The organism is Cellulosimicrobium sp. NPDC055967, assembly GCF_042269845.1.
Taxonomy (GTDB): Bacteria; Actinomycetota; Actinomycetes; order Actinomycetales; family Cellulomonadaceae; genus Cellulosimicrobium.
This window is the reverse complement of record NZ_JBHJYJ010000007.1, coordinates 1-56958: the sequence shown is the minus strand read 5'-3', so window position 1 is coordinate 56958 and position 56958 is coordinate 1. Positions and strand designations below refer to the sequence as shown.

Below are 56958 nucleotides of genomic sequence, written 5' to 3'. Positions count from 1 at the left end.
GCTCGAGCGGCTGCCGCAGGGTCTGCAGCACGCGCGCCCCGAACTCGGGCGCCTCGTCGAGGAAGAGGACCCCGCGATGGGCGCGCGACGCGGCGCCGGGCCGGGGCAGGCCGCTGCCGCCCCCGACGATCGCCGCCGGGGTGGCCGTGTGGTGCGGGTCCTCGTACGGCGGGCGGCGGACGAGCCCGGACCCCGGGTCGAACACCCCGGCCACCGAGTGGACGGCCGTCACCTCGACGGCCTCGCCCTCGGTGAGGTCGGGCAGGATCCCGGGCAGCCGTGACGCGAGCATCGTCTTGCCCGCGCCCGGCGCGCCGACCAGCAGCAGGTGGTGCCCGCCCGCGGCGGCGACCTCGAGCGCGTGCCGCGCCTCGTGCTGCCCCACGACGTCCGCGAGGTCGCCCGGCTGCGGTCGCACGGCGGCCGGGCGGGGCACCACGACCGGGGACGCGGCACCGCCCGGGTCGTCGAGCGACGCCCCGTGGAGCCGGGCGACGTCGGCGAGGGTCGTCACCCCCACGACGCGCGCGCCGGGCACGAGCCGGGCCTCCTCGGCGTCGGCCGCCGGCACGACGACGTCGAGGAACCCGGCGGCGACGGCCGCGGCCACCGCGGGCAGGACGCCGCGCACGGGCTGGAGGCGGCCGTCGAGGCCGAGCTCCCCGAGGTGCACCACGTCCTCCACGGCGCGCGCCGGGACGACCTGCGCGCCGGCGAGCAGCGCTACCGCGATCGCGAGGTCGAAGCCCGTGCCGGACTTGGGCAGCGCCGCGGGCGAGAGGTTGATCGTGACCTTGCGCTGAGGCCACGGGATACCGGACGAGGTGACGGCAGCACGCACGCGGTCGCGCGACTCGCTGAGCGCCGCGTCCGGGAGCCCGACGAGCACGAAGCCGGGCACCGAGGCCGCGAGGTGCGCCTGCACCTCGACGACGTGGCCGGACAGCCCGACGAGCGCGACGGCGCGGGTCGTCCCGAGGCCCATCAGGCGCTCACCCCGACGAGGTGCTCCACCTGCGCGGCGCCCGCGCGCGCCACGAGCACGGCCACGACGTCGATCCGGACGGACCGTGCGCGCACGTCGTGGGTCGCGAGCCACTCCCCCGTGAGCCGGCGCAGGCGACCGAGCTTCGCGGGCGTCACGGCCTGGGCAGGGTGCCCGAACCCGGTGCCGCGACGCGTCTTCACCTCGACGGCGACCAGCACGTCCCCGTCCAGCGCGACGACGTCGAGCTCGCCGCGCGTCCCGCGCCAGTTGCGGTCGAGCAGGGTCCAGCCCGCCTCGACCAGGTGGGCCGCGGCCACCCTCTCCCCGTACCGCCCGACGGCGTCCTTCGCTCCCATGGGCTCACCTCCGCCGCCCACCGTGGGCGACGGGGAGGAGCGGCGCCAGCGACCCGCGACCGCCTGTGGACGGGACTACGAGGAAGCGGCCTTGTGGACGGCCAGGACCGCGGTCAGAGCTGTCAGAGCTGGAGCTCCGCCTTCGCGAGCTCCTCGACGTTGACGTCCTTGAAGGTCACCACGCGGACCGACTTCACGAACCGCGCCGACCGGTACACGTCCCACACCCACGCGTCGGCGAGCCGCAGCTCGAAGTACACCTCGCCCGCGGCGGACCGCACCTGGAGGTCCACCTGGTTCGCCAGGTAGAAGCGGCGTTCGGTCTCCACCACGTACGAGAACAGGCCCACCACGTCGCGGTACTCGCGGTACAGCGCGAGCTCCATCTCGGTCTCGTAGTTCTCGAGGTCTTCGGCGCTCACGCCTCCATCATGGACCATCGAGCGCTCCGCGCCCGCCTCAGCTCGTGGGCAGGCCGGCGTCGGGGTCGAGCTCGAGGACGTCCACGGGCTCGCCGTACGCGGGGGCGTCGAGGGCCTCGTCGCCCCGCTCCGGCAGCCGCCAGGACCGGCGGTGCTGCGGCGTCGGGCCGTGCTCGCGCAGGGCCTCGACGTGCGCCGCCGCGCCGTAGCCCTTGTTCTGGTCCCACCCGAAGGCGGGGTACTGCCGCGCGAGGCTGGTCATGAGGCCGTCGCGCTCGGTCTTCGCGAGCACGCTCGCCGCGGCGACCGACGCGCACTGGAGGTCGGCCTTGACCAGCGTGCGCACGCGCGGGTCGACGATCCGCTCGTCGTCGTGCGGGTCGAGGTCGAACGCCTCGAAGAGGTCGACCGCCGACGGGCGGCTGAGCCAGTCGTGCTTGCCGTCCAGGAGGACCGCGTCGACGTCGCCGACCGTGCGGCGCACCTGGGCGAGCGCGCGGCGGCCCGCGAGGCGCAGCGCGCCGACGATGCCGTGCGCGTCGATCTCGGCAGGGCCGGCGTGCCCCACGGCCCACGCGACCGACCACGAGCGCGCGAGCGGCACGAGGGCCTCGCGCGCGGCCGCGGTGAGGAGCTTGGAGTCGGTGAGGCCGGGCGGGCACGGCTTCGTGGCGAGGTCGACGACGACGACGCCCACCGAGACCGGGCCCGCGAGCGCGCCGCGGCCGACCTCGTCCATGCCGGCGACGAGCCGGGCGCCGTCGCGCAGCATCGCGCGCTCCTGACGCAGGTCCGGACGACGACGCGCGGGCGCGCGGCGCACGCGCGCCGGTGCCGCCGGCGCGACGGGCGCCTCGGCGGACGCGGGAACGGCGGGAGGCGCGACGGCGTCGAGCGTCACGGCTCCACCTCGGGCACGTCGGCGAACACGTCGCCGGGGTTGCGCAGCAGACCGAGGTGGGACAGCGGCCAGACCTTGACGAACGCCGTCCCGACGACGTTGCCCATCGGCACGAACCCGCCACCGGGCTTGCCCGTGTTGTAGCGCGAGTCCGCCGAGTTCTGCCGGTTGTCGCCCATGACGAACAGCATGTCCTCGGGCACGGTCCGGTCGAACGGGTCCTGGCTGGGGATCGAGCCGGGCTTGATGTAGGTCTCGTCGACCGACACGCCGTTGACGCTCACCCGCCCCTCTGCGTCGCAGCACACCACGTGGTCGCCCGGCGTGCCGATCACCCGCTTGATCAGGTGCTCGCCGGTGTCCTGCGGCAGCAGACCGATGAAGGTCAGCGCCGCGCGCACCGCCTCCGACACCGGGCTCTCGGCCTGCGGCACCGGCGGCGGCAGCCACCCGCCCGGGTCCTTGAACACCACGATGTCGCCCCGGTGCACGTCGAACGCGCCCGGCACGAGCCGGGACACCATCACCCGGTCGCCCTCGACCAGCGTGTCCTCCATGGACGCGCTCGGGATGAAGAACGCCTGCACCAGGAACGTCTTGATGAGCAGCGACAGCACCAGCGCGCTGACCACGATGATCGCCGTCTCGCGCAGCAGCGACGACTTCCGCGCCGGGCGCTCACCGGACCCCCGGCCCGACCGGTGCGCACCGGGCTCCGCGAGATGCTCCCCGTGCTGCGGGGTCTCCTCGTCGTCGCGAGGACCGAGCGCCGCGCGCTCGGTACCGGCGTCGGGCTGCGGGCCGCGGGGCGGGGCGCTGTCGGTCACGCGTTCACAATGCCACCTCCGGCCGACTTCCGAGAAACGGACCGGCTCCCGGACCCTGGGTCCGGGGACGACGACGGCGGCCGTCCCGAGGGGACGGCCGCCGTCGTACGAGCGGAGCGGCAGTGTCAGTCGACGGTCCGTCGACGGTCTGCCGACAGCCGATCAGCGAGCGGGCGCGGTGTCGCGCTTCTCCTTGATCTTCGCCTTCTTGCCGCGCAGCGCGCGCAGGTAGTACAGCTTGGCGCGGCGCACGTCGCCGCGCGTCACGACCTCGACCGAGTCGATGGACGGCGAGTGCACGGGGAACGTGCGCTCGACACCCACGCCGAAGCTGATCTTGCGGACCGTGAACGTCTCACGGATCCCGCTGCCCTGACGGGCGATGACGACGCCCTGGAACGCCTGGACGCGGGAGCGGGTGCCCTCGACGACCTTGACGTTGACCTTGAGCGTGTCACCGGGGCGGAACTCCGGGACGTCGCTGCGCAGCGATGCTGCGTCGACGCTGTCCAGCGTGTGCATGTGCTTCTCCTCGTCCGCCACAGGTCGGACGCGTGCTCGTGGCCCGGGCGCGCCGGGCCGTCGTCGTCTGTCGGTGGGGTGTGCCGTGCTGCGCGCGGACGGTCGACCACCTCGCGGTCGTCGACCCGTCGTGCCAGTCCGCCCGAGGATCCGGGCGCGGGCTCCCCTGTGGCAGAGGTTCCGGGGCGGCACACACCGATCGACCATTCTGCCACACCCGGAGGGTCTGCCGGCAGCCCGGCCGGTCCTGGACCCGCCGCCCGGCCGACCGGACGTCAGGGAGCGCCGTGCGCGGCGCGGTCGAGGCGACCGTCGACGACGGTCCACCCCGCCTCCGCGAGGACCTCCAGGTCGTGCCGGTCGAGCGCGTCGACGGCGAGCGCCCGCACCATGTCCGGCCGTCGCGCGGCGGTCCGGCGCAGGGCCTGGTCGCGGCGCCAGCGGTGGATCCGCGCGTGGTGGCCCGACAGCAGCACGTCGGGCACCTCGAGGTCGTCCCACGCCGGCGGCTTCGTGTACACGGGGTACTCGAGCAGGCCCGCGGCGCCGTGCGACTCCTCCACGAGCGACTCGGGGTTGCCCACGACGCCCGGCAGCAGCCTGCCGACCGCCTCGACCATCACGAGCGCGGCGACCTCTCCCCCGTTGAGGACGTAGTCGCCGATCGACAGCTCGCTGACCCGCATCCCAGCGGACCGGTAGTGCTCGGCGACGCGCGCGTCGATCCCCTCGTAGCGCCCGCAGGCGACGACGAGGTGCTCCTCGGTCGCGAGCGCCTCCGCCGTGCGCTGCGTGAAGGTCTCGCCCGACGGCGTCGGCACGACCAGGTGCACCGCGCCCGCGCCGCCGCCGTCGGCCGTCCCCGTCGTGAGGCCCGCCACGTCGTCGATCGCGCGGCCCCACACGTCGGGGCGCATGACCATGCCCGCCCCGCCGCCGAACGGCGTGTCGTCGACGGTGCGGTGCCGGTCGGTCGTCCAGTCCCGCAGGTCGTGGACGCGCAGGTCGAGGATCCCGGCGGCACGCGCCTTGCCGACGAGCGACAGGTCGAGCGCGGCGAGGTAGTCGGGGAAGATCGTGACGACGTCGATCCGCACGTCAGGCCTCGCCGTCGGCCGCGGCGTCCTGCGAACCCGTCGCGCCGTCGTCCGCAGGGTCGCCCGCGCCCGGCGCCGCGACCTCCAGGCGCTCGGCGTCCGACGCGAGGAGGCCACCCGGCGGGTCGAGCACGACCCGGCCGCCGGCCACGTCGACGAGCGGGACGATCTGCCGGACGAACGGGACGAGCGTGCGGGCCCCGCCCGTCTCGCGCAGCACGAGGACGTCGTGCGCGGGCAGGTGCTCGAGGCCGTCGATGCGACCGAGGGCCCGGCCGTCCGGGTCCTCCGCGCGGAGCCCGACCAGCTCGTGCGGGTACCACGCGTCCTCCTCGTCGGACGCCTCGACCTCGACCACGAGCTCGACGCCGCGCAGCGCCTCCGCGGCGGTGCGGTCACGGACGCCCTCGAAGCCGACGAGCCACCGCCCCTGGTGCACCCGCACGGTCCCGACGGTCAGCGGGCCCGCCGTCGCGGGACGCGTCTCCAGGCGCTCGCCCACCGCGAGGCGCTCCTCGGGCTCGTCGGTGCGCAGGTCGAGCGCGACCTCGCCACGCAGTCCGTGCGCCTTGCCGACGCGCGCGACGGTCAGCTCCATGGTCGTCACTCCTCCGGTGGTCCTGGTCGGGATGGTGCCGGGTCGGCACGGGGTCGGGCGGTGGATGCAGGAAGGCCCGGCCCGCCGGTCGGCGGGCCGGGCCTTGCCCGTGGCCCCTCGCGGGGCACGATGGTGCGGGCCTCAGCGGCGGTCGACGTCCACGACGTCGACGCGGACCGGCCCGTCGGTCGCGAGCGCGCCGATCACCGTGCGCAGGGCACGGGCGGTGCGCCCGCCGCGGCCGATCACGCGGCCGAGGTCGTCCGGGTGCACCCGGACCTCGAGCAGGTCACCGCGACGCAGCGTCTTCGCGTTCACCCGGACGTCGTCCGGGTTGTCCACGATGCCGCGCACGAGGTGCTCGAGCGCCTCGGCGATCATCAGGCCTGCTCGTCGGCAGCGGCCTCGTCGGCCGCGTCGGCGGGCTCCTCGGCCGGAGCCTCGGTCTTCTTCTCGGCAGCCTTGGCCTTGACCTTCTCCGCGTCCGCGGCGGCGGCCTCGATCGCGGCGGCCGGGTCGACCTTCTCGCCCTTGACCTTGAGCGTGCCCTCGGTGCCGGGCAGGCCCTTGAACTTCTGCCAGTCGCCCGTGATCTTGAGGAGCGCGAGCACCTGCTCGGTCGGCTGCGCGCCGACGCCGAGCCAGTACTGGGCGCGGTCCGAGGTGATCTCGATGAACGAGGGCTCCTCGGTCGGGTGGTACTTGCCGATCTCCTCGATCACGCGACCGTCACGCTTGGTGCGCGAGTCCGCGACGACGACACGGTAGTACGGCGCACGGATCTTGCCGAGACGCTTCAGACGAATCTTGACGGCCACAGTGGTGGTCTCTCCTGGTTCTGGTTCGGGCGAACCCGGACCCGTCCCGTGGGGACAGGACGAGGAAGGGGTTCAGGACACGGCACGCGCCGGAGAGAGGGGCCGGGGCACGCCGAGTACCGGGACATTGTGCCAGACCGGACCGGCCCGGACCAACCTGCGCGACGGCTCAGCCGGCGTGCGGGGCGACGATCTCCCCACGCAGCACGATCGCCGTCGGGGCGCGCAGGACGCCGACGTCCTCGCGCGGGTCCTGCGGGTACACGACGAAGTCCGCCGACGCGCCCTCGACGAGCGACGTGTAACCGAGGTACTCCCGGCCCTGCCAGCTCGCCGCCGCGACGACCGCCGCGTCGGGGATGCCGGCGGCCACGAGCTCGGCGCACTCGTCCGCGAGGCGGCCGTGCCCGATCGTCCCGCCCGCGTCGGTCCCGACGAGGATCTGGATGCCCGCCTCGTACAGCGCCCGGGCCTGCTCGTACCGGCGCTCGTGGAGCCGGCGCATGCGCGCCGCGAAGACCGGGTACTTCCCGTCGGCCTGCCGGGCGATCGCCTCGAACTGCCCGACCTGCAGCAGGGTCGGCGTGACCGCGATCCCGCGCTCGGAGATCTCGTACATGAGGTCCGGATCGATCCCCGTGCCGTGCTCGATCCCGTCGACGCCCGCGGCGAGCAGGGACGGGATCACCTCCTCGGAGAAGGCGTGCACGGTGACGCGCGCGGCCTCGGCGTGCGCGGCGGCGACGGCCTCGGCGAGGACGTCGTCGGGCCACAGGGGTCGCAGGTCACCGTCGGCCCCGAGGTCGCGGTCGATCCAGTCGCCCACGATCTTCACCCAGCCGTCGCCCTGGCGCGCCTCGCGGCGGACGGCGTCGGGGAGCTGCGCGACGTCGTCGAGCTCGAGCCCGTAGCTCCGCAGATAGCGCTTGGGGCGCGCGAGGTGGCGGCCGGCCCGCACGAGCCGCGGCAGGTCGCGCCGGCCGTGCACCCACCGCGTGTCGAGCGGCGAGCCGGCGTCGCGCACCAGGAGGACGCCGCTGTCGCGGTCCGTGAGGGCCTGGTCCTGGGCCGTCGCCGCGTCGACCGCGCCCTGCGCGCCCAGGCCGACGTGGCAGTGCACGTCGACGAGGCCGGGCAGGGCCCAGCCCTCGAGCTCCACCATGTTGGTGCCCTGGGCGGACGGTCGTGTGAGGCTGATCCGCCCGTCCTTGACCCACAGGTCGCCCACCTCGCGGTCGTCGCCGACGATGACGTGGCCGCGGACGTGCAGCGTGGGGCCTTCCAGCGCGGACATGCGGCTCCTGGGTGAGGACGGTCAGGACGGGCGGCCCGGTTCGCGGGCACGGGGCGGCACCGGAGGGTGCCACGGACATAACCTAGCGCCACCTGGCGACCGAGCGGCTGCGGGACGCACCCGGGACACGACCCGGCGCGCCCGGAGGGCGGCGGCCGGGTCAGCGGCCGAGCAGCTTCTCGAACCCCGGCGGGAGCTGGAGGTCGTCGGGCGTCGTGCGCGCCGGCTCGGCGGGGCTGCCGACGCCGAACGCCGACCCGGCGGGCGCGGACGGCCCGGTGGTCTCCCCCGCCGCGCGGGCGGCGGCCGCGCGCTCCTGCGCGGCGCGCTTCGCCGGGTTGCCCGACTTGCCCTTGACCTTGCGCTGCGGCGCCTGGCGCCCGCGAGCCTTCTTGCCGCCCATGCCCGGCAGGTTGCCCATGCCGGGCATGCCCGGCATGCCGCCGCCCCGGCTCATCTGCCGCATCATCTTCTGCGCCCCGGCGAACCGCTCGAGGAGCTGGTTGACGTCGCTCGTGGTCACGCCGGACCCGCGCGCGATGCGCGCGCGGCGCGAGCCGTTGATGATCTTCGGGTTGTCGCGCTCCGCGGGGGTCATCGAGCGGATGATCGCCTCGATGCGGTCGACCTCGCGCTCGTCGAAGTTCTCGAGCGCCTCGCGCATCTGGCCCATGCCCGGGAGCATCCCGAGCATCTTCTTCATCGAGCCCATGTTCTTCATCTGCTGCATCTGCACCAGGAAGTCCGCGAGCGTGAAGTCCTGCCCCGTGGCGACCTTCTCCGCCATCTTGGCGGCCTGCTCGGCGTCGAACGCCTTCTCGGCCTGCTCGATGAGCGTCAGGACGTCGCCCATGTCGAGGATGCGCGACGCCATGCGGTCCGGGTGGAACGCCTCGAAGTCGGTGAGCTTCTCACCGGTCGAGGCGAAGAGGATCGGGCGCCCGGTGACGCCGCGCACGGACAGCGCGGCACCGCCGCGCGCGTCGCCGTCGAGCTTGGTGAGCACGACGCCCGTGAAGTCGACGCCCTCCTCGAACGCCTTCGCGGTCGCGACGGCGTCCTGGCCGATCATCGCGTCGATGACGAACAGGACCTCGTCGGGCTGCACGGCGTCGCGGATGTCCGACGCCTGCTGCATGAGGACGGCGTCCAGGCCGAGGCGGCCCGCGGTGTCGACGATGACGACGTCGTGCTGGCGCTGGCGGGCGGTCTCGACGCCCTCGCGCGCGACGGCGACGGGGTCGCCGATGACGTCGTCGACCTCGACCCCGCTCTGGTTGCCCGGGTGCGGGGCGAACACCGGGACCCCGGCGCGCTCGGCGACGACGCTGAGCTGGGTGACGGCGTTCGGCCGCTGGAGGTCCGCGGCGACGAGGAGCGGCGTGTGCCCCTGCTCGCGCAGGTGCAGGGCCAGCTTTCCGGCCAGCGTCGTCTTGCCCGCGCCCTGGAGGCCCGCGAGCATGATGACCGTCGGCGGCGTCTTGGAGAACCGCAGCCCGCGGCTCTCGCCGCCGAGGATGCCGACGAGCTCCTCGTTGACGATCTTGACGACCTGCTGCGCCGGGTTGAGCGCGCCCGACACCTCGGACGAGAGCGCCCGCTCGCGCACGGTCGCGCTGAACTCGCGCACGACGGGCACCGCCACGTCGGCGTCGAGCAGCGCGCGCCGGATCTCCCGGATCGTCGCGTCGATGTCCGCCTCGGACAGCCGGCCCTTCGAACGCAGGTTCTTGAAGGTCGAAGTCAGTCGGTCCGACAGCGTGTTGAACACCGCGTCATCCTCACCAGTCGTCGGAAGTCTCGTCCGCGTCGGCGCTCCCGCCTGCCGTCGCCCGGGTCCGGGTCCTGGTCCGGTTCAGGGCTGGCAGAGGACGGGCCGTCCGCGAGGGACCAGCCTACCCGGCGGCGTCCGGTTCTCCCGGCACGTCCCTCGGCGCAGCCCCCAGCACCCGCAGCGTCTCCCCGACGAGGTCGTCGACGAGGCGTGCACGCCAGGCGGTCCACGCGCTCGGGCCGAGGGACGACGCGTCCGCCTCGGTGAGCGCGCGCAGCACCCGGAGGAGGTCGGGCCGGTGGTCGACGGCGTCCGCGAGCTCGGCGACCGTCGCCGGGTCGTCCGGGTCCTCGCTCACCGCGAGCCGGGACAGCGTCAGGTGGTGCCGCACGAGACGCTCCACGTCGGCCACGACCTCGGGCTCGAAGCCCATGCGGCCGAGGATCGCGGGCACCAGGCGCGCGCCCTCGACCGAGTGGTCGACGGCCCCCGCGCGCTTGCCGACGTCGTGCAGCACGGCGGACAGCAGGAGCAGGTCCGGGCGCTCGACGTCCTTGCGGCCCCGGGCCGCCCGCGCCACGACCTCCACGAGGTGCCGGTCGACGGTGTGCCGGTGCACGGCGGCGCGCTGCGGACGGTTCCGCACTCCTGCCCACTCCGGGATCCACGTGGTCACGACGCCGGCGAGGTCGAGCGCCTCCCACACCGCGACCTGGGCGTGCCCCGACCCGAGGAGAGAGAGGAACGCCGCCCGCGCGGCCCGCGGCCACGGCTCGGGCAGGGGCGGGCACCGCGCGAGGCTCGCGACCGAGACGGGCGAGAGCGTCAGGCCGGTCCGCGCGGCGGTGGCGGCGGCCCGCAACGAGAGCATCGGGTCTGTCTCGGGGTGCGCGTCCACGGCAAGCACCAGCTCGCCGTCGTGCTCGACGAGCCCGTCGCCGACGGACCGCAGCCGGGGCGCCGTCCGACGCCCCCGGACGAGCACCGGACGCCGCGTGACCGACGGCCGCTGGAGCGCCTGGCGGGCGCGCCGGACCGTGGTGTCGAGCGCGTAGGAGACCTCGCGGCCCGCTGCCGCGAGGCTCGCGAGCAGCTCGTCGGGGTCGTCGAAGCCGGAGAGCGCGGCGACCTCGTCGAGGTCGGCCAGCAGGAGCCTGCTCGTGTGCCGGCCCGTGACGACCTGCAGGGTGTCCCGCACGTCCAGGAGGTGCGCGTTCGCGCGGTCGACCGACCCGTGCGGACGGTCCGTGAGCCACGTCGCCGCGAGCGCCGAGAGCACGACGGCGTCTCGGATGCCGCCGCGCGACTCCTTGAGGTCGGGCTCGATGAGGTACGCCAGCTCCCCGGACCGCTCCGCGCGCTCGCGCGTCGAGGAGAGCAGGTCGGGCAGGCGGCGGCGCGACGCGGAGCGCCAGTCGGTGAGGACCGCGGAGGACGCGCGGTGCACGACGACGGCGTCGCCGGCCACCGCGCGCACGTCGAGCCAGCCGACGGCCGCGGGGACGTCCTTGGACGCCACCTGGCGGCACTGCGAGAGCGAGCGCACCGCGTGGTCGAGGTCGACGCCGGCGTCCCAGAGCGGGTACCACAGGCGCTCGGCGACGCGCGCCACGTCGTCGGCCGCGTGGCTGCGGCCGTCGTGGACGAGGACGAGGTCGAGGTCGCTCGCGGGCCCCATGTCGCCCCGGCCCAGGCTGCCCACCGCGGCGAGCGCGATGCCGTCCGGCGCGACGCCGTCGGTCGCCTCGCGCCACAGGCCCTGCAGGGACGACGTCACGAGGTCGACGACGGCGGCCCGGCGGGCGACGCCGCTGCGTCCGGGCCCGCTCATGGACCGCGCGACGTCGAGCATCCGCGCGCGGAGGTCCCGCACCCCGTCGGGGTGCGGGACCTCCGCGCTCTGCTCGCCCGGCTGCTGCCCGAGGCGTCCCGCCGATCCCCCCGCGACCCCGCCCGTGGTCGGGGTGTCGGCGTGGTCCGTCATCCGATGGTCCGTCGCCTCACAGGGCGCCGGGGCCGTGCTCGCCCGTGCGCACGCGGGCGACGTCGTCCACCGGGACCGTCCAGACCTTGCCGTCGCCGATCTTGCCCGTCTGCGCCGCCTTGACGATCACCTCGGTGACCACGGCCGCGTCGGCGTCGTCGACGAGGACCTCGACGCGGACCTTGGGCACCAGGTCGACCGTGTACTCCGCACCGCGGTAGACCTCGGTGTGGCCCTTCTGGCGCCCGTAGCCGCTGGCCTCGCTGACCGTCATGCCCCGCACGCCCGCGGCCTCGAGCCCCGACTTCACGTCGTCGAGCCGGTGCGGCTGGATGATTCCCGTGACGAGCTTCATGCCCGCACCTCCTTGATGACGCTGCCCTGCTGGATGGACTCGTACGCCGTCTCGCCGTGGACCGCGAGGTCGATGCCCCCGACCTCGGCGTCCTCGCTGACCCGCCAGCCCATCGTGGCCTTGAGGACCAGGCCGATGACGAGCGTGGTGGCCGCCGAGAAGATGATCGCGACGAGGGCGATGAGGACCTGCACGACGAGCTGCTGCGCGCCGCCGCCGAAGAACAGGCCCGTGTCGGTGGCGAGGAAGCCGATCGCGACGGTACCCCAGAGGCCGGAGACCAGGTGGACGCCGACGACGTCGAGGGAGTCGTCGTAGCCGAACCGGTACTTGAGGCCCACCGCGAGGGCGGAGAGCGCGCCGGCGACGAGGCCCAGGACGATCGACGTGACGGGGTTGAGGGCCCCGGCGGCCGGGGTGATCGCGACGAGGCCCGCCACGACGCCGGAGGCCGCACCGAGCGACGTCGCGTGGCCGTCGCGGATCTTCTCCGTGAGGAGCCAGCCGATGATGCCCGCCGCGGTGGCGCTCGTCGTGTTGACCCAGGCGAGGCCCGCGGTCTCGTTCGCCCCGAAGGCCGAGCCCGCGTTGAACCCGAACCAGCCGAACCACAGGAGGGCCGCGCCGAGCATGACGAACGGCAGGTTGTGCGGGCGCATCGGCTCCTTGCCGAAGCCCTTGCGCTTGCCGATGAGGATCGCGAGCACGAGGGCCGCGACACCGGCGTTGATGTGGACGACGGTGCCGCCCGCGAAGTCGATCGGCGCGACCGTGGCGGCGCCGTCGGTGACGCCGAAGATTCTCGCCGCGAGCCCGTTCTCGTTGCCCGAGAGGAAGCCGCCGCCCCACACCATGTGGGCGAGCGGGAAGTACGTCACGGTGACCCAGATCGCCGTGAAGGTGAGCCAGGTGCCGAACTTCACGCGGTCGGCCAGCGCCCCCGAGATGAGCGCGACCGTGATGATCGCGAACGTCACCTGGAACGCGACGTCCACCACGTTCGGGTAGTTGCCGAGCGTGCTCGCCACGGCGCTGCCGTCGGCGTCCGTGATCGCCCCCGAGAGTCCGAACTGCGCGAACGGGCTGGCGACGAGGCCGCCCGTCCCGGCCTCGCCGTAGGACATCGACCAGCCCCACAGCACGTAGACGACGCCCACGACGGCCATCGCGCCGAACGACATCATCATCATGTTCAGCACGGACTTGGCGCGGACCATGCCGCCGTAGAAGAACGCCAGTCCGGGCGTCATCAGGAGCACGAGGGATGCTGAGGTCAGCATCCACGCGGTTGCCCCGGTGTCCCACTCCATCGGATCATCTCCCCTCGCCAGCCGGGCGGCCGGTCGGGGACTACGGTGGTGCGGGCGGGTTTCCCCCGCGGTGTCACCGTGTTACGCGGGTGTGACAAGCGCCGCTCGGACGTAAACGTTCCGTTTCACCCCCGTGCGGGGGCGGCGCGGCGTCCGGATCGCGACACCCTCGTGATCACAGCGTGACACGATCGTGACCCGGGGCGAGAAGCCCCTCAGTCGCCGAGGAGCCCGTCGACGAACTGCTCCGGGTCGAACGGCGCGAGGTCGTCCGGCCCCTCCCCCAGCCCGACGAGCTTCACGGGGACGCCCAGCTCACGCTGCACCGCGACGACGATTCCTCCGCGTGCCGTCCCGTCGAGCTTCGTCAGGACGATGCCCGTCACGCCGGCGACCTCGCCGAACACGCGCGCCTGGTTGAGGCCGTTCTGCCCGGTGGTGGCGTCGAGCACGAGGAGCACCTCCGACAGCGGCGCCTCCTTGGTGATCACGCGCCGGATCTTGCCCAGCTCGTCCATGAGGCCCTGCTTGTTCTGGAGCCGTCCGGCCGTGTCGACGAGCACGACGTCGGCGCCCTCGCTGCGACCGCGGCGCACGGCGTCGAACGCGACGGCGGCGGGGTCCGCGCCGTCGCGGTCGGACCGCACGGTCGGGACGCCCACGCGCGAGCCCCAGGTCTCGAGCTGGTCCGCCGCCGCGGCGCGGAACGTGTCGGCCGCGCCGAGCACGACGCTGCGGTCCTCCGCGACCAGCACGCGCGCGAGCTTGCCCACCGTCGTCGTCTTGCCCGTCCCGTTCACGCCGACGACGAGCACGACGGCCGGCACCGGGCTCCCGTCCTCCCCGGCGTGGGGGGACGTCGCGAGCGACCGGTCGAGCGAGGGGTCCACGAGCGCGACGAGCTCCGTGCGGAGCAGGTCGCGGACGCTCGCGGCGTCCCGGACGCCGAGGACGCGGACCTTGGTGCGCAGCGCGTCGATGAGCTCACCGGCAGGACCGGCGCCCACGTCGGCCAGCAGGAGCGTCTCCTCGAGCTCGTCCCAGTCGTCCTCGGTGAGGTGGTCGCGCGAGAGCACGGAGAGGAGCCGCGCACCGAGCGGCGAGCCGGACCGCGCGAGCCGCTCACGGAGCCGGACGAGGCGGCCGCCGACGGGCTCGGGGCGCTCGACCGTCGGGGCGGGGGCCGCCTCCTCGACGGGCGGGGCCTGGACGTCGGCGCCGGGCGGCGCCGTCACGGCCTCGCGGGTCTCCGGCGGCGCGGCCGGTGCGGAGGGCGGGGGCTCGACGACGTCGCGGCGACGCCGGCGGACCGACACGGTCCCGAACGTGACGAGGCCGACGAGGAGCAGGACGCCGAGGACGATCCAGAGCGGGAGGAGGTCGTTCACCCCGGAAGTCTCTCAGACGCGGGCGGAGGCCACGCGGTGGTCGCACGCTGGTCGCGCGCGCGTCGCAGTGTGCGTCACGCCTGCGGGGGTCGCTCCCCCGTGTGCAGCGGCCGCACGCGCTCGCGCGCGCGGTGCAGGACGTCGGTCAGCTCCTCCGCGTCGACGTACGCGCGCGACGTCACCTCGGTCGCGGTGAAGAAGTCGTCGATGCTCGTGTCGACCGGCCGGGGCATGCGCACGGTCCCGACGTGGTGCGCGTCGAGGTTCCCGCGGCGGCGGCGCCGACGCAGCCCCGAGCGGAAGTCGCGCCAGAACGCGCGCATCCCCTGCTCGCCGGACCGGTCCCCCTGCGCACCCGTGGCCTGGGCCTCCGAGCGCGCGACGACGCTCGCGAACAGGAACACGACGGCGGCGACGCCGAGCGTGAGTCCCAGCCACACGAACATCCAGACCATGAGGTCCAGTATCCGGGTCGGCGCACGCGGCGCGACCCGCGCCACGCCGTGCCGTCCGATCGGCACCACATCTTCACAAGGCCCGGAATTCCAACGTTTCTCCAGCATTCACCCAGGTCGCGGTCGTGCCCCCTGCCGGCGTGAGTCCCCTCACACCGGGACCTCCTCGCGCGCCTCGTCCATCCGCTGGCTGATGACCGTCGTCACGCCGTCGCCGCGCATCGTCACGCCGTAGAGCGCGTCGGCGATCTCCATCGTGCGCTTCTGGTGCGTGATGACGATGAGCTGCGAGTCCTCCTGGAGCTCCCGGAAGATCTCGAGGAGACGACCGAGGTTGACGTCGTCCAGAGCGGCCTCGACCTCGTCCATGACGTAGAACGGCGACGGCCGCGCCTTGAAGATCGCGACGAGGAGCGCGACCGCGGTGAGGGAGCGCTCGCCGCCGGACAGCAGCGAGAGCCGCTTGACCTTCTTGCCCGCCGGCCGCGCCTCGACCTCGATCCCGGTCGTGAGCATGTCGTCCGGGTCCGTGAGCACGAGCCGCCCCTCGCCGCCGGGGAACATCCGAGCGAAGACCCGCTCGAACTGCTCGGCGGTGTCGCGGTAGGCGTCCGCGAACACCCGCTCGACCCGCTCGTCGATCTCCTTGACGATCTCCAGGAGGTCGGCGCGGGACTTCTTGAGGTCGGCGAGCTGGTCCGCGAGGAACTTGTGCCGCTCCTCGAGCGCCGCGAACTCCTCGAGCGCGAGCGGGTTGACCTTGCCGAGCCGACCGAGGTCGCGCTCGGCGGCGCGGAGCCGCTTCTCCTGGGCCGCGCGGTCGTAGGGCACCGTGCGCGGCTCGTCGTCGTCCGACGCGACCGGGACGTCCCGGTGCGGGCCGAGCTCCTCGACGAGGACGGCCGGGTCGAGGCCGAGCTCGTCGACGCTGCGTGCCTGGAGCTGCTCGATCCGCAGCTGCTGCTGGGCGCGCGCCACCTCGTCCCGGTGCGCGACGTCGGTCAGCTCGCGCAGCCGGGAGGCGAGGTCGTCGACCTCGCGGCGGGCCGCGGTCACGGCGGCGTCGCGCTCGGCGCGCGCCGCCTCGGCGGCCTCGCGCTCCGCGCCCGCGCGGGAGAGCGACCGGTCGACCGCGCTCAGGGCGCGCGCCGCGCCGTCACGCACCGCCGACGCGCGCTCGGCCTGCCGCACCCGCGCGGCCTCGCGCCGCGCGGCCCGTTCCCGCGCCTCGCGCTCCGCCGCGGCGGCCCGCGCGAGCGACTGCGCCCGGCCGGCCACCGCACGCGCACGCTCCTCGCTCGTGCGCAGGGCGAGACGCGCCTCGGTCTCCGTGGTCCGGGCCGTCGAGGCGAGCGCGAGGAGGCGGTCGCGCTCCGTCGTCGCGTCGGCGACGGCCTCCTCCGACTGCTCCGGCGCCGCCTCGGCGACGTCGAGCCGCTCGACGAGGCTCGCGAGCGCCTCGCGCGCGTCGTCGAGCCCCTGCGACGCGCGCTCGAGCGAGGCACGCACGCGCTCCGCCTCCGCGGCGGCCGAGCGCGCCGTCGCGCCGAGGTGGCCGAGCTGCTCCGCGACGGCGGCGAGCTGGGCGTCCGACTCGTTGAGCCGGTCGAGCGTGTCGTCGTAGCGGGCGCGCGCCTCCTGCGCCGCGTCGCGCGCCCCCACCAGGGCGAACCGCGCGCGCTCCCCGCGGGCCGCGGCGTCGTCGTGGGCGGTGCGCGCCTCGTCGAGCGCGGACTGCAGGTGCAGCACGCTCGGCGCCGACGCCGAACCGCCCCACGCGCGCGTCGTCGACAGCAGGTCGCCCCCGCGCGTCACGACCGCGACGCCGGGGTGGCGCGCCACCAGGGCGCGCGCGTGCGCGAGGTCGTCGACGACGGCGACGTCCGTGAGCAGGGCGCGCACGGCGCACCCGACGCCCCCGCCCGCCGTCACGAGGTCGACGGCCCAGCGCGCCCCGTCGGGCAGCTCGACCGCGTCGCGCTCGCTCCCGTCCGCCCCGTCGACGGCGACGACGAGGCCCGCCCGGCCGGCGTCCTCGGTCCGCAGGTAGCGCAGCGCGTCGACGGCCGCGTCGACCGACTCGACGGCGACGGCGTCCGCGGCGGGGCCGAGCGCCGCGGCCACGGCGTCCTCGTACCCGGCCTCGACGCCGAGCAGCGCGGCGAGCGACCCCACGACCCCGACGCCGTCGGCCGCGAGCAGCGCGCCGGCGCCGTCCTTGCGGTCCAGGCTGAGCTCCAGCGCCTCGATCCGCGCGCTCCACGTGGCACGCTCCTGGTCCGCGGCGGTGGCCTCGTCCTCCAGCGCCCGCACGGCGGACGTCGTCCGCTCGACGTCGTCGGCCGCGGCCTCGTGCTCGGCGTCGAGGCCCTCCTCGCCCTCCTCGGCGCCGACCACCTGGGTCTCGAGCACCGCGAAGTCGGTGCGTGCCCGGGTGCCGCGGTGCTCGGCCTCCGCCAGCGACTCGCGGAGCCGCCCGATCTCCGCCTCCGCGGCCTCGACCCGGGTGCGCTGCGCGGCGACCTGCCCCGCGAGGCGCGCGAGGCCTTCCCGGCGGTCGGCCGCGCCGCGGAGCAGGGTCGCGACCGCGCGTTCGGCGTCCCCGGCAGAGCGCTCGACGTCCTCGCGGTCGGCGACGGCCGCCGCGAGCGCCTCCCGCGCGCGGGCGACCTCCGCCTCGAGCTCGGCCTCGGTCGCGCGCACGCGCTCCGCCTGGGCCTCGAGCTCGTCGGGGTCCTGGCCGCGCTGGGCCGGCTCCGGGCGGCCGAGCAGGCGGACCCGCTCCTCCGCGAGCGTCTGCGTGCCCCGCAGGCGCTCGCGCAGGGACGACAGCCGGAACCAGACGTCGGTCGCGGCGCCGAGCGCAGGCGCGGCCTCGGCGGCGTCGCGCTCGAGCCGACCGAGCGCGTCGCGCGCCGCCGCGAGCGCCCGCTCGACCTCGGCCTGCTGGGTGCGCAGCGCCGCCTCGTCCGCGATCTCCTGCTCCAGGGTCGCGGTGAGCTGCGCGAGGTCGTCCGCGAGCAGCCGGGCCTTGGCGTCGCGCAGGTCCGCCTGGATCGTCGCGGCCCTGCGGGCGATCTCGGCCTGGCGGCCCAGCGGGCCGAGCTGGCGGCGGATCTCCGTCGTGAGGTCGGCGAGGCGCGTGAGGTTGGCCTGCATCGCGTCGAGCTTGCGGAGCGCCTTCTCCTTGCGCTTGCGGTGCTTGAGGACGCCCGCGGCCTCCTCGACGAAGCCGCGCCGGTCCTCGGGCGTCGCGCGCAGGACGGCGTCGAGCTGTCCCTGCCCGACGATCACGTGCATCTCCCGGCCGAGGCCGGAGTCCGAGAGGAGGTCCTGGATGTCGAGGAGGCGGCACGCGGCGCCGTTGATCGCGTACTCGGAGCCGCCGCTGCGGAACAGCGTGCGGGAGATCGTCACCTCGGTGTAGTCGATCGGCAGCGCGCCGTCGGTGTTGTCGATCGTCAGGGAGACCTCGGCGCGCCCGAGCGGCGGCCGCCCGGAGGTCCCGGCGAAGATGACGTCCTCCATCTTGCCGCCGCGCAGCGTCTTGGCGCCCTGCTCCCCCATGACCCACGCGAGCGCGTCGACGACGTTGGACTTGCCCGAGCCGTTCGGCCCGACGACGCACGTGACCCCGGGCTCGAAGCTCAGCGTCGTCGCGGACGCGAACGACTTGAAGCCGCGCAGCGTCAGGGTCTTGAGGTGCACGGACCCGAGCCTAGTGGCGGCCCCCGACGAACCCGCGGATCTGCGCCCGCGCGGCCGGACGCCGTCGGCGCGGGTGCCGGGACGCGAGACGCCCCGCCCCGGCCGGTGCGGCCGGGACGGGGCGCGGTGCCGCGTGACGGTGGGTCAGCCGAGCTCGGGGAACCAGAGCGCGATCTCGCGCGCGGCGGACTCGGGCGAGTCGGAGCCGTGGACGAGGTTCTGCTGGACCTTGAGGCCCCAGTCGCGGCCGAGGTCGCCGCGGATGGTGCCGGGCAGGGCCTCGGTCGGGTTCGTCGCGCCCGCGAGGGAGCGGAAGCCGGGGATGACGCCCTGGCCCTCGGCGACGACCGCGAGCACCTTGCCCGAGAGCATGAAGTCGACGAGCGGCTGGTAGAAGGGCTTGCCCTCGTGCTCGGCGTAGTGCGCCGCGAGCAGCTCGGGCGTCGCGTCGAGCAGGCGCACGCCGACCAGGGTGTAGCCCTTGGCCTCGACGCGGCGCAGGACCTCGCCGGACAGGCCGCGGCGGACGCCGTCGGGCTTGACGAGGATGAGGGTGCGCTCGATGGTCTCGGTCAGTGCGGGTGCGACGTCGGTCATGGTCGCCGAGCCTACCGGCCGCACCGGCGTGCCGGACGCCGTGACCACGGGCCCGGGGGGCCGCCCCGCCTCAGTCGGCGTTGGGCGCGGTCTCGGGGTGCTCGGCGTCGTACGCCGCGCGCTCGCGGTCGATGCGCCCGCCGAGGCGGATCGAGACGATCCACAGCACGACGAAGAGCCCGCCGACGACGAACATCATCGGCACGACGAGGCCGAACGCCAGGACCGGCACCTGGACCACCGACCCGGCGACGTAGCCGCCGGGCGTGCCGACCATGCGGGACAGGACGACGAGCACGACGGCGAGGACGCCGCCCACGAGCCAGATCGACGTCGCGCTCGGCAGCTCGAGCGGACCGCGCGAGTAGGGCACGTCCCGCAGGCCGTAGGCGACGAGCGTGGCGAACACCACGAGGAAGGCCTCGAGCAGCAGCGTGGTCGACGCGAACTGGGCCTTCGCGGGCTTCTTCGGCTTGATGCGGTCGCCCGGCGAAGGGCGCACCGGGCCCGCCGCGCGGCCGTAGCGGGACGGCTGCGCGGCGGGCTGCGACGGCGAGGTGCTCACCCGGTCAGGATACCGGCGCGGCGTCGCGGTCCCGGTCCTCCGGGTGGTCGCCGCCCGCTCCGGGGGCGCCAGCGGTCACGACGGCCACGCCGTCCTCCGTGCCGTCCGCGCCGTGCGCCGGAGCGTCCTCGACGAGGTCGCCGTGGTCCGCGACGGCCTCGCCGCGCGCGACCATCCCCGCGACGTCGGAGAGCTTGACCTCGCGCAGGAACAGCGCGAGGACGAACCCGACGAGCACGAGCGGGACGAGGTACCAGAAGGCGGGGGCGAGCGCGTCGGTGAACGCGTCGACGACGCCGGTGTGGATCGGCTCGGGCAGCTGCTGCACCATCTCGGGCGTGAGCGACGACCCCTCGGCCCCGGCAGGGGCCGAGCCCGCGGGCAGGCCCGCGAAGACGCCCTCGAGGTTGTCGGCGAGCCGCGACGTGAAGATCGTGCTGAACAGCGCCGTCCCGACGGCCGCGCCGATCTCGCGGAAGAAGTTGTTCGCGCTCGTCGCCGTCCCGATCTCGTGCGGGTCGACCGAGTTCTGCACCGCGAGGACGATCGTCTGCATGACGAGGCCCATGCCGGCGCCCATGACGAGGATCATCGCGCCGAAGAGCCACATCGACATGTCGCCCGTGATGCGCGTGAGCCACATCATGCCGGCCGCGGTGATCGCGAGGCCGAGGACCGGGTAGATCTTGTAGCGGCCGGTCTTCGTGATCGCGATACCCGACCCGATGGCCGTGATCATGACGCCGACCATCATCGGCAGCATGAGGAACCCGGACTCGGTGACGCCCGCGCCGGTGGACATCTGGAGGAACGTCGGCAGGAAGGCGAGCGCGGAGAACATGCCCATGCCGAGCACGAGGCCGATGAGGGTCGCGATCGTGAACGTCCGGTTCTTGAACAGGTGCAGCGGGAGCAGCGGCTCCTCGGCGCGGTTCTCCACCACGACGAACATCGCGACCGACACGACCACCGCGGCCACGAGGCCCAGGAGCCACGGGTCCGACCAGTCGTAGCCGCGCGAGCTGGTGAGGGACTCCCAGCTCGTGACGAGCACGATGCCGGAGGTGGCGACGACGAGGAAGAAGATGCCGGCGACGTCGATCTTGCGGCCGGAGCGGTGCGACGGGAGCTTGAGCGCGACCCACGCGACGACGAACGCCGCGACGCCGATCGGGACGTTGATCCAGAACGCCCAGCGCCAGCCCGGACCCTCGGTGAACCAGCCGCCGAGGAGCGGCCCGATGACGGCCGCGATGCCGAACAGGGCGCCCATGGGCCCCATGTACTTGCCGCGGTCCTTCGCGGGGACGATGTCGGCGATGATCGCCTGCGACAGGATCATGAGACCGCCGCCGCCGAGGCCCTGCACGCCGCGCCAGGCGACGAGCTCCGGGAAGGTCTGCGCGAACCCGGCGCCGGCGGACGCGACCGTGAACAGGCCGATGGCGACGAGGAACGGCCAGCGCCGGCCCCACAGGTCGCCGAACTTGCCGTAGAGGGGCATGACGATCGCGATCGCCAGGATGTAGGCCGTGATGACCCACCCCTGGTGCTCGACGCCGTGGAGCTCGCCGACGATCGTCGGCATCGCGGTGCCGACGATCGACTGGTCGAGCGAGGACAGGAACATCGACGCCATGAGGGCGCCGAAGATCACCCACACGGTGCGCGGGGTGAGCACGACGAGCGGCTTGCCGCCGTCGACGGGCGGTGCTGCGGTGGTGGAGGCCATGAGGATCCGGTTCGGTCAGGACGGGCGGGAGCGCGCCGACGGGCGCGGCCCGTCGTCGGGTGGTGGGGAGGAGCGGGTGGCGGTGCGGACGCCGGGGCGTCCGTGCCCTCGTGCGGCGTCGAGGGCGTACGGCTAGCGGGCCGCGGGATCGGGGGCGCGCGAGTCCTGGAGCAGCGCGCGGAGCTGTCCGACGACGGCGGGCAGGTGGTCCACCGGCTCGCCCTCGCGGTCGCGCTGCTGCCACTCGAGCGTGCTCGCGCGCAGCAGGCTCATGACCACGAGTGCCAGGAGCTCGGGGTCGGGGACGAAGGGCCGCACGGCGCGGCGTGCGAGGAACATGTCGACGAGCTCGGCGCGGTGCCCCTCGACCCAGGCGACGTGCCGGGTGACGAGGTGCGGCTCGCGCTGGACGAGCTCGAGCGTGCGCGCCATGCGCTCGGGCGTGACGATCTGCTGCGCCAGCACGTCGGCCACGACGACCTCGAGGTCGTCGAGCAGCGCCCCCGTGGGACCGCCCCCGACGAAGGTCGCCACGATCTCGGGCCGCACGGCGAGGTCCTCGAGGCCGAGCACGGCGTCGTCCTTCGACGGGAAGTAGTTGAAGAACGTGCGCGGCGAGACCCCGACCTCGGCGCAGATGTCCTCGACCGTCACCGCCTCGAGACCGCGCTCCAGCACGAGCGTCTGCGCGGCCTCGACGAGCGCCTCGCGCCGGGCGCGCTTCTTGCGCTCCCGCAGCCCGCCGGGAGACGGTGCGAGGCACGCCGCGGCCCGCTCGGCCAACGAGGGGCGAGCGGGCACGTCAGGGAGAGTCGTGGGCACGAGACTATTCTTGCATCCCGTGCAATTTTGCATCAACTGCAATCTCGCGTGATCGCCGTCACACGAGCATCGGCTCAGACCTCGCCGAAACCACCCTCCACGGCCTCGACCACCGCACGCACGGCGTCGGCGGCCTGGGGGCCCTCCCCGGTCACCGTGAGCTCCTTGCCGCCGGTCGCGCCGAGCTTCATGAGCTCGAGCACGCTCGCCCCGTTGACGCCGTCGATCGCGACGCTCGCGTCGTAGCCCGCGACGAGGCGGGCCAGCACGGCCGCCGGGCGCGCGTGCAGGCCGAGCGGGTTGCGCAGCGTGACGACGGCGCGCGCCGCGCCGTCCGTGGGGGCCGCCGACGCGGCGGCCGGTCCCCCGTTCTCGGGGGCGCCGGCCGCGACCGCGAACGTCCCGCCCGCGTGCTCGGCGGACGCGAGCACCTCGGCGACGTCCCCGCCGCCGTGGGCGGTCACCGCCGCCGCGACGGCCCCCTCGACGAACGGGGCGTCGGCGAGCCGGACCCTCCCGTCGAACCCGTCCTCCATGTCCAGGACCGACTCGACCGTCATGACGGCCGAGCCCAGGTCGGCGAGCACGACCACGCCGTCGGCGACGCCCAGCGCCTCCTCGAGCGCCGCGGACACGCGGTCGTAGCTGGTGCCGAGCCCGCCGTCGTCGGTCCCGCCGGCCGCGAGCAGCAGCACACCGGGCGCCATCTGCGCGGACAGCTCGACCGCGCCCTCCGCGAGCCGCTGCGAGTGCGAGACGAGGACCAGCGCGACGCGCGCCCGCGCCCCGACCGTGCCGCTCACGCGGTCGCCGCGTCGCGCGCGGCCTCGAGCAGGATCGCGGTCGAGGTCGCGCCCGGGTCCTGGTGACCCGCGCTGCGCTCACCGAGGTAGCTCGCCCGCCCCTTGGTGGCGACGAGGGGGATCGTCGCCTCGGCGCCCGCGCGCGCCGCCGTGGCGGCCGCAGCGAGGACGTCGGCGGTCGACGCGCCACCGTCGGCGGCGCCCTCGGCCGCGTCCACGGCGGGCTGCCACGCGTCCACCATCGTCTTCTCGCCGAGCTGGGCCTTGCCGCGCGCGGTGATGCCCTCGAGCGCGCCCTCGAGGAGCGCGACGACGCCGTGCGCGTCGAGCTCCGCGAGCCCGGTCACCTTCGCGGCCCGGAGGTACGCCGTCCCGTAGAGCGGGCCCGAAGCACCGCCGACGGACGACATGAGCGTCGTGGCCACCAGCTTGAGCACGTCGCCGATCTGGCCCGGCGGCTGGTCGCCGGCCGCCGCCCCGTCGAGCTTGGCGACCACCGCGCGGAACCCCCGGTCGAGGTTCTCCCCGTGGTCGCCGTCACCGATCTGGCGGTCCAGCTCGGTCAGCTCGTCCCGTGCCGCCGCGATGCGCTCCGCGCTCAGCCGCGTCCACCGGTCCGCCCAGGCCACGTCCAGCGTCATGCCCCACCTCTCCTCGCCGTCGAGCCGGCGGTCCGCCGGCTCTCGGAGACTGCACGAAAGGGCACCCGCTCACCAGCGCAGCGCAGCCGTGTGGACGGGAGCGTCCCACAGGGCGGTGAGCTCGTCGTCCAGGCGCAGCACGGTGACCGACGCACCCTGCATCTCCAGCGACGTGACGTAGTTGCCGACGAGCGAGCGCGTCACCCGTACGCCGCGCCCCTCGAGCAGCCTCCTCGCCTGACGATAGACGACGTACAGCTCGGACAGCGGCGTACCGCCCATTCCGTTAACGAACAGCAACACGTCCTCGCCGTCCGACAGGCCCAGGTCGTCGGCGACGGGGTCCACGAGCCGTTGCGTGATCTCGTCCGCCGAGGCCATCGGGATGCGGTGCCGCCCCGGCTCGCCGTGGATGCCGATCCCGATCTCGACCTCGTCGTCGCCGAGGTCGAAGCTCGGCTTGCCGACGTGCGGGACGGTGCACGCGGTGAGCGCGACGCCCATCGAGCGCACGTTCGCGACGACGCGGCCCGCGATCTCCGTCACGGCCCCCAGGTCGTCGCCGCGCTCGGCCGCGGCCCCCGCGATCTTCTCGACCGCGACGGTGCCCGCGACGCCGCGGCGGCCCGCGGTGTAGAGCGAGTCCTCGACCGCGACGTCGTCGTTGACGAGGATGCTCGTGACCTGCGTGCCCTCCGCCTCGACGAGCTCGACCGCGGTCTCGAAGTTCAGCACGTCGCCCGTGTAGTTCTTCACGATCGCGAGGACGCCCGCGCCCGAGTCGGCGCCGAGGATCGCCGGGACGATCTGGTCCGGCGTCGGCGAGGTGAAGACCGCGCCGGGGACCGCGGCGTCGAGCATGCCCGACCCGACGAAGCCCGCGTGCAGCGGCTCGTGCCCCGAGCCGCCGCCCGAGACCAGCCCGACCTTCCCGGGGACCGCACCCCCGGCGCGCGACACGTAGGGCGGCGCGACGTGCACCTCCACGAGGTCGGCGTGCGCCTGGCCGAAGCCCTCCAGGGACTCCGACACCGCGTCCTGGGGATCGTTGAGCAGCTTCTTCACCGGTCATCCCTCCATCGGTCCGTGCGCCCGGTGGTCCGGACGCTGACGACCCCCGCCCGGCGTGCCCGTCGCCGTCGTCGCCTCCATCAAACACCCGGGTGCGGCGGGCCGCGAGGCGTCCCCGACGCGACGAGGCGCGCCACCCGGTGGCGCGCCTCGTGCGCGGAGTATCAGTGCCGCGCGGGACGGGGCGTCAGCCGCGCCCGAGGAGGATGCGCGCGTCGGCGACCGTGACGACCGAGCCCGTGACGAGCACGCCCGAGCCCGTCCCGACGCCCACCGCGTCGTCCCGCTCGGCGAGGTCGACGGCCACCTGGAGCGCCTCGTCGAGCCGCTCGGTGCTGTGCACGCGGTCCTCGCCGAACACGTCCGCGGCGAGCTCGGCGAGCTCCGTCGGGTCGGCCGAGCGCTCCGAGCTGTTGCGCGTCACGACCACCTCGGACAGCACCGGCTCGAGCGCCGCGAGCAGCGGCTCCGCGTCCTTGTCCGCCATGATCGCGACGACCCCGACGAGGTGGCGCAGGTCGAACGCCTCCCCCAGCGCGACCGCGAGCGCCTCCGCCCCCGCGGCGTTGTGGGCGGCGTCGACGAGGACGGTCGGGCTCGACCGCACGACCTCGAGCCGGCCCGGCGACGTGACGTCCGCGAACGCGGTCTCGACCACCTGGCCGTCGAGCGCGCGCCCGCCGAGGAACGCCTCGACCGCGGCGAGCGCGAGGAGCGCGTTGTGCGCCTGGTGCTCGCCGTGCAGCGGGAGGAACACCTCGGCGTAGAGCGCCGCGGGGGTGCGCAGGTCGAGGAGCTGGCCCCCGACCGCGACCTGCCGTGCCGCGACGTCCAGGTCGACGCCCTCGCGCAGCAGGCGCGCGCCGACGCGCTCGACGCGGGCCCGCAGCACCTCCTCGACCTCCGGGCGCTGGGCCGCGGAGACGACGGTCGCGCCGTCCTTGACGATGCCCGACTTGACCGTCGCGATCTCCTCGAGCGTGCTGCCGAGCCAGCGCTCGTGGTCCAGCGCGACAGGCGTCACGACGGCGACCTCGGCGTCGACCACGTTGGTCGAGTCCCACTCGCCGCCCATGCCCACCTCGACGATCGCGACGTCCACGGGCGTGTCGGCGAACGCGGCGAACGCCACGCCCGTGAGCACCTCGAAGAAGCTGAGCTGCGACTGCCCGGCCTCCGCGAGCTCGGCGTCGACGACCTGGACGTACGGGTACACGTCGTCCCAGACCTCGACGAACCGTCGCGGCGAGAGCGGCTCGCCGTCGACGACGATCCGCTCGGTGACGCTCGTCAGGTGCGGGCTCGTGAACAGGCCGGTGCGCAGGCCGTGCTCGCGCACGAGCCGCTCGGCGACGCGCGCGGTGCTCGTCTTGCCGTTGGTCCCGGTGAGGTGGATCGTCCGGAACGCGTGCTGCGGGTCGCCCAGCAGCTCGAACAGGCGCCGCACCCGGTCGATCGTCGGGTCGAAGTCGTGCTCGGGCGCACGGGCCACGATGTGCTGGTAGACGCGCTCGAGGTCCGCCTGCGCGGCGGCGTCCTCCGCCGCCGCACGGGCGTCCTTCGCGCTCTGCCGGCGTGCGGCGCCGGGGTCCTTGCGGGCGGCGCTCACAGGATCACCGCCGCATCCGGGACGGTGCCGTCGGCCTTCTCGACGCGCACGGAGCGCACGTCGGTCGGCGACGTCTCGACGACGACCTCGACCGCGAGCGTCTCGCGCGCGACGAGGTCGCGGTGCTCGTCGACCGCGACGAGCCACTGGCCCGGAACGTCGAGCGACAGCCGGATGCGGTCGGCCACGTCGAGGCCGGCGGCCTTGCGGGCGTCCTGCACGTCGCGGATCACGTCGCGCGCGTAGCCCTCGGCGAGCAGCGCGTCGTCGAGCACGAGGTCGAGGACGGCGAACCCGCCGCCCGCGAGCACCGCGGCGGCGACGCTCGGCGCCTCTCCCTCGGCGACGCCGCGGTCGGCGACCACGGTCGTCAGCTCGTACTCCGCGGCCAGGAGCGCGACGTCGCCGTCGTCCGTCGTCACGACGACGTCCCCGGCGTCGTCCACGCGCCACGCCCCGGCCTTCGAGGCCTTGATGACGGCCTGGACGCCGCGCCCCAGGCGCGGGCCCGCGGCGCGGGCGTTCACGGCGAGGCGCTGGGTGATGCCGAACCGCTCGGCGGCGTCGGAGTCGGTCGACTCGAGGTCGACCGCCTTGACGTTGAGCTCGCGCGCGAGCAGGTCGGTGTACGGGGCGAGGGCCTCGGGGTCGTCCACGACGACCGTGAGGCGCGCGAGCGGCTGGCGCACGCGGAGCTGGTTCGCCTTGCGCAGGCCGAGCGCGGCCGACGCCACGGCGCGGACCTCGTCCATCGCGGCGACGAGCGCGGGGTCGGCGACGAGGGACGCGTCCGGGACGTGGCGCACGGCCACGGCGGACGCGCCGTCCTCGCCGACATCCTCTGTGGACGCCGGCCAGTCGGTGAGGTGCACCGAGCGCCCGCCCGTCAGGCCGCGCCACACCTCCTCCGCGAGCAGCGGAGCGAGCGGCGCCATGACGCGCGTGAGCGTCTCGAGCGCGGTGTACAGCGTGTCGAACGCGTCCGCGTCCTCGGCCCAGAACCGGTCGCGCTGCGTGCGCACGTACCAGTTCGTCAGGACGTCGAGGTGCTCGCGGACCGTCTCGCACGCGCCCGCGATGTCGTACGCGTCGAGCTGCTCGGTGACGCGCACGACGAGGTCGTGCGTGCGCGCGAGCAGGTACCGGTCGAGCGCCGGGAGCCCGGCCACGCGCTCGGGTGCGACCTTCTGCGCGACGTATCCCGCCGACCCGCCCGGCTCGCCCGCGCGCGCCTGCGCCTTCGACGTGTTCGCGTACAGGGTGAAGAAGTAGTACGTGCTCCACAGCGGGAGCAGCACCTGGCGCACCGCGTCGCGGATCCCGTCCTCGGTGACGACGAGGTTGCCGCCGCGCAGGATGGGCGAGCTCATGAGGAACCAGCGCATCGCGTCGGAGCCGTCGCGGTCGAAGACCTCGTTGACGTCCGGGTAGTTGCGCAGGGACTTGCTCATCTTGCGGCCGTCGGAGCCCAGCACGATGCCGTGCGAGACGGCCGAGCGGAACGCGGGGCGGTCGAACAGCGCGGTGGCGAGCACGTGCAGCGTGTAGAACCAGCCGCGCGTCTGGCCGATGTACTCGACGATGAAGTCGCCCGGGTTGTGGTGCTCGAACCAGTCGGTGTTCTCGAACGGGTAGTGCACCTGCGCGTAGGGCATGGACCCCGAGTCGAACCAGACGTCCATGACGTCCTCGACGCGGCGCATGGTCGAGCGGCCCGTCGGGTCGTCGGGGTTCGGCCGCGTGAGGCGGTCGACGAACGGGCGGTGCAGGTCCGGCTCGCCCTTCTCGTTGCGCGGGAGCGTGCCGAAGTCGCGCTCGAGCTCGGCGAACGAGCCGTAGACGTCGATGCGCGGGTACTGCGGGTCGTCCGAGCGCCACACCGGCACGGGGCTGCCCCAGAACCGGTTGCGCGTGATCGACCAGTCGCGCGCGTTTTCGAGCCACTTGCCGAACTGGCCGTGCTGGATGTGCTCGGGCGTCCAGGAGATCTGCTCGTTGAGCTCGACCATCCGGTCCTTGAACGTCGACACCGCGACGAACCACGACGACACGCCCATGTAGATGAGCGGCTGCCGGCAGCGCCAGCAGTGCGGGTAGGAGTGCGCGTACGACTCGCGGCGCAGCAGCACCGTCCCGGGGCTCGTCGCGCCGAGCGCGAGGTCCGGGGTCTGCTCGCCCGCGGCGACCGCGGCGTCGTGGCGCGTCCGGCCCTTGAGGTGGTCGATGATGAGCGCGTTCGCGTCGAAGACCTGGAGGCTCTCGTAGTCGACGACGGGGAAGACGAACTTGCCGTCGGACGCGACCGGCAGCACGGGCTCGACGCCCTCGCGGTCGGAGACGACCTTGTCCTCCTCGCCGAACGCGCCGGCGTTGTGCACGAGCCCGGTGCCGTCCGTGGTCGTGACGAAGTCCGCCTCGACCACGCGGTGCGCACCGGGGTGGCCCGCGAAGTAGGAGAACGGCGGCGTGTAGGACCGCCCGACGAGGTCGGCGCCCGTGAGCCGCTCGACGACCTGCGTCGTCACGTCCTCGACGCCCTCGTCGGCGAGCTCGCGCGCGTACGCCCCGAGGCGCTCGGCCGCGATCACGTACCGCTCCTTGACGCCCGTGAAGGACGACTCGACGACGACGTACTCGACGTCGGGGCCGACCATGACGAAGAGGTTGGACGGCAGCGTCCAGGGCGTCGTCGTCCAGATGAGCGCGAGCTCGCCCGTCTCGAGCCGGAAGCCGACCGTGACCGCCGGGTCCTGGCGGACCTGGTACACGTCCTCGTCCATGCGCAGCTCGTGGTTGGACAGCGGCGTCTGGTCGTTCCAGCAGTACGGCAGCACGCGGAAGCCCTCGTACACGAGGCCCTTGTCGTAGAGCTGCTTGAACGCCCACAGGACCGACTCCATGAACGTCGGGTCGAGCGTCTTGTAGTCGTGCTCGAAGTCGACCCAGCGCGCCTGGCGGGTCACGTAGTCCTGCCACTCGCTCGTGTACTTGAGCACCGACGCGCGGCACGCGTCGTTGAACCGCTCGATCCCCAGCTCGAGGATCTCCTCCTTGGTCTTGATCCCGAGCTGGTCCATCGCCTCCAGCTCGGCGGGCAGGCCGTGCGTGTCCCAGCCGAAGCGGCGCTCGACGTGCTTGCCGCGCATCGTCTGGTAGCGCGGGACGACGTCCTTCGCGTAGCCCGTGAGCAGGTGCCCGTAGTGGGGCAGGCCGTTGGCGAAGGGCGGGCCGTCGTAGAAGACGAACTCGTTGCTGCCGTTCTCGCCGGCGGGGTTGCGCTCGACCGACGCGCGGAACGTGTCGTCCGCGTCCCAGTAGGCGAGCACCTCGCGCTCGATCGCGGGCAGGTCCGGGGAGGCCGGGACGCCGAACGCCGCGCCGGGGCGCGCGTCGGCGGTCGTGGAGTCGGTGGTGGGATCGGACGAGAGGTCGCGGTGCAGCGGGTAGGCCATGGTCTCGAGGACTCCGGTGGGTAGCGGCCGGCGGAGGTCCGCCGTGGTGGTACGGGTCGGTCGTGCTCTCCTGCGAGGACGACTCCCCCACCCAGGGTGGGCTCGCCGCGGTACCACCTCGCTTGCCGGCGTCGTCCTCCGGTGCCCGACGCCGTCGGGCCCGGCGGGCGGTCGCCGACCGCTCGTCGCAGGCTGTGACGGGCCCACCCGTCCGGTTCTAGTGAGGACCTGGCCGCGGGGCCGTCAGGCCTGCCCGACGGCGCGGGTCCCGTTCTTCCGGAGGCTCGCCGGTGATGGCCGGGTCGACGCCTGTGCGTCCATGGTAGCCGCCGCGCGGCGGCGCGCGGTGTAGGCGTCGATGTCGCGCGCGACGAGCCACTCGAGGGTGAGCGGCGGCTCGGCCGGGGCGACGGCGGGCGGGAGCGTCGCGGTCGGCCGGTAGCGGGGGAAGTGCGGGGGAACGTACATGGTGGTCTCGCGTCCTGTGCTCGGCGGGCGTCCGGAGGTGCAGACCCGGGCGTCGCGCGGGACTCATCGATGAGCCCGTGGCACGAGACCGGCGACCGTCACGCCCCCCTCACGGAGAGGGAGGGGCGGGAGGCTGCTCGCGGACACCAGGTCGAGGCTGCGCAGGGCGCCGCGAGCCCTCAACAACAGGTGGCGGAGGGGACCTGCGGGCGCGCGACGACGAGCGTGCTGCTCGTGGGGCGCGGGGAGGTCACGCGGACATGGTGCCAGGGCGGACCCGGGCGGACAACCCGGGGTCCACGGGCCGGACGCCCGTCCCGTCAGCCCACGCGCACGGTGACCTCGTGCCACCCGGACGCGCCGTCGGGGGCGGGCGGGGCGACGTCGGCGGTCTGCGTGCGGCCGTCGGCGTCGGTCGCACGCACCGTCAGGCGGTGCTCCCCCGGCGTGGCGTCCCACGCGTACGACCACTGCCGCCACGTGTCGGGGCCCACCGTGTCGGCGAGCGTCGCCGGGCGCCACGTGCCGTCGTCGACCCGGACCTCCACGCCCGCGACCCCCGTGTGCTGCGCCCACGCGACGCCCGCGACGGTCACCGCGCCCGCGGTGACGGGCGCCCCCGCGCGCGGCGTGTCGACGCGCGACGCGAGCTTGATCGGGCCGCGCTCGGACCAGCCGCGCGTGGACCAGTACGCGACGTCGTCGGCGAAGGTCGTGACCTTGAGCTCGGTGACCCACTTGGTCGCGGACACGTAGCCGTAGAGCCCCGGCACGACGAGCCGGGCGGGGAACCCGTGCTCCGCGGGCAGCGGCTCGCCGTTCATGCCGACCGCGAGCAGGCACGCCCGGTCGGGGTCGACCAGGACGTCGAGCGGCGTGCTCGCCGTCCAGCCGTCGGCGCTCGTGGACAGGACCATGTCGGCGCCGTCGCGGACCCCGGCGCGCGCGAGCAGCTCGCGCACGGGGTACCCGAGCCACCGCGCGTTGCCCACGAGGTCGCCGCCGACCTCGTTCGACACGCACGTGAGCGTCACGTGGTGCTCGGTGAGCGGGAGCGCGAGGAGCTCGTCGAGCGTGAGCTCGAACGGCTCGTCGACGAGACCGGTCACGCGCAGCGTCCACGAGGCGGGGTCCACCTGGGGCACGCGCAGCGCGGTGTCGATCCGGTAGAAGTCGCCGTTCGGGGTCACGTACGGCGCGAGTCCCGGGACCCCCAGGTCCGCCCCGGCGGGGACGGCCGGCGCGGGCGTCGCCGGTGCCGGCAGCCGCAGCGCCTCGCGCGCGGCCGTGACGGCGCGCGACCCGGCCGACACCGCGCGCGACGTCGCGAGCGCGACGACGCCTGCCGCGGCGGCGAGGCCGGTGACGAGGAGGAAGCGGCGCCGGTCCATCCGGCCACGCGCGCCGGAACCCGCCCGGCCGTCGTCGGCGACGCTCTCGACGGGGAGGCCCGCGCCGGTCGGGCCGCGCAGCGGCGCGAGGGACGCCCGGAGCAGCAGGATCGCGACCCCCACGCCGACGAGCGAGGGCAGCGCCCACGCGACGCTCGCACCCGGCCGGCCCGCGGCCACGACGGCGGCCACCGCTCCCACGACGCCCAGCAGCACGGAGCCCCACGGCGGACGGCGCAGCTCGAGCCGGCCCGCGAGCGCCGCGCCCGCGGCGAGGACGACCGCCATGCCGCCGAGCAGGACCGTCTTGTCGGCCGTGCCGAACGTCGCGACCGCCCAGTCCTTGACCGGCCCGGGGACGGCGTCGACCACCCCGGCCCCGGCGGCGAACAGCGGGCTCGACCCCGGGCCGACGAGCGCCGCGACGAGCTCGGCGACGGCGAACCCGACGGCTGCGCACACGACCCCCGCGAGCGCCGCCCACGCCCCGGCGTGCTCACGCTGTCGCACGCTGCCGCTCATCTGCCGCCCTCTCGTCGCTCCCAGTCAACGCCCGTCGCAGCCTTCGCGCCACGGTCCCGGCCACCGGACCGTGCTCGTTCGGCGCTCAGGCCGGGTCGACGCCCTTCGGGACGAGCGGGGCACGCCACAGGGAGTACGTCGACGCCTGGGCGACGGGACGCAGCACGAGCGAGTCGATGTTGACGTGGTGCGGGCGCGTCACGGCGAAGGTCACGACGTCGGCGACGTCGTCCGCGGTGAGCGGGTCCACGACCCCGGCGTACACGGCGTCGGCCCCGGCCTGGTCCCCGTGGTAGCGGTTGAGCGAGAACTCCGGCGTGTGCACGAGGCCAGGGGCGATCTCGATGACGCGGATCGGCTCGCCCACGAGCTCCAGCCGGAGCGTCCTCGCGACCCCGAGCAGCGCGTGCTTGGACGCGACGTAGCCCGACCCGCCGACGTAGGTGTCGTGACCCGCGGTCGACGTCATGAGCACGATGTCGCCCCGGCGCGACGCGCGCAGGAGCGGCAGGAACGCCTTCGTCACGCGCACGGTGCCCAGCACGTTCGTCTCGTACATCGCGCGCCACTCGTCGATCTTCGCCTCGTCGACGTGGTCGACGCCGAGCCCGAACCCGGCGACGTTGAGCAGCGCGTGCACCGACCCCCGCGCGCCCGCCTCCGCGACGAGGCGTGCGACGTCGTCGTCCGACGTGACGTCCCCGACGACGGGGTGGGCGCCCGTGCGCTCCGCGACCTCGGCGAGCCGGTCCGCGCGCCGCGCGAACGCGACGACGTCCCAGCCACGAGCACGCAGGAACCGGACGCACGCCTCCCCGATGCCCGACGACGCGCCGGTCACGACGGCACGCAACGGCGCGGGGGTCTGGGCAGGCTGGTTCGATGGCTCCGTCACGACGGACACTCTGCCACGCCGCCGCGCGGGAAGGACTAGGCTGGCGGAGGATCACGGGCCCCGCACTGGCCCGTCGGGGCGGCACCGGATCTGTGCCGCGGGTCCGCGCGACGCGAGATGACGCGTCGGTCCCGGTCGGCGCTCGCCGGTCGGCATCGAGAACGCACCGCCGCAGCGGCGTGCCCGTCGAGGGTTCGCCGCGACGCGCCCGACCCCGGAGACCCCGCCCGTGCCCTTCTCCCGCATCCTGCCTCGCACTCTGCCTCGCCCTCTGTCCCGCCGGTCCGCACGCCGCGTCGCCCTCGTGCTCCCGGCCGCCACGCTCGCCCTCGCGCTCGCCGCCTGCTCGTCGAGCACCGCACCCGGTGACGAGCCGGACGCGGGCGGTGACGCCCCGCCGTCGGGCGACGTGACCGCGACCGCCTACCCCCTCACGCTCGACGACTGCGGGTTCGAGGTGACGTTCGACGCGGCGCCGGAGCGCGTGGTGACGATCAAGTCGAGCACCACGGAGATGCTGCTCGCGCTCGGGCTGGGCGACCGGATCGTCGCGAGCGCGTTCGCCGACGGCCCGGTCCCCGCGTCCCTGGCCGACGCCGCGGCGGCCGTCCCGGCGGTGGCAGAGCCGATGTCGGACCAGGTCCCCGGCGCCGAGGCGGTCCTGGGGACCGAGCCCGACCTCGTCTACGCGGGCTGGGAGTCCAACCTCACGGCCGAGGGCGCGGGCGACCGCGAGACGCTCGCGCGGCTCGGCGTCGCGACGTACGTCTCGCCGGCCGCGTGCAAGGCGCCGGAGTACATGCCGGACCCGCTGACGTTCGACGACGTGTTCGCCGAGATCACGGAGGTCGGCACGATCTTCGACGCGCAGGACGCGGCCGCCGACCTCGTCGCCGAGCAGCGTGCGACGCTCGACGGCGTCGCCCGGGACGAGCGCGGGCTCACGGCCCTGTGGTACTCGTCCGGGGACGACATCCCCTACGTCGGCGCGGGCATCGGAGCGCCGCAGATGATCATGGACGCCGTCGGGCTGGAGAACGTCGCAGGCGGCGTGCACGACACCTGGACCGCGTTCGCGTGGGAGGAGGCGATCGCCGCCGACCCCGACGTCCTCGTCCTCGTCGACGCCGCGTGGAACACCGCGGACGCGAAGATCGAGCGGCTCGAGTCCAACCCGGCGACGGCCGAGATGACCGCCGTGCGCGAGGGCCGGTACCTGACGATCCCGTTCCCGGCGACCGAGGCCGGCGTGCGCAACGTCGATGCCGTCGTGGACCTCGCGGCGCAGCTGGAGGCGCTCGGCCTGTGACGACGCTGCGCACCCGGCCCGCTCCCACGCCACTCGCCCGACCGGACGGCCGGGGGGCCCGCGCGCGCCGCGGCGCGGGATGGTGGGTGCCGGCCGGCGTCGGCGCCCTCGTCGTGACGGTGCTGTTCACGGTGACGATCGGCCCGGCGGACCTCGCGGTCGGGGACGTGTGGCGCTCGGTCGCGACCCACCTCGGGCTCGGCGGGCTGCTCGGCCTCGAGCCGCTCGGCACGCTGCAGGACGGCATGGTGTGGCAGCTCCGCCTCCCCCGCGTGCTCACCGCCGCGGCGGTCGGCGCCGGGCTGGCCGTGTGCGGCGTCGTCATGCAGTCGCTCACGCGCAACCCGCTCGCGGACCCGTACCTCCTCGGGCTGTCGTCGGGCGCATCGCTCGGCGCGGTGCTCGTGCTGGTCGCCGGGTGGACCGTGCTCCTGCCGGTCGCGGCGTTCGGGGGCGCGGTGCTCGCGCTCGTCGCGGCGCTCGGCCTCGCGGGCGCGCTCGGCGCGCTCACGCCCACGCGGACGGTGCTCGCGGGCCTCGCGGTGAGCCAGCTCGCGGCGGCCGCGACGAGCTTCGTCATCTTCTGGTCCGCGACCGGCGACTCCTACCGCGAGATCCTCTCGTGGCTCATGGGGTCCGTCGCCGGAGCGACGTGGACCTCCGTCGCGGTCGCGGGCGGCGCGACCCTCGTGCTCGGGACCCTGCTCGCGTCGACCGGCTCCGTGCTGGACGCCTTCACGTTCGGCGACACCGCCGCGTCCACGCTCGGGGTCGACGTCGCGCGCGTGCGCTGGACGCTGCTCGTGGGCGTCGCGCTGCTCACCGGGGCGCTCGTCTCCCAGTCGGGGTCCATCGGGTTCGTCGGGCTGATCCTGCCGCACGCGGTGCGGCTCCTCACGGGCGCGCGGCACCGCCTCCTGCTGCCGTTGTCCGCGCTGTTCGGCGCGACGTTCCTCGTCTGGGCGGACACGCTCGCGCGCACCGTGTTCGCGCCCCGCGAGCTGCCCGTGGGGATCGTCACCGCCGCGATCGGCGCCCCGGTGTTCGCGCTGCTGCTGTGGCGCGGGAGGAAGGCCGCATGAGCGAGACCACACGCACGACGGCGCCCGCGGTGCCCGGGGCGGGCGCGGACGACGTGCGGGACCGCCTCGACGACGCTGCCCGGCGCAGCCCGGGTCCGCGGAGCCCCGGCGGGCTGGACGCCGCGCGCGTGTCGTGGTCCGTCGACGGTCGCCTGGTCCTCGACGGGGTCGACTGCACCGCCCCGACCGGCGCGGTGAGCGGGCTGCTCGGGCCCAACGGCTCCGGCAAGTCGACGCTCCTGCGCGTGCTCGCGGGGGTCCGCGCCCCGACCGCCGGGCCCGACGACGCCGCGCGCGTGCGCTTCGACGGCGCGGACCTGCTCGCGATGCCGCGGCGGCGGCGCGCGCGCGTCCTCGCGCTCGTCGAGCAGGACGCGACGACCGACCTCCCGCTCTCCGTGCTCGACGCCGTCCTCCTGGGCCGCATCCCCCATCGCTCGCTCCTCGCGGGCGACTCCGCGCACGACCGGGAGGCCGCGACCGCGGCGCTCGCCCGCGCGGGCATGGCCGCGTTCGCCGAGCGGGAGGTCGCGACGCTCTCCGGCGGCGAGCGCCAGCGCGTGCACCTGGCGCGCGCGCTCGCCCAGGAGCCCGCGCTGCTGCTGCTCGACGAGCCGACCAACCACCTCGACATCGCCGCACAGCTCGACACGATGCGCGTCCTGCGCGACCTGGCCGACGACGGCGTGACCGTCCTCGCCGCGCTCCACGACCTCAACCTCGCCGCCCAGACGTGCGACCACGTCGTCGTGCTCGCGGACGGCCGGGTCGTCGCCGCGGGCGACGTGCACGAGGTGCTGGTCCCCGAGGTGCTCGACCCGGTCTACGGCGTGCGGAGCGACGTGCTGACGCACCCCCGCACGGGGCGTCCCGTGCTCACGTTCGCGCCGCGGGACTGAGCGCCCGTTCGCGTACCCTCGGCGGGTGCGTCTCTCACTGGTCCCCCGCACCCTGCGGACCGTCGTCGCGGCCGGTCTCGTCGCGACGTGCGTCGTGTCCGTCTCCGGCTGCGCGGTGCTCGACGGGCGCTCCCCGTTCGACACCTCGAACGTCTCCTACGCGGACGTCGAGCGGGCCCTGCCCGCGGTCCAGCACGCGCTGGACGCGGCGGACCTCCCCGTCGAGGTGAGCCTGTACACCGGTGCGAGCAACTGCGAGGGTGCGTGCGACCTGGGCGTCGGGGTGCGCCTGCTCCCGGCCGAGGACGCCGAGCGTCCCGAGCCGCACCCCGACGCGCTGGCCGCCGTGCTGACGGTCGTGCTGCCCGAGGTGTCGGGCATGCCGGTCTACGTCGACAGCGGGATCTCCGAGGACGGGACGGACCTCGACCTCGAGCCCGCGGCCAGAGCCCTCGGGATGGACGAGTCGCCCTTCTCGATGTCGCTCGGCGAGCTGTACATCCCGGAGGACGAGCTCGGCACGGCCCTCGACCTGGCCGCCGCACGCCTCGACCGCTGAGCACGGCCCGCCGCGACGTGCGTCACGCACTCACCCGGCCGACCCCGACCGGAGCAGGGGCAGCTCGATCGCCGGGCACCGGTCCATGACCATGTCGAGGCCGGCCTCGCGGACGCGGCGCGCGGCGTCCTCGTCGATCACGTCGAGCTGGAACCAGACGGCCTTCGCGCCGATCGCGACGGCCTGGTCGGCGACGTCGCCCGCGAGCTCGGAGCGCACGAACACGTCGACGACGTCGACGGGGAACGGGACGTCCGCGAGCGTCGCGTAGCCCTGCTCGCCGTGCACCGTCTCGGCGGACGGGTGCACCGGCACGATGCGCTTGCCGTGCTCCTGCAGCACGCGCGCCACGCCGTACGCGGCGCGCGACGCGTTGTTCGACAGGCCGACGACGGCCCAGGTCTGCGTGTCCTCCAGGACACGACGGACGGTCTCCTGCTCGTGGGCCGGCTCGGCGGCTGCGACGTCGCTCATGTCGTGCGCAACCTGGCCCCGGCCGCGGCTATTCCGCGGTCGGGGCCCGGCCGCCTCGGGCAGTCGCAGCGGAACGGTCAGACGAGGGCGAGCGCGAGCAGCGCGGTCGCGGCCGCGCCCGCGACGGTCCGCACGTGGTTCCACGCGAGCCAGCGCGGGAGGAACGCTGCCCACGCGGCGGCGAGGTCCTGGGGCCGGGCCGCCGCCGCGTCGAGACGCTCGTTGAGCGGGACGTTGCCCACCGCGGTCACGCCGAGGATCCCGACGAGCGCGACCACGGCGCCCGCGAGCGCCCGCCCCGCGCCCGGCTCGCCGCCGACCAGGCCGACGACGGCCGCCGCCGCGGGGAGGCGGCGCAAGCCGCCCAGGACGAACGTGGAGAACGCGAAGAGCACCCCGCCCGCGAGACCCGTCGCGACCGCACCTGCGACGACGAGCATGGTGAAGACGCTCACGACGCCTGCCCGGACGTCGCCGTGACGGTCACCGACCATGCCGCGGCCTCGCGCGCGGCGAACTCGCGGAAGTCGCGCGGCTCGCGGCCCAGCGCCTTGCGGACCCCGTCGGCGACGGGGGTCCCGCGCCCGTCGAGCACCTCGGTGAACAGGTAGCGCATGAGACCCACGACGTCCTCCGGCAGCCCGATCGCCCGCAGGCCCGCGACGAACTCGTCGATCGTGATCGGCGCGAACCGCACGTCACGTCCGCTCGCGGCGGCGATCTCCGCGACGGCGTCGGCGAACGTGATCGCGCGCGGACCGGTGAGCTCGTAGACCCGTCCGGCGTGCGCGTCGTCGACGAGAGCCGCGACCGCGACGTCGGCGACGTCCTCGAGGTCGACGAACGGCTCGGCGACCCGGTCCACCGGGAGCGCGAGGACGCCGTCGAGCACGGGATCGAGCAGGAAGCTCTCGCTGAAGTTCTGGTCGAAGAACGCGCACCGGACCACGGTGCGGCCGGGGAACGCCTCGGCGACGAGCACCTCCGCGCGCTGCGCCTCGACCTCGCCGCGACCCGAGAGCAGGACGAGCCGGCGCACGCCCGCCTCCCGGGCGAGGGCCGCGAACCGGGCGACGGTCTCCGGGGAGCCCGGGATCGCGAGGTCGGGCACGTAGACCACGTACACCGCCTCGGCCCCGGCGACCGCGGGGCCCCACGTGGTCTCGTCCTCCCAGTCGAAGCGGACGGCTCCGGAGCGGGACGCGCGCCGCACGGGGAGCCCGAGGGCGTCGAGGCGGTCGGCGACCCGGCGGCCGGACTTTCCGGTCGCGCCGAGGACGAGGACCGGGCCGGTGGCCGGGGCGGCGGTCGGAGCGTCGGTCGAGGCGGGGACCGCGGCATCTGTCGGGCGCGGTGTCGTGGCGCTCATGGCGTCTCTCCTGTCGAGGGTCGGTGCGGGGACGAATGCCAGTCAACCGGGCAGGGGCGAGACGCGACATGGCTCTGACGCTCGTCTCCATACGTGATCGTCTCGCGGTCCTCCGGCTCGGCGATCTCTGGCCCCGGCTCCGGGGCGGTGCGTACCCTGACCGGATGGACGTCGTCGCCGGGCTCCTCGACGGGCCGCGCGCCCGCGGCGCCTTCCTCCTGCGCAGCCACCTCCGCGCCCCCTGGGGCATGCGCATCGAGGACGAGGCGCCGCTGACGATCGTGCCCGTGCTGCGCGGGTCGGGCTGGGTCGGGCCGGCCGTGGGCGACGACGGGACGGACCCGGGCGTGCACGTCGAGGCGGGAGACGTCGTCCTGCTGCGCGGTCCTGCCCACTACGTCGTGGCGGACGCGCCGACGACCGCGCCGCAGGTGGTCGTCGGGCCGGAGTCCGACATGTGCCGCGCGGTCGACGGCGGGCCCTCCCCCATGACGGTGCTCGGCGTGCGGTCGTGGGGCAACGACCCCGGCGGCGAGACCGTCATCGTCACGGGCACCTACCCGCTCGACGGCGAGGTGGGCCGCCGCGTCCTGCGCGTGCTCCCGCAGCGCGTGGTGCTGCGCGGCGACGACGTCGACGGGACCCTCGTCGAGATGCTCGCGCGCGAGGTCGTGCAGGACCTCCCCGGGCAGGAGGCCGTGCTCGACCGCCTGCTCGACCTGCTCCTCATCTCGTGCCTGCGCACCTGGCTCTCCCGCGACGACGCGCCCGGCTGGTACCGCGCCGACGCGGACCCGGTGGTCGGCGCGGCCCTCCGCCTCATCCACCACGACCCGGCCCGCGCCTGGACCGTCGACGCGCTCGCACGGGAGGTCGGGCTCTCGCGCGCGGCGTTCTCGCGGCGCTTCACCACGCTCGTCGGCGAGCCGGCGATGAGCTACCTCACCGGCTGGCGCCTCGACCTCGCGGCGGACCTGCTGCTCGAGCCCGACGCGACGCTGACGTCGGTCGCGCGCACCGTCGGGTACGCGTCGCCGTTCGCGCTGAGCGCGGCGTTCAAGCGCGTGCGCGGGGTGAGCCCGGCGACGCACCGGGCGGCGCGCGCGGGCGCCGCCTGAGGCGGACGACGCCGGACCCGGGCAGGATGGTCGCCATGCCGATCCCACGCTGGGTGACCCGCAGCAACAAGCGTTTCCTGAACCCCGTGATGCTGCGCGTCGCGACGGGGGTCGGGCCGATGGCGGTCGTGCGCCACGTCGGCCGACGCAGCGGCCGCGTCTACCGCACGCCCGTCTTCGCGTTCGCCTACCGCGACACGCCGGCCGACCCGGTCCGCGTCGTCCTCGCGCTCACGTACGGGCCGGACGTCGACTGGGTGCGCAACGTCGACGCCGCGGGCGAGTTCGTGCTGGAGCGGCGGGGCCAGGAGTTCCGCGTCGTGGACGTGCGACGCGTCACGGGCGAGGTCGGTCTGCGGCTCGTGCCCGGCTGGACGAGCGCCGTCCTGCGTCGCACGGGGGTGGACCAGTTCCGGACCGGGAGGCTCCTGCGGGTGCCGGCCACGACGTCCGCGTAGCACTGCGCCCGTGCCGCGGCGTCCGGCCGACGGTCGCGCGCCACGTGACGGCGGACGCCCGGCCGGAGGTCCGACCGGGCGTCCGTGAGCGCTAGCGGGTCAGCACGCGCCGAGGTCGGCCCACGGGCCCCAGGTCGCGGCGCCCGGCTTCTCCCCGAGCGTCCACCACTTGGCCTTCCACGTGTGCCCCTCGAAGGACGCCGTCGTCCCGCCCACGTACACCTGCGACGCGCTCCACGGCGCCGCCGTGCAGGTCGGGTCGGTGGGGTCCGTCGGGTCGGTGGGGTCCGTCGGGTCGGTCGGGTCCGTCGGGTCGGTCGGGTCGGTCGGGTCCGTCGGGTCCGTCGCGCCGGAGGTGAACGACGCGAACTTCTTCGAGAACTCGAACCTCTGCTGCGCCAGCCCGGAGCAGTCGTCCTGCGTCGTCTGCGCGCCGGCGCAGCCCCCGGTGTCGCGGTGCAGCGCCCAGAACGACAGGTAGGCGACGCCCTTCTGCTGCGCGAAGGCGAGCACCGAGTCGGCGTTCGCGAGGGAGAACGTCTCCCCCACGCCCCAGTCGGAGACGCCGATCATCTCCGTGATGCCGACCATGCCCCAGAGCTGCGCGTCCGTCTTCGACGGGTAGATCGTCCTGAGGAAGCTCACCAGGCCGGTCGTCGCGGTGACGGTGTCCTGCGCCATGTTCGCGCGGTCACCCTCCCAGTAGTCGAAGGTCATGACGTTGACGACCGAGACCTCGACGCCGTTCGTCACGGCGTTGCGCAGCAGGTTCTTGCCCGACGCGGCCAGGCCCTGCGTCGTGGTCGGCAGCGTGTACTGCACCTCGAACGTCCGGCCGTTGGCCTCGGCCCAGTCCTGGACGATCTTCAGCGCCTTGTTGCGACGGTCCACGCCGGCGCTGCTGTTGATCGAGTCCGCCTCGATGTCGAAGTCGATGCGCTCGACGTCGTACGTCGTGATCAGCTTCTGGATCTGCGCCGCGATCTTGTTCACGTCCGTGCACGAGTCCGCCAGCTCGGTGAGCTGCCCGTCCTCGGTCGCGTCGTCCGCGGTCCAGCCGCCGAGGGACGGGATCACATTGCCGCCGCGCGCCTGGATCGCGTCCACCTGGGCGCCGAAGCTCGACTGCGCGATCGGCAGCGACGTGTCGCCGTTCCAGTAGAGCGTGCACGACCCCTGCCGCTCGGTCTGGGCGAACGCGAGCGTGATGTGGTCGGCGCCCGCCTGCTGGGACACGGCGCTGATGTCGTCGCCCAGCCACATCTCGTAGTACGGCGAGAACACGTGGTCGGGGATGGGCGTCGCGGCGGACGCCGGCTGTGCAGCGAGGCCGACGGTCGCGCCGACGGCGAGCGCCGTCGTGGTCGCGAGCGTGAGCAGCTTCCTTCGGAACATGGGAACCTCCGGTCCAGGCCGGCGTCGTCCGTGGCGCCGGGTGCGGGAGACGTCGGCGCACCGGGCGACCGACGGATCGACGCTACGGCGTCCGCGACCCGCGCCCATCGGTGCGATTGCGTATCTTTCGCGATCTACGCGTCCGTAGCACCCCGTATACGGATGCCCCGGGCGACGACCCCGCGCGGCTCCGCGGGACCCGCGACCGGACGCGGGCGCCGCCGTCCTGCCATGATGGACGGCATGACCGACCAGCTCTGGATCACCGGCGACCCCGACGCGGACGCGCTCCTCAGCGACGACGCGTTCGCCCTCCTCGTCGGCATGCTCCTCGACCAGCAGTACCCCATGGAGCACGCGTTCGCGGGACCGCGCAAGATCCGCGACCGCCTCGGCTCCATCGACCCGCGCGCCGTCGCGGAGGCGGACCCCGACGCGTTCGTCACGCTCGCGACGACGCCGCCGGCCATCCACCGGTACGGGCGCTCGATGGCCGCGCGCGTCCAGGACCTGGCGCGCGTCGTCGTCGACGAGTACGACGGCGACGCGACCCGGATCTGGACCGCGCCCGGCGCCGACGGTGCCCCGACCGGCGCGGAGGTCCTCGCCCGGCTGCGCGCGCTGCCCGGGTACGGCGACCAGAAGGCCCGGATCTTCCTCGCGCTGCTCGGCAAGCAGCGCGGCGTGCAGCCCGCCGGGTGGCGCGAGGCGGCGGGCCACTACGGGGACGAGGGGTCGCGCCGGTCCATCGCCGACGTCACGAGCGCGGAGTCGCTCGCGGAGGTCCGCACCTTCAAGAAGGCGCAGAAGGCCGCGGCGAAGGCCGCGAAGGCCTGACCGCGGGCACGTCGCCGGCCGCACCGCCGGCCGCACCACGGGCCGGATCTCGATGGACGCCCGCGTGCGCGACGACGCCCGGCCGCTATCGTCGGCGCGTGACCACGACGACGTCGCGCGCCCCGGCGCTGCCTCCCTCCACCCGCACGCTCCTGGCGCTGGCCGCGGGCGTGGTGGTGCTCGCGGGCGTCCACACGGCCCGGGAGGTGCTCGCGCCGATCCTCCTCGCGGCGGTGATCGTCATCATCTGCCACCCCGTGCGGTTCCCGCTCGAGCGCCGCGGCTGGCCCCGGTGGGCCGCCACGACGGCGGTCGTGGTGGTCGCCTACCTCATCCTTGCCGTGCTCGTCGCGATGCTCGTGTTCGCGGGCTTCCGGTTCGCCGACCTGGTGCGCGAGTACCTGCCGGCGCTGGTGCGCTCGGTCGAGGACGTCGTCGACCAGCTCTCCGCCGTCGGGATCGACACGGACGTCGCGGAGGCGGCGACGTCGTGGCTGGAGCCTGCCCGGGTCCTCAGCCTCGCGGGGAACGTGTCGGGCATGGCGCTCGGCATCGCGACGGCCTTCTTCTTCGTGCTCGCCTACGCGATCTTCATGGCGGCGGACGCGGCACGGTACTCGACCGCGACCACGGTCTTCGGCACCGAGCGCGCCGCGACGATCGACCGCGCGTCCCGGTTCAGCGGCGGCGTGCGGCGCTACTTCGTCGTCAACGCGTCGTTCGGCGCGGTCGTGGCGATCGTCGACGGCGTGGCGCTCTGGCTGCTCTCGGTCCCCGCGCCGACGGTGTGGGCGATCCTCGCGTTCGTCACCAACTTCATCCCCAACATCGGTTTCGTGCTCGGCCTCGTCCCGCCCGCGATCATGGCGTTCGTCGTCGGCGGGTGGCAGCTCGCGCTCGCCGTCGTCGCGGTCTACTGCGTCGTGAACGTCGTGCTCCAGGTGCTCGTCCAGCCCAAGTTCGTGGCCGACGCCGTGAACCTCAGCCTGACCCTCAGCTTCGTCTCCGTCGTGTTCTGGACGTTCGTCATCGGGCCGCTCGGGGCGATCCTCGCGATCCCGCTCACGCTGCTCGTACGCGCGCTCGTGCTGGAGCCCGACCCCGGCTCGGGCTGGTTGCGCTGGCTCTCGGGTGACGACGTGCCCCGGGACGGCGGGACGGCGAGCCCTGCACCCGGCGCGGCGGAGAGCGACGAGGCGGCCGCGATGGAGGACGACGAGATCGTCTCCCGCCGGGACGCGGGCGCCGGACCGGAGCCCGAGCGTGACCCTCAGGTCCAGCCTGAGGGTTCGGCCGCGGACGGCGCCCCCGCCTCGGAGACGGCGTAGCCGCGCACCCTGTTGCGATCGCGCCCGTGGTCCCTAGGCTGGCAGACGGCGGGTGTCCGCCCGTCACGGCACGGGAGGAACCATGGCGCACGGAGACATCACGCACATCGACATCCCGGTGAGCGACAGCGGCCGGGCCACGCAGTTCTACGGCCAGCTCTTCGGCTGGCAGATCGCGGAGGTCCCGGGCTTCGAGGGCTACCCCATGTGGCAGGCGCCCAACAAGATCAGCGGTGGGGGCCTCGCCCCGCGGTCCGAGGGGTTCACGAGCCCGCGCAGCTACGTCGAGGTCGACTCGATCGAGGACACGCTCGCGAAGGTCCGCGAGCTCGGGGGCCGCGTGGTCCTGGAGAAGTCGGAGATCAGCCCGACGTCCTGGTGGGCGGCGTTCGAGGACGCCGACGGGAACCAGATCGGCCTCTACGAGGGCACGACGGACGCGGGCTGACCGCGCCCGGTGGCCCGCCCGGACGGTCGTCGCGGTCAGAGCGACAGCACACGACCGTCCGGGTCGCCCGGCCGGCGCGGTCGGAGCGCGGGCGGCGGCGGCCACGGGAGGTCGTAGCGCTCCACGGGGACGTCGATCGCACCGAAGTCGTCGGTCTGCACGACCACGCCGTCCGGCGTGACCTCCACGAGCCGGACGCGCAGCGGCGGCGCGTCCTCCTGCTCGAGCATCCACACGTCGGCCAGCCACGCGAGGCTGAGCCCGTCGAGGGCCTCCTCCGCCTCCAGCCAGTCCACCGGGCCGGTCAGCTCGCGCCCGAGGAGCGACACCGCGACCCAGGCGTCGCCGTCGGGACGGATCCAGCCCACGTGCTCGCGGTCGTCGGGGCGGCGGTGCGGGATCCACTCGGCGGGGAGCATCCCGGCAGGCTAGCCGCAGGTCCGCCCGCGAGCCAGGGGATTGCGCCGGTCCTCACCGCTCGCCCGGCTCAGCGGGTGGGGAGCGGCTCGTTCCCCGAGCCCTCGCGGAAGCCCTCGCCGAACCCGTCGCGGTAGCCGCGGTCGTAGGCCTCGGCGCTCCCCTCCCGGAAGAGGTCGTCGGCGGAGGGCCGGACGAGCGCACGCGCCCCCGGCCCGTCGTCCTCGCCCACGTACCGGCCCAGGCCCCGCACGACGGCGACCGGCCGGCCCGCCGTCTTGCCCCGCACCAGCTCGCTCGCGGAGGCCACCTCGTCGGCGACGGCCGTGACCGTCACGGAGAGGGGACGCCCGTGCGCGTCCGTCCCGCCGCGCAGGTCCTCGGCCACGACGATCCCTGCCGCACCGATCGCGACGTCGACCAGCCCGTCGCGCCACGCACGACCAGCGGTGTCGGTGACGACGACGCCGAGCCGGTCGAGCCCGAACCGGTCGCGCAGCGCGGCCCGCAGCGCCCGGGCCGAGGCGTCCGGGTCGAGCGGGAGCAGCAGGACCGTCCCGTGGGGCGTGTTCGACGCGTCGACCCCGGCGGCGGCCATGACGAGGCCCAGGTGGTTCTCGACGATGCGCAGCGGAGGCTGACCCGGACGCCCGCGCGTCGCGACGACGCGCACCGTCTCGTCCGTGATCGCCTGCTCGCGGTCGGCGGCGGCGACGACGCGGCCCTCCGCCTTGGACACGACCTTGCTCGTCACCACGACGACGTCGCCCTCGGCGAGCGCGTCGCCCGGCGGCGCCCCCGCCAGCAGGTCGCCGACGAGCGCGGCGAGGTCGTCGCCCGGTCGCACCTCCCCCAGGCCCGACGGCGCCCACGCGGACAGGCGCGCGCCATCGCCCGCGTGCGCGGCGTCGTCGGGCACGAGGGGACCCGCGCCGGACGTCATCGCGCCAGCTTCGGCAGGACCTCGCGGCCGAAGACCTCGATCCACTCCCGCTGGTTGCGGCCCACGTTGTGGAGGTAGATCCGGTCGAAGCCGAGGTCGACGAACTTCTGGATGTACGCGCGGTGCTCGTCGGGGTCGGCCGAGATCACCATGCGACCCTCGAAGTCCTCGGGGCGCACGAGCTTGGCCATCTGCTCGAAGTCGTGCGGCGAGCGGATGTCGGCCTTGGGGAACTTCATGCCGCCGTTGGGCCACTCGGTCATCGCGTTCGCGAGCGCCTCCTCGTCGGTCGCGGCCCAGGACAGGTGGAGCTGCAGCACCTTGGGCATCGCCTGCGGGTCGCGGCCGGACTCGCGGACGCCGTCGTCGAACTTGCCGAACAGCATGGAGATCTTCTCCAGCGGCGCGCCGACCGTGATGAGGCCGTCCGCGTGCCGGCCGGCGCGCTTGGCCGTCACCGGGCCGGCCGTGGCGACGAGGATCTCGGGCGCGACCTCGGGCATGGTCCACAGGCGCGTGGACTCCATCTTGTAGAACGTCCCGGAGTGCTTGACGTCCTTGTTGTCGAGCCCGGACTGGAACAGCTTCTTGATGACGTCGATCGCCTCGAACATGCGGTTGATGCGCTCGGGCGCCTCCGGCCAGTACCCCGCGACCACGTGCTCGTTGAGCGCCTCGCCCGAGCCCAGACCGAGCCAGTGCCGCCCGGGGTACATCGCGGCGAGCGTCGCCGACGCCTGGGCCACCATCGCGGGGTGCCAGCGGAAGGTCGGCGCGGTGACTCCCGGCCCGAGGTCGCCCGTCGTGCGCTCACCGAGCGCGGTGAGCACGTTCCACACGAACGACGACTCGCCCTGCGCCGGGACCCACGGCTGGAAGTGGTCCGCAGCCATGGTGCCGGAGAAGCCGTGCTCCTCCGCGTAGGCCGAGAGCGCGACGGCCTCGGTGGGGTGGAACTGCTCGAGCATGGCGGCGTAGCCGATCGTCAGACCCATGCTCCGACCCTAGTACGCGCCGGGCGAGACTCGCCCGGGCGGGCCGGGGCCGCCTGCTGCGGCGGTCCCGGCCGTGCGCCTCAGACGTAGACGGGGGTCAGCGCCGCGTACTCCTCGACGGAGCCGTTGCGCAGGCAGACCTCGATGATCTGCCGCCCCAGCGGGTCGAGGTCGTCGGTGAGGAACTGCCGCAGCTCGCTGGCGAAGAAGTCGGTGATGATCCGCGCCCCGGCGTCGTAGGCATCCAGCCCGACCTGGGACTGGAGCTCGGGCCGCAGGAACGTGGGCCGCACGAGCTGGCCGTCGATCTTCATCTCCGTGAGCGTGTACCCGAACAGGGGGCACCGCGCCGGGGTGAGCTCCTCGGGGCGCAGGCGCCCGCCGCCGCGCCGCGCGAGGTACTCGCGCGTGAGCCACTCCGCCGCGAAGTCGACCTTGTACGCGCCGATGTGCTGGTTGGGCGTCAGGACGTACCGGGTCCGGTCCATCTCCACGAGCTGGCGCAGCAGGAGGTTCGCGGCCGCGACCTTCGTCCCGGTCGCGAACGGCCAGTACGACCCGACGCCCTCGGCGACCATCCCGCCGTGGGCCAGGGCCTCCGTCGCCGACCGCGACTCGCCGATCGACGGGTTCTTGTCCCCGCGCGGCGCGACGAGCCGCCAGATCCACGCGAGCGAGGCGGGGACGACGTGGGTCATGCCCATGATCCCGTAGGTCGGGTGATCCCGGGTGCAGGCCGGCATGCGGGCGCCGAAGGTCCGGACGTCGACCTCCGCCGGGCCGCCGACGTCGGTGAGCAGGTGGCGGGGCACGACGACGCGCGGGTTGGGGCACCGCCGGCCGTCGGAGTCGAGGGAGTGCTCCCAGGGCAGCACGGTGGCGTCGGGGACGCCGTCGATGTTGAAGAACACGAGCGGGACGTCGGGGTGGATGCAGGCGCGCTCCAGGTGGACGTCCTGGCCGTAGCCGGTGAGGTTGTCGACCCGCACGAACCAGGCCTCCTCCGCGTCCGTGACGACGAGGCGGCCGTCGCCCGTCTGGAGCCCGACGTGGCACAGGGTCATGTCGTCGGTGACGGGGTCGAGCGCGCTCGTCTCGCCGAGCGTGATGACGTACGGCTCGTCCGTCACGACGTTCGTGCCCAGCAGGATCCGTCCGTCCTCCTGACGGCGGATCTCCTGGCACATCTCGGACTTGCCGCCGCCCGACGCGCCCTCGTGCATGACGACGGTCTCGTTCTCGTACGGCGTGGTGACGCGGACCGACGACGCGTGCGCGGTGACCCAGCCCTCGCGCTCGCCGACGTCGAGCAGGACGGAGAACACGCCCTTCTTCGCGCTCGGACCGGGGTAGAGGTTGTACGCGAAGACCTCGTGCAGCGACTCGGAGCGGTCGTGCACGACGACCTGGCGGCCGTCGAACCGCGTGTGACGGAACGGCGGGGCCACGTAGAGGATCGAGCGCGGCTCGAACGGGCCGAGCTCGTCGAACGTGGTCCACCCCTGCAGGTCGACGAGCGCGAGGGCGAAGAACGCCGCGTTGGCCGGGCAGACGGCGAGCGACGGGTAGCCGTGGGTGCGTCCCCCCGCCCGGAACGGCACGACCACCAGCTCCTGGGTCGCGAGCCACGCGAGGGTCTCCTCCTTGACGGCGTCGAACCCGGTCCCGAAGACGTCGCGGTAGCGCGGCTTGTCGGTGGGCAGGTCGTCGGCGACGCGCATGCAGTCCGGGTCGCGCCGGCGCATGTAGTCCTCGGGGTAGTTCACGGCGATGCCGTTCCGGCAGCGCACCACCTCGGCCTCGGGCACGAGCGTGCCGGCGGCGTCGTACTCGACCACGAACCGCGGACCGCCGTCGGGGCCGAGCGCGAGGCGGTAGAGCTCGTCGCGCGAGGACGGGACGACGAGGTCCGGGCACGCCGCGAGCGCCGCCTCGAGCGCGGGCGGAAGGACGACGCCGGTTGGCAGCGCCCCGGTCGTGCGCGCGGGGTCGGTGGTCGTGAGGGTCATGGTTGCTCCCGGTGGTCGGCGCGAGGGACGAGATCGAGGTGCGCCCACGAGCACCCGGGTCTTTGCGTGCAGGTTACGAGTCGATGACCAATCACCCCCAGGGACCTTGGACCCGTCTTGATGTGCCTCACAGGTCGGGTACGCGTCCCCGCGCCGCGCCGACCCGGATAGCCTCTCGTCGGTGAGCACCCCTCCCCCGCCTGACGCTCCCCTCGACACGCGAGCCCTCGTGGAGCCCGTGGACCGCGCGGCGGCGCGCGCGCACCACCGGGAGCTGAGACGCCGGGCACGCGCGGGACGGGCGCGCACGGGGTCCTCGGTGGGGTCCCGGGTGCTCGCCAGGGTGCTCGGAACCACCCTCCTCGCCCTCCTGCTCGCCCTGGCGGTGTTCGTCGTCGGCGCCGTCCTCGCCCTCGTCGTGGTCGGTCTCGTCGCCGCCGGGGTCGCCGTCCCGGTCGCCGTCGGGCTCGTGGCGGCCGGCGTCGTCGCGGTCGGCCTCCTCGTCGCCCGGGGCGTGCGGAGGTCGTCCGCCCGGGAGCACGAGCAGTCCTACCGCCTGAGCCTGTTCGCCGCGGCGAACGGGTTCGACGTCGTGCCGCGGGTCGACGAGCCCGACCTGCCCAGCGGGGCGTTCCACCTGGGCATCCTCCGTGTCGCCCGGAACGTGGTCCGCACCGGCGGTCGCCGCCCCGTCGAGGTCGCCACCTACACCTACAGCGCCGGCTACCGCAACGGCGAGCCCTTCGCGTTCACCTATGCCATGGTCGGCCTCGACCGCACCCTGCCCCGCGTCGTCGTGGAGACGGCGCCCGCCCGGGGCCTGCGGGGCGCCCGGGCTCCGCGGGGCGTCGAGCGCGTGTGGGAGCTGCCGGTCGACGGCCCGTTCGGCGACCGCCACCGCGCCTACGGGCCCGTGCGGTCCCCGGCCGGCACGGCGCGCGCCGTCTTCCCCCCGGAGGTCGTCGAGTCGCTCGTCCGCGGTCCCCTGCCGCTCGCGGCCGAGGTGGCCGGGGACCGGCTCTTCCTGTTCAGCGAGCACGCGCTCGACCTGCTCGACCCGGCGGTCTGGGAACGCCTCCTGGGGGACGGCCACCGACCTGGCCGCGCGGCTGTCCCGCTCGGACGGGCCCGGCGGCCCGGGCACCGCGCCCGGCACCCGGTGACGACGGCGGCCGGGACGCGAGACGCCGTCGGGAGCGGCCCCGAGATCTGGGAGAATGGGCGACCATGAGCGACTTCCCGACGAACGCGCCGACGGGCGCGGCCGATGCCACTGCAGCAACGACCTCCTCCGCCGGCCGCGTAGCCGGCGACGTCGTCCGCGCGGTGGTCGCGGGAGTACCCGACCGGGTGAGCCTCGACGGGCTCGAGGAGACCTACGACGCCCGCTGGGCCGAGCAGGGGACGTACGCGTTCGACCGCTCGAAGACCCGCGAGCAGGTCTTCTCCATCGACACCCCGCCGCCGACGGTCTCCGGCTCCCTGCACGTCGGCCACGTCTTCTCCTACACGCACACCGACGTCGTCGCGCGCTTCCAGCGCATGCGCGGCCTCGAGGTGTTCTACCCCATGGGCTGGGACGACAACGGCCTGCCCACCGAGCGGCGCGTCCAGAACTACTACGGCGTCCGCTGCGACCCCACGCTCCCCTACGTCGAGGGCTTCGAGCCCCCGCACGAGGGTGGCGAGGGCAAGTCCGTCAAGGCCGCGGACCAGATGCCGGTGAGCCGTCGCAACTTCATCGAGCTGTGCGAGCGCCTGACCGCCGAGGACGAGAAGCAGTTCGAGGCGCTGTGGCGCCGGCTCGGGCTCTCGGTCGACTGGGCGCAGCACTACCAGACCATCGACGCGCGGTCGCGCACGGCCGCGCAGCGCGCGTTCCTGCGCAACCTCGGCCGCGGCGAGGCGTACCAGGCCGAGGCGCCGGGGCTGTGGGACGTGACGTTCCAGACGGCGGTCGCGCAGGCCGAGCTCGAGGCGCGCGACTACCCCGGGCACTTCCACAAGGTCGCGTTCCACCGCGTCGCGCCGGGCACGCCCGACGACGGCGCACCCGTCTACATCGAGACCACGCGTCCCGAGCTGCTCGCCGCGTGCGTCGCGCTCGTCGCGCACCCGGACGACGAGCGCTACCAGCACCTGTTCGGCACGACGGTGCGCTCGCCGCTGTTCGACGTCGAGCTCCCCGTCCTCGCCCACCCCGCCGCCGAGCGCGACAAGGGCGCGGGCATCGCGATGTGCTGCACGTTCGGCGACCTCACCGACGTGCAGTGGTGGCGCGAGCTGCAGCTCCCGACGCGGTCGATCATCACGCGCGACGGCCGCATCGTCCGCGAGACGCCGGACTGGATCACGTCGCACTCCGGCCAGGGCGTGTTCGCCGAGATCGAGGGCAAGACGACGTTCTCTGCGCGCCAGGTCGTCGTCGACGCCCTGCGGGACGCGGGCGACCTCGACGGCGAGCCCGTGCCGACGCAGCGCAAGGCGAACTTCTTCGAGAAGGGCGACAAGCCGCTCGAGATCGTCACCTCGCGCCAGTGGTACATCCGCAACGGCGGTCGCGACTGGACCACCGCGGACGGCACCGTCCGCGACCTGCGCGGCGAGCTGCTCGGCCGGGGCAAGGAGCTCGCGTTCCACCCCGACTTCATGCGCGTGCGCTACGAGAACTGGGTCGGCGGCCTCAACGGCGACTGGCTCATCTCGCGCCAGCGCTTCTTCGGCGTCGCGATCCCGCTGTGGTACCCGGTGCTGGAGTCCGGCGAGGTCGACCACGACCACCCCATCGTCCCGTCCGAGGACGTCCTGCCCGTCGACCCGTCGTCCGACGTCCCCGCCGGGTACACCGAGGACCAGCGCGGCGTGCCGGGCGGGTTCGTCGGCGAGAACGACATCATGGACACGTGGGCGACCTCCTCGCTCACGCCGCAGATCGCCGGTGGCTGGGAGGTCGACCCCGACCTCTTCGAGCGCGTGTTCCCCATGGACCTGCGCCCGCAGGGCCAGGACATCATCCGGACGTGGCTGTTCTCGACCGTCGTGCGCTCGCACCTCGAGTTCGGCTCGCTGCCGTGGAAGAACGCCGCGATCTCGGGCTGGATCCTCGACCCCGACCGCAAGAAGATGTCGAAGTCCAAGGGCAACGTCGTCACGCCGATGGGCCTGCTCGAGGAGCACGGGTCGGACGCCGTGCGGTACTGGGCGGCGTCGGCCCGCCTGGGCACCGACGCGGCGTTCGAGGTCGGCCAGATGAAGATCGGCCGCCGCCTCGCGATCAAGATCCTCAACGCGTCGAAGTTCGCGCTGTCGTTCGGGGTCGACGCCGAGACCGGGACGGGCGAGATCGTCCTCGACCCCGCGCTCGTCACCGAGACGCTCGACCGCGCGATGCTCGCCGGCCTCGCGTCGGTCGTCGAGAAGGCGACCGAGGCGTTCGAGGCGTACGACCACACGCGCGCCCTCGAGACCACGGAGACGTTCTTCTGGACGTTCTGCGACGACTACCTCGAGCTCGTCAAGGACCGCGCGTACGGCGCCGGCGCCGCGGCGTCCGACGTCTCGGCCGAGACCCGGTCCGCGCGCGTCGCGCTCGCGATCGCGCTCGACACGCTCCTGCGCCTCTTCGCGCCGTTCGTGCCGTTCGCGACCGAGGAGGTCTGGTCGTGGTGGCGCGCCTCGGAGGGCTCGATCCACCGCGCGCCGTGGCCGACCTCCGACGTCGCACGCGCGGCGGCCGGCGACGCCGACCCGGCCGTGCTCACGGCCGCGGGCCACGCGCTCGCCGCGCTGCGCAAGATCAAGTCCGAGGCGAAGGTCTCGATGCGCACGCCGATCCTCGCGGCGCAGGTCGCCGTCCCGGCGGCGTCGCTCGCGGGCGTCGAGGCGTCGGTCGTCGACGTCCGCAACGGCGGGCGCGTCACCGGCACGCTCGACCTCGTCGCGGCCACGGAGGGCCAGGGCGACCCGGCCGTCCAGGGCGGGATCGTCGTCGTCTCCTCCGAGCTCGGCGAACCCGAGGCCCGCAAGAAGGCCTGACCCCCCACCCGTCGTGGGCATGAAATGGGCCCGGTTCTGACCGCAGAACCGGGCCCATTTCATGCCCACAGCGGCCGGCGGGTCAGATGATCTCGCCGCGCAGCCTGGCGTCGTCGCCGGACATCGTCGCCGCGACCTCGCGCGGCGTGCCCTCGTCGGCCCACCGCAGGGTCGCACCGACGCCCTCGATGAGCTCGACGCTGCCCTCGGGCGCGAACGTCAGGCCGGCGTCCTGGCCCACCGCGGCGCGCACGAGCGCGACCGTCGCGGGGAGCTTCTCGAGGCCCTCGGTGACGCCCAGGTCCTGGATCTCCTCCTTCGTCGCGGCGATGTGCATCGGGCTCGGCCCGATCCACAGCGAGCGGCCGTCGAGAGCGGCGTCCTGTCCGTACTCGTCGGCCAGGACGAGCTCCTTGACCTGCCCGCGCGCGAGGACCGCCACGACGTCCTCGACGGACGTCACGGCGCCCGACTCGCGGCCCTGCTCCTGGCGGAACTCCGCGAGGACCTTCTCCCGTCGCCGCTCGCGGAAGCTGTCGAGCGCGTCGGCGACGTTCGACTCGAACGCGGCCTCGTTGATGCCCGGTCCGCGACCTCCTCCCGGGACCTCGACGACGCGCTCCGCCGTCGCACGGCCCAGCGCCCCGCGCACGAGGGGCACCGCGCGCACGTCCCCGGTGAGGAGGACGAGCTCCGGGTGGTACTCCGCCGCCTGGCGCTCGAGCTCGGCCGCCACCGCCTCGGCGTTGCGCTCCCACGAGTCCTCCGCGCGCGACTCGATGCGCTTGTGAGACAGTCCGCCGGTGCGGACCTTGTTGATGACGTCGTGGCCGCCCTCGACCGACTCCGGCTCCGCGTACGGCAGGTGTCCCCCGGCGACGGACCACGTGAGGTCCGCGCCCTGGCGGTCGACGACGACGCGCACGTAGTCGACGGACTCGTCCGCCGCGCGCGCCGCCTGGAGCAGCGCAGGAACGGGCCCCCACGACCCCTTGGTGAGCGCCGGCGGGTCCTTGACGACGCGGTCGACGAGCACGCCCGTGTTGTCCGCGATCAGCACGCGCCCGTGGGTGCCCCCGACCCGCGTCGGCCGCAGCACCACCTCCTCGAGGTCGTCGAGGACGGCGTCGGGCGCGCCCTCCTGGCGCAGCGTGCGCCGCACGCCCTTCCAGCGGTTCTCGACCTCGCGGTCCCCGGCCTCGTTGGCCCGCGTCGCGTCGATGTACACCGTCGCGAAGGGGCCCGGGTGGCCGAGGAGGGGCTTGAGCCAATCGATCTTCATGCGAACACCTCTAGCGTCCGTCGGCGTGGCGGGCAGGCCGCCCGGCGCGCAGGTCGTGCCGACGCCGGGGCCCACCCTGGGACCCCTCCAGGGTCGGTCAGATCGACCCGCGTCGCCACCGCGCGTCGGGCAGGACCCGGCGGACGCCGACGGTCAGGATGCCGTCAGGAGTAGGTGTCGAGGACGGGCGTGCCCTCGCCCGACGCGGCGTGCTCCGCCGCGATCCGCTCGTGGTGGCGGATGACCTCGCGGACGATGAACTCGCGGAACTGCTCCGCGAACTGGGGGTCGAGGCCCGCGGCGTCCGCGATGCCCGTGAGGCGCGCGATCTGCTGCCGGTCCCGGTCCGGGTCGGCCGGGGGCAGCCCGCCCTGCGCCTTGAGCTCCCCGACCCGGCGCGTGAACTTGAACCGCTCCGCGAGCAGGTGCATGAGCGCGGCGTCGATGTTGTCGATGCTGTCGCGCAGCGTGAGGATCTCGGCGGGGACGGCAGAGGGGCCGGGCGGGTGCGTCACCCACTGATCCTAGGCGCGCCCGACGACCCGAGGAACGCGATACTCGGAGTACGGAGTAAAGTGTCACGCCGTCCCTACCTGCCGTCCCACTCAGCGGAGAGTCCCATGACGGAACACGCGTCGCCGAGCCTCGTCGAGGTCTCCCCCACGGCGACCATCAGCACCCTCCTCACCGACCGCGTCGCCCGTGGTCCCCACGCGACGCTCGTCGAGCGCCGGACCACCGCGGACGGCCCGTGGGAGCCCGTCACCGCGCAGGATTTCGAGGCGGACGTCGTCGCCGTCGCCCGCGGCCTCGTGGCCCGTGGCATCGAGCCGGGCGACCACGTCGCGATCATGTCCCGCACACGCTACGAGTGGACCCTCCTCGACTTCGCCACGTGGGCCGTCGGTGCCGTCCCCGTGCCCGTCTACGAGACGTCGTCCGCCGAGCAGGTGCACTGGATCTGCTCCGACGCCGCGGTCCGCCTCGCCGTCGTGGAGACCGCCTCCCACGCCGCGGAGGTCGCGTCCGTCCGGGACCGCCTGCCCGACCTGGAGGACGTGCTCGTCGTCGAGGACGGTGCCGTGGACGCCCTGCGCGCCGCGGGCGCCGACGTCCCCGCCGCGGAGATCGACCGCCGTCGTGCCGCCCAGCGGGTCGACGACCTCGCGACGGTCATCTACACCTCCGGCTCGACCGGACGCCCCAAGGGCGTCGAGCTCACGCACCGGAACTTCGTCCACCTCGCGCTGAACGGCCGCGCGGGCCTCGCCGAGATCCTCGACTCCGACGGCGCCCGCACCCTCCTCTTCCTGCCGCTCGCCCACGTCTTCGCGCGCTTCATCCAGGTCGTCGTCGTCGCCTCGAACGCCGTGCTCGCGCACTCGTGGGACACCAAGAACCTCGTCGCCGACCTCGGGACGTTCCACCCGACGTTCCTGCTGGCCGTGCCGCGCGTCTTCGAGAAGGTCTACAACACGGCCGAGCAGAAGACCGGGACCGGCGCCAAGCGCAAGGTCTTCCACTGGGCCGCGAAGGTCGCGATCACGTGGTCGCGCGCGCTCGACACCCCAGCCGGGCCGTCGTTCGGGCTGCGCGTGCAGCACGCCGTCGCCGACCGCCTCGTCTACTCGACGCTGCGCGCCGCGATGGGCGGGCAGCTCACGTACTCGATCTCCGGCGGCGCGCCCCTCGGCGAGCGGCTCGGCCACTTCTACCGCGGCGTCGGGCTGCGCATCCTCGAGGGCTACGGCCTCACGGAGACCACCGCGCCCACGGCCGTGAACCTTCCCGGCCTCACCAAGATCGGCACCGTCGGGCCCGCGTTCCCCGGCACCTCGCTGCGGATCGACGACGACGGCGAGCTGCTCGTCAAGGGCGACCACGTCTTCCGCGGCTACCGCAACCAGCCCGAGCTCACCGCCGAGGCGCTCCAGGACGGCTGGTTCCGCACCGGTGACCTCGGCGCGTTCGACGACGACGGCTACCTGCGCATCACCGGCCGCAAGAAGGAGATCATCGTCACCGCCGGCGGCAAGAACGTCGCCCCCGCGGTGCTGGAGGACCGCCTGCGCGCCCACCCGCTCGTGAGCCAGGTCGTCGTCGTGGGCGACCAGCGCCCCTTCATCGGCGCCCTCGTCACGCTCGACGCCGAGATGCTGCCCGGCTGGCTCTCGACGCACGGCCTGCCGACCATGGACGTCGACGCCGCCGCCACGAACGCCGACGTCCTCGCCGCGCTCGACCGTGCCGTCGCGCACGCGAACGAGGCGGTCTCCCGCGCCGAGTCGATCCGCAAGATCACCGTCCTGACCACGGACTTCACCGAGCAGAACGGCTACCTCACCCCGTCCCTCAAGGTGAAGCGCGGCCTCGTCATCAAGGACTTCGCCGACACGATCGACACCCTCTACGGCGCCAAGGTCGGCGCCGACGCCTGACCGAGGAACGACCCCGCTCCGCCGAGGGAAAGCCCTGGTCCGCCTAGGTAGAGCCCTGGTCGGCCGAGGTAGAGCTGTGGTCACCCTGCCCGACGGCGTGTGGTCGCCCTGGGTGGCGGGGTGGGTGGTGGTGCCGCGTCTACCATCCGCCGCTCGTTCCTCGCGGCTCCCGCCAGGCCCGCCACGACGCGGCACCAC

Annotated in this window: 52 protein-coding genes (1 of these 52 only partly in view); 12 read left to right on the top strand and 40 right to left on the bottom strand. The window is 74.4% G+C overall.

Features of this window, described 5'->3' with window-relative positions:
* The 30 genes from ACFC2L_RS11140 to ACFC2L_RS10995 form a co-directional block, all read right to left on the bottom strand.
* On the bottom strand, positions 1-985 hold the 5' portion of the coding sequence (locus ACFC2L_RS11140) for a YifB family Mg chelatase-like AAA ATPase (protein ID WP_375824372.1). 554 nt of this gene lie to the left of the window's left edge; the window shows 985 of its 1539 coding nt (coding positions 1-985); it begins with the start codon at positions 983-985; its stop codon lies off the left edge, out of view.
* On the bottom strand, positions 985-1344 hold the full coding sequence (locus ACFC2L_RS11135; RefSeq protein WP_047232652.1) for a YraN family protein: 360 nt from the start codon (positions 1342-1344) through the stop codon (positions 985-987). Before ACFC2L_RS11135 ends, ACFC2L_RS11140 begins: the two co-directional genes overlap by 1 nt.
* A gap of 122 nt (positions 1345-1466) precedes the next feature.
* On the bottom strand, positions 1467-1766 hold the full coding sequence (locus ACFC2L_RS11130; protein ID WP_024840525.1) for a DUF2469 domain-containing protein: 300 nt from the start codon (positions 1764-1766) through the stop codon (positions 1467-1469).
* Between the two features lie 37 nt (positions 1767-1803).
* The gene (locus tag ACFC2L_RS11125; protein ID WP_375824371.1) at positions 1804-2667 is read right to left on the bottom strand and encodes a ribonuclease HII; all 864 of its coding nucleotides are present in this window, start codon (positions 2665-2667) and stop codon (positions 1804-1806) included.
* Positions 2664-3494 carry a signal peptidase I gene (gene lepB / locus ACFC2L_RS11120; protein ID WP_375824369.1) on the bottom strand — a complete coding sequence of 277 codons (831 nt, stop codon included), beginning with the start codon at positions 3492-3494 and terminating at the stop codon, positions 2664-2666. The genes ACFC2L_RS11125 and lepB overlap by 4 nt, the downstream gene beginning before the upstream one ends.
* A 162-nt stretch (positions 3495-3656) precedes the next feature.
* Entirely contained in the window at positions 3657-4016 is a 360-nt protein-coding gene (gene rplS, locus ACFC2L_RS11115) for a 50S ribosomal protein L19 (protein ID WP_253051275.1), read from the bottom strand.
* A 275-nt stretch (positions 4017-4291) separates the two neighbouring features.
* Positions 4292-5113: a tRNA (guanosine(37)-N1)-methyltransferase TrmD gene (trmD, locus tag ACFC2L_RS11110; RefSeq protein ID WP_375824368.1), complete on the bottom strand. Its 822-nt coding sequence runs from the start codon at positions 5111-5113 to the stop codon at positions 4292-4294.
* Position 5114: 1 nt separating this feature from the next.
* The gene (gene rimM, locus ACFC2L_RS11105) at positions 5115-5711 is read right to left on the bottom strand and encodes a ribosome maturation factor RimM (RefSeq protein WP_375824367.1); all 597 of its coding nucleotides are present in this window, start codon (positions 5709-5711) and stop codon (positions 5115-5117) included.
* A gap of 141 nt (positions 5712-5852) precedes the next feature.
* The gene (locus ACFC2L_RS11100; protein ID WP_024840519.1) at positions 5853-6092 is read right to left on the bottom strand and encodes an RNA-binding protein; all 240 of its coding nucleotides are present in this window, start codon (positions 6090-6092) and stop codon (positions 5853-5855) included.
* A complete protein-coding gene (gene rpsP, locus ACFC2L_RS11095) occupies positions 6092-6529 on the bottom strand; it encodes a 30S ribosomal protein S16 (RefSeq protein WP_375824366.1) in 438 nt (145 codons plus the stop codon). The genes ACFC2L_RS11100 and rpsP overlap by 1 nt, the downstream gene beginning before the upstream one ends.
* A 169-nt stretch (positions 6530-6698) precedes the next feature.
* Positions 6699-7823, bottom strand: a complete 1125-nt coding sequence (locus ACFC2L_RS11090) for an amidohydrolase family protein (protein ID WP_375824365.1) — start codon at positions 7821-7823, stop codon at positions 6699-6701.
* 160 nt (positions 7824-7983) lie between these two features.
* Positions 7984-9594, bottom strand: coding sequence for a signal recognition particle protein (gene ffh, locus ACFC2L_RS11085; protein WP_375824364.1), 1611 nt, complete (start codon positions 9592-9594; stop codon positions 7984-7986).
* Between the two features lie 124 nt (positions 9595-9718).
* Positions 9719-11581 carry a [protein-PII] uridylyltransferase gene (locus tag ACFC2L_RS11080; RefSeq protein ID WP_375824363.1) on the bottom strand — a complete coding sequence of 621 codons (1863 nt, stop codon included), beginning with the start codon at positions 11579-11581 and terminating at the stop codon, positions 9719-9721.
* Between the two features lie 16 nt (positions 11582-11597).
* The gene (locus ACFC2L_RS11075; protein ID WP_375824362.1) at positions 11598-11936 is read right to left on the bottom strand and encodes a P-II family nitrogen regulator; all 339 of its coding nucleotides are present in this window, start codon (positions 11934-11936) and stop codon (positions 11598-11600) included.
* Complete coding sequence (locus ACFC2L_RS11070) at positions 11933-13246, bottom strand: ammonium transporter (RefSeq protein ID WP_375824361.1); 1314 nt, start codon at positions 13244-13246, stop codon at positions 11933-11935. Before ACFC2L_RS11070 ends, ACFC2L_RS11075 begins: the two co-directional genes overlap by 4 nt.
* Positions 13247-13461: 215 nt before the next feature.
* Positions 13462-14634, bottom strand: a complete 1173-nt coding sequence (gene ftsY, locus ACFC2L_RS11065) for a signal recognition particle-docking protein FtsY (protein ID WP_375824360.1) — start codon at positions 14632-14634, stop codon at positions 13462-13464.
* A gap of 74 nt (positions 14635-14708) precedes the next feature.
* Positions 14709-15089: a hypothetical protein gene (locus tag ACFC2L_RS11060; protein WP_375824359.1), complete on the bottom strand. Its 381-nt coding sequence runs from the start codon at positions 15087-15089 to the stop codon at positions 14709-14711.
* A gap of 150 nt (positions 15090-15239) precedes the next feature.
* Positions 15240-18797 (bottom strand): chromosome segregation protein SMC, encoded by a 3558-nt coding sequence (smc, locus tag ACFC2L_RS11055; protein ID WP_375824358.1) that lies wholly within the window; start codon positions 18795-18797, stop codon positions 15240-15242.
* A 144-nt stretch (positions 18798-18941) separates the two neighbouring features.
* Positions 18942-19394, bottom strand: coding sequence for a nucleoside-diphosphate kinase (gene ndk / locus ACFC2L_RS11050; protein ID WP_375824357.1), 453 nt, complete (start codon positions 19392-19394; stop codon positions 18942-18944).
* A 70-nt stretch (positions 19395-19464) separates the two neighbouring features.
* Positions 19465-19959, bottom strand: coding sequence for a DUF4233 domain-containing protein (locus tag ACFC2L_RS11045; protein WP_375824356.1), 495 nt, complete (start codon positions 19957-19959; stop codon positions 19465-19467).
* A gap of 4 nt (positions 19960-19963) precedes the next feature.
* Positions 19964-21691, bottom strand: a complete 1728-nt coding sequence (locus tag ACFC2L_RS11040; RefSeq protein ID WP_375824355.1) for an MDR family MFS transporter — start codon at positions 21689-21691, stop codon at positions 19964-19966.
* Positions 21692-21823: 132 nt separating this feature from the next.
* Positions 21824-22513 (bottom strand): TetR/AcrR family transcriptional regulator, encoded by a 690-nt coding sequence (locus tag ACFC2L_RS11035; protein WP_375824354.1) that lies wholly within the window; start codon positions 22511-22513, stop codon positions 21824-21826.
* A gap of 74 nt (positions 22514-22587) precedes the next feature.
* Positions 22588-23316 carry a dihydroxyacetone kinase phosphoryl donor subunit DhaM gene (gene dhaM / locus ACFC2L_RS11030; protein WP_375824353.1) on the bottom strand — a complete coding sequence of 243 codons (729 nt, stop codon included), beginning with the start codon at positions 23314-23316 and terminating at the stop codon, positions 22588-22590.
* On the bottom strand, positions 23313-23957 hold the full coding sequence (dhaL, locus tag ACFC2L_RS11025; protein WP_141390325.1) for a dihydroxyacetone kinase subunit DhaL: 645 nt from the start codon (positions 23955-23957) through the stop codon (positions 23313-23315). Before dhaL ends, dhaM begins: the two co-directional genes overlap by 4 nt.
* A 69-nt stretch (positions 23958-24026) precedes the next feature.
* Positions 24027-25022 carry a dihydroxyacetone kinase subunit DhaK gene (gene dhaK, locus ACFC2L_RS11020; RefSeq protein WP_375824352.1) on the bottom strand — a complete coding sequence of 332 codons (996 nt, stop codon included), beginning with the start codon at positions 25020-25022 and terminating at the stop codon, positions 24027-24029.
* A gap of 193 nt (positions 25023-25215) precedes the next feature.
* Complete coding sequence (locus tag ACFC2L_RS11015; RefSeq protein ID WP_375824351.1) at positions 25216-26637, bottom strand: bifunctional folylpolyglutamate synthase/dihydrofolate synthase; 1422 nt, start codon at positions 26635-26637, stop codon at positions 25216-25218.
* On the bottom strand, positions 26634-30089 hold the full coding sequence (gene ileS, locus ACFC2L_RS11010) for an isoleucine--tRNA ligase (RefSeq protein WP_375824350.1): 3456 nt from the start codon (positions 30087-30089) through the stop codon (positions 26634-26636). The genes ACFC2L_RS11015 and ileS overlap by 4 nt, the downstream gene beginning before the upstream one ends.
* 243 nt (positions 30090-30332) lie before the next feature.
* Positions 30333-30557, bottom strand: a complete 225-nt coding sequence (locus ACFC2L_RS11005) for a hypothetical protein (protein ID WP_375824349.1) — start codon at positions 30555-30557, stop codon at positions 30333-30335.
* A gap of 320 nt (positions 30558-30877) precedes the next feature.
* Entirely contained in the window at positions 30878-32470 is a 1593-nt protein-coding gene (locus ACFC2L_RS11000; RefSeq protein ID WP_375824348.1) for a molybdopterin-dependent oxidoreductase, read from the bottom strand.
* 85 nt (positions 32471-32555) lie between these two features.
* Positions 32556-33365: an SDR family oxidoreductase gene (locus tag ACFC2L_RS10995; RefSeq protein WP_375824347.1), complete on the bottom strand. Its 810-nt coding sequence runs from the start codon at positions 33363-33365 to the stop codon at positions 32556-32558.
* Positions 33366-33669: 304 nt separating this feature from the next.
* Between ACFC2L_RS10995 and ACFC2L_RS10990 the strand changes: the two genes are divergently transcribed.
* From ACFC2L_RS10990 to ACFC2L_RS10975, 4 genes are read left to right on the top strand one after another with little or no spacing between them, the layout of a single operon-like run.
* Positions 33670-34674, top strand: coding sequence for a putative F420-0 ABC transporter substrate-binding protein (locus ACFC2L_RS10990; RefSeq protein ID WP_375824346.1), 1005 nt, complete (start codon positions 33670-33672; stop codon positions 34672-34674).
* Positions 34671-35756, top strand: coding sequence for a putative F420-0 ABC transporter permease subunit (locus tag ACFC2L_RS10985; protein ID WP_375824345.1), 1086 nt, complete (start codon positions 34671-34673; stop codon positions 35754-35756). Before ACFC2L_RS10990 ends, ACFC2L_RS10985 begins: the two co-directional genes overlap by 4 nt.
* Positions 35753-36655 (top strand): putative F420-0 ABC transporter ATP-binding protein, encoded by a 903-nt coding sequence (locus tag ACFC2L_RS10980; protein ID WP_375824344.1) that lies wholly within the window; start codon positions 35753-35755, stop codon positions 36653-36655. The genes ACFC2L_RS10985 and ACFC2L_RS10980 overlap by 4 nt, the downstream gene beginning before the upstream one ends.
* Positions 36656-36680: 25 nt before the next feature.
* On the top strand, positions 36681-37214 hold the full coding sequence (locus ACFC2L_RS10975) for a hypothetical protein (protein ID WP_375824343.1): 534 nt from the start codon (positions 36681-36683) through the stop codon (positions 37212-37214).
* Between the two features lie 30 nt (positions 37215-37244).
* On the opposite strand, the gene ACFC2L_RS10970 is transcribed toward ACFC2L_RS10975, so the two are convergent.
* The 3 genes from ACFC2L_RS10970 to ACFC2L_RS10960 all read right to left on the bottom strand — a co-directional run bounded on the left by ACFC2L_RS10970 (position 37245) and on the right by ACFC2L_RS10960 (position 39057).
* Positions 37245-37688 (bottom strand): CoA-binding protein, encoded by a 444-nt coding sequence (locus tag ACFC2L_RS10970; protein ID WP_375824342.1) that lies wholly within the window; start codon positions 37686-37688, stop codon positions 37245-37247.
* A 77-nt stretch (positions 37689-37765) separates the two neighbouring features.
* Positions 37766-38143 (bottom strand): anthrone oxygenase family protein, encoded by a 378-nt coding sequence (locus tag ACFC2L_RS10965; protein ID WP_375824341.1) that lies wholly within the window; start codon positions 38141-38143, stop codon positions 37766-37768.
* The gene (locus ACFC2L_RS10960; protein ID WP_375824340.1) at positions 38140-39057 is read right to left on the bottom strand and encodes an NmrA family transcriptional regulator; all 918 of its coding nucleotides are present in this window, start codon (positions 39055-39057) and stop codon (positions 38140-38142) included. Before ACFC2L_RS10960 ends, ACFC2L_RS10965 begins: the two co-directional genes overlap by 4 nt.
* Before the next feature lie 164 nt (positions 39058-39221).
* On the opposite strand from ACFC2L_RS10960, the gene ACFC2L_RS10955 reads away from it, so the two are divergent.
* Positions 39222-40175 (top strand): AraC family transcriptional regulator, encoded by a 954-nt coding sequence (locus ACFC2L_RS10955; RefSeq protein WP_375824339.1) that lies wholly within the window; start codon positions 39222-39224, stop codon positions 40173-40175.
* 35 nt (positions 40176-40210) lie between these two features.
* Positions 40211-40633 (top strand): nitroreductase family deazaflavin-dependent oxidoreductase, encoded by a 423-nt coding sequence (locus tag ACFC2L_RS10950; RefSeq protein ID WP_375824338.1) that lies wholly within the window; start codon positions 40211-40213, stop codon positions 40631-40633.
* A 99-nt stretch (positions 40634-40732) separates the two neighbouring features.
* On the opposite strand, the gene ACFC2L_RS10945 is transcribed toward ACFC2L_RS10950, so the two are convergent.
* A complete protein-coding gene (locus ACFC2L_RS10945; RefSeq protein ID WP_375824337.1) occupies positions 40733-42028 on the bottom strand; it encodes a chitinase in 1296 nt (431 codons plus the stop codon).
* 243 nt (positions 42029-42271) lie between these two features.
* Here ACFC2L_RS10945 and ACFC2L_RS10940 point away from each other — a divergent pair, with 243 nt between their 5' ends.
* The 3 genes from ACFC2L_RS10940 to ACFC2L_RS10930 all read left to right on the top strand — a co-directional run bounded on the left by ACFC2L_RS10940 (position 42272) and on the right by ACFC2L_RS10930 (position 44641).
* On the top strand, positions 42272-42865 hold the full coding sequence (locus ACFC2L_RS10940; RefSeq protein WP_375824335.1) for an HhH-GPD-type base excision DNA repair protein: 594 nt from the start codon (positions 42272-42274) through the stop codon (positions 42863-42865).
* A 98-nt stretch (positions 42866-42963) separates the two neighbouring features.
* Positions 42964-44193 (top strand): AI-2E family transporter, encoded by a 1230-nt coding sequence (locus tag ACFC2L_RS10935; RefSeq protein ID WP_375824334.1) that lies wholly within the window; start codon positions 42964-42966, stop codon positions 44191-44193.
* Between the two features lie 82 nt (positions 44194-44275).
* Positions 44276-44641, top strand: a complete 366-nt coding sequence (locus ACFC2L_RS10930) for a VOC family protein (RefSeq protein WP_375824333.1) — start codon at positions 44276-44278, stop codon at positions 44639-44641.
* Positions 44642-44676: 35 nt separating this feature from the next.
* On the opposite strand, the gene ACFC2L_RS10925 is transcribed toward ACFC2L_RS10930, so the two are convergent.
* The 4 genes from ACFC2L_RS10925 to ACFC2L_RS10910 all read right to left on the bottom strand — a co-directional run bounded on the left by ACFC2L_RS10925 (position 44677) and on the right by ACFC2L_RS10910 (position 49005).
* A complete protein-coding gene (locus ACFC2L_RS10925; RefSeq protein WP_375824332.1) occupies positions 44677-45060 on the bottom strand; it encodes a hypothetical protein in 384 nt (127 codons plus the stop codon).
* A 68-nt stretch (positions 45061-45128) separates the two neighbouring features.
* Positions 45129-46001 (bottom strand): coenzyme F420-0:L-glutamate ligase, encoded by an 873-nt coding sequence (gene cofE, locus ACFC2L_RS10920; RefSeq protein ID WP_375824331.1) that lies wholly within the window; start codon positions 45999-46001, stop codon positions 45129-45131.
* Positions 45998-46996 (bottom strand): TIGR03557 family F420-dependent LLM class oxidoreductase, encoded by a 999-nt coding sequence (locus tag ACFC2L_RS10915; RefSeq protein ID WP_375824330.1) that lies wholly within the window; start codon positions 46994-46996, stop codon positions 45998-46000. Before ACFC2L_RS10915 ends, cofE begins: the two co-directional genes overlap by 4 nt.
* An 80-nt stretch (positions 46997-47076) precedes the next feature.
* The gene (locus ACFC2L_RS10910) at positions 47077-49005 is read right to left on the bottom strand and encodes a DUF4914 family protein (RefSeq protein WP_375824329.1); all 1929 of its coding nucleotides are present in this window, start codon (positions 49003-49005) and stop codon (positions 47077-47079) included.
* A 181-nt stretch (positions 49006-49186) separates the two neighbouring features.
* On the opposite strand from ACFC2L_RS10910, the gene ACFC2L_RS10905 reads away from it, so the two are divergent.
* Both ACFC2L_RS10905 and valS read left to right on the top strand, forming a co-directional pair.
* A complete protein-coding gene (locus ACFC2L_RS10905; RefSeq protein WP_375824328.1) occupies positions 49187-50236 on the top strand; it encodes a hypothetical protein in 1050 nt (349 codons plus the stop codon).
* Positions 50233-53040 (top strand): valine--tRNA ligase, encoded by a 2808-nt coding sequence (gene valS / locus ACFC2L_RS10900; RefSeq protein WP_375824327.1) that lies wholly within the window; start codon positions 50233-50235, stop codon positions 53038-53040. The genes ACFC2L_RS10905 and valS overlap by 4 nt, the downstream gene beginning before the upstream one ends.
* Positions 53041-53122: 82 nt before the next feature.
* On the opposite strand, the gene ACFC2L_RS10895 is transcribed toward valS, so the two are convergent.
* Together ACFC2L_RS10895 and ACFC2L_RS10890 are read right to left on the bottom strand one after the other, a co-directional pair.
* Positions 53123-54322 carry a Vms1/Ankzf1 family peptidyl-tRNA hydrolase gene (locus ACFC2L_RS10895; RefSeq protein WP_375824326.1) on the bottom strand — a complete coding sequence of 400 codons (1200 nt, stop codon included), beginning with the start codon at positions 54320-54322 and terminating at the stop codon, positions 53123-53125.
* A 164-nt stretch (positions 54323-54486) separates the two neighbouring features.
* A complete protein-coding gene (locus ACFC2L_RS10890; RefSeq protein ID WP_375824325.1) occupies positions 54487-54837 on the bottom strand; it encodes a chorismate mutase in 351 nt (116 codons plus the stop codon).
* A gap of 105 nt (positions 54838-54942) precedes the next feature.
* On the opposite strand from ACFC2L_RS10890, the gene ACFC2L_RS10885 reads away from it, so the two are divergent.
* The gene (locus ACFC2L_RS10885) at positions 54943-56760 is read left to right on the top strand and encodes an AMP-dependent synthetase/ligase (protein ID WP_375824324.1); all 1818 of its coding nucleotides are present in this window, start codon (positions 54943-54945) and stop codon (positions 56758-56760) included.
* The last annotated feature ends 198 nt before the right edge of the window (positions 56761-56958 follow it).

Bases quoted from the DNA above. Each gene is read 5' to 3' on its own strand.
- ACFC2L_RS10885 (WP_375824324.1), top strand. From the start codon at position 54,943: ATGACGGAACACGCGTCGCCGAGCCTCGTCGAGGTCTCCCCCACGGCG.
- ACFC2L_RS11040 (WP_375824355.1), bottom strand. From the start codon at position 21,691: ATGGCCTCCACCACCGCAGCACCGCCCGTCGACGGCGGCAAGCCGCTC.
- ACFC2L_RS11060 (WP_375824359.1), bottom strand. From the start codon at position 15,089: ATGGTCTGGATGTTCGTGTGGCTGGGACTCACGCTCGGCGTCGCCGCC.
- rplS (WP_253051275.1), bottom strand. From the start codon at position 4,016: ATGCACACGCTGGACAGCGTCGACGCAGCATCGCTGCGCAGCGACGTC.
- rimM (WP_375824367.1), bottom strand. From the start codon at position 5,711: ATGGAGCTGACCGTCGCGCGCGTCGGCAAGGCGCACGGACTGCGTGGC.
- ACFC2L_RS11090 (WP_375824365.1), bottom strand. From the start codon at position 7,823: ATGTCCGCGCTGGAAGGCCCCACGCTGCACGTCCGCGGCCACGTCATC.
- valS (WP_375824327.1), top strand. From the start codon at position 50,233: ATGAGCGACTTCCCGACGAACGCGCCGACGGGCGCGGCCGATGCCACT.
- ACFC2L_RS11000 (WP_375824348.1), bottom strand. From the start codon at position 32,470: ATGAGCGGCAGCGTGCGACAGCGTGAGCACGCCGGGGCGTGGGCGGCG.
- ACFC2L_RS11100 (WP_024840519.1), bottom strand. From the start codon at position 6,092: ATGATCGCCGAGGCGCTCGAGCACCTCGTGCGCGGCATCGTGGACAAC.
- ACFC2L_RS10960 (WP_375824340.1), bottom strand. From the start codon at position 39,057: ATGAGCGCCACGACACCGCGCCCGACAGATGCCGCGGTCCCCGCCTCG.
- ACFC2L_RS10950 (WP_375824338.1), top strand. From the start codon at position 40,211: ATGCCGATCCCACGCTGGGTGACCCGCAGCAACAAGCGTTTCCTGAAC.
- ACFC2L_RS10940 (WP_375824335.1), top strand. From the start codon at position 42,272: ATGACCGACCAGCTCTGGATCACCGGCGACCCCGACGCGGACGCGCTC.
- ACFC2L_RS10955 (WP_375824339.1), top strand. From the start codon at position 39,222: ATGGACGTCGTCGCCGGGCTCCTCGACGGGCCGCGCGCCCGCGGCGCC.
- ACFC2L_RS11135 (WP_047232652.1), bottom strand. From the start codon at position 1,344: ATGGGAGCGAAGGACGCCGTCGGGCGGTACGGGGAGAGGGTGGCCGCG.
- ACFC2L_RS10970 (WP_375824342.1), bottom strand. From the start codon at position 37,688: ATGAGCGACGTCGCAGCCGCCGAGCCGGCCCACGAGCAGGAGACCGTC.
- ACFC2L_RS10980 (WP_375824344.1), top strand. From the start codon at position 35,753: ATGAGCGAGACCACACGCACGACGGCGCCCGCGGTGCCCGGGGCGGGC.
- ileS (WP_375824350.1), bottom strand. From the start codon at position 30,089: ATGGCCTACCCGCTGCACCGCGACCTCTCGTCCGATCCCACCACCGAC.
- ACFC2L_RS10895 (WP_375824326.1), bottom strand. From the start codon at position 54,322: ATGAAGATCGATTGGCTCAAGCCCCTCCTCGGCCACCCGGGCCCCTTC.
- ACFC2L_RS11005 (WP_375824349.1), bottom strand. From the start codon at position 30,557: ATGTACGTTCCCCCGCACTTCCCCCGCTACCGGCCGACCGCGACGCTC.
- ACFC2L_RS11075 (WP_375824362.1), bottom strand. From the start codon at position 11,936: ATGAAGCTCGTCACGGGAATCATCCAGCCGCACCGGCTCGACGACGTG.
- ACFC2L_RS10915 (WP_375824330.1), bottom strand. From the start codon at position 46,996: ATGGGTCTGACGATCGGCTACGCCGCCATGCTCGAGCAGTTCCACCCC.
- dhaL (WP_141390325.1), bottom strand. From the start codon at position 23,957: ATGACGCTGGACGTGGCCTGGGCGGACCGGTGGACGCGGCTGAGCGCG.
- ACFC2L_RS11080 (WP_375824363.1), bottom strand. From the start codon at position 11,581: ATGACGGACCACGCCGACACCCCGACCACGGGCGGGGTCGCGGGGGGA.
- cofE (WP_375824331.1), bottom strand. From the start codon at position 46,001: ATGACGTCCGGCGCGGGTCCCCTCGTGCCCGACGACGCCGCGCACGCG.
- ACFC2L_RS11070 (WP_375824361.1), bottom strand. From the start codon at position 13,246: ATGGAGTGGGACACCGGGGCAACCGCGTGGATGCTGACCTCAGCATCC.
- ndk (WP_375824357.1), bottom strand. From the start codon at position 19,394: ATGACCGACGTCGCACCCGCACTGACCGAGACCATCGAGCGCACCCTC.
- ACFC2L_RS10910 (WP_375824329.1), bottom strand. From the start codon at position 49,005: ATGACCCTCACGACCACCGACCCCGCGCGCACGACCGGGGCGCTGCCA.
- ACFC2L_RS10930 (WP_375824333.1), top strand. From the start codon at position 44,276: ATGGCGCACGGAGACATCACGCACATCGACATCCCGGTGAGCGACAGC.
- ACFC2L_RS10945 (WP_375824337.1), bottom strand. From the start codon at position 42,028: ATGTTCCGAAGGAAGCTGCTCACGCTCGCGACCACGACGGCGCTCGCC.
- ACFC2L_RS10925 (WP_375824332.1), bottom strand. From the start codon at position 45,060: ATGCTCCCCGCCGAGTGGATCCCGCACCGCCGCCCCGACGACCGCGAG.